A 46,099-nucleotide genomic window follows, 5' to 3' on the forward strand; every position below is an offset into this window, starting at 1 on the left:
GAGCAAATTAGTTCGTTGTCATCTTACAAGTTTATTCTTGAAGCCCTATTCTATGCAGCTTCATATTAAATTGGTATAAAGCAAACTAAATTTTTCCCCATACCTGGTTTTTTGACGAATATACTTCGTTGCATCCCTTGACAATAGTTAAAATACCCGGTTTCTTGGGTGTGTATTTTTGGGCAATAGGAGAAAATTTATTACTGTTAGTCCTGGAGGGATAAACCGGGTTTTTCAACCCCTTTTCTTCGTTCAAACTGACATCTTGCACCATTTTCAATAAGCTTTTTATGCGCGGGTTTTCCTGCCCAACCCCTACTCCCCACAAGAAAATTTAATTTTTGTGGAACAGGCCGGAAAGCCTGTTCATGACAGAGGTGTACTGGGCGTGAGTTAAAACCCTCAATAAGAGTTAAAAAACCCGGTTGATGAGAGTTGGAGTGCGGGCAGGACTGATTGCCAAGTTAAGAGTTTGCTCGGAATGATAAAAAAATACGGCAAAACCTGGTAGCAACCGGAGGTCGAAAAGCGATCGCCTTCCCAGACGGTTGCTGGAATCAACACCGCACCTAGAAACTCCCGAGTTAATGGTCGTAAACAGGATTATCTTTAGGACTAATTAAATTAAGCAATTTTTGCTTAATTTGAGCATCAAATACTTCCCATTTTAGCCTTGCATAATCGCTCTTCTCATTCCCACCAGAAAGAAATCCCACCGGAATTTCAAAACCTCCTGCTTGACTTCTGCCGCCACCAAAAAAGCGTCCTTGAGCATCTTGACCGAAGGCTTCTTTAATGAATTCGTCGGGGTCGAGAGTAAGTTTATTAGTTCGCAGCGAGCCAATTACTACTTCAATTTCTTCGTCTTTGTCGTGAACAATTGCGTAGACAACGGCTGTGTGTACGTTCTCTTCTGTTACTAAAAAGTCCGCCGCTTGGGGAATAGAATCGCGATCGTCATAGCGGAGGTAGCCGATGCCGGCAATCGAAAAATTGTTCTGGACGGTGCGGTGTTTGAGCGATCGCTCGATCGCATCCATCACCCACTTAGAACGAGACGACTGCAACACCGCATTCAGCAACTGCGGGTCGTAAAACCGGCTCAAATAAGCCGCAGCTAAAAAGTCTTCCTCCTGAGCTTGTCTGAGGGCGATCGTATCCGATCGTAAACCGTGCATCAAAGCTGTAGCACATTTGATATGCAGACTGACGCTGGGATCGAGAGTTAGAAGTCCAGCCTGTAAATACTCGGCAAAAATCGTGGCTGTAGCGCGGATTTGAGGGCGCAAATCGATAAATTCTGCGTTCATTTCCCCCTGCAAATTGTGATGGTCGATGACGGCGGCGATCGGAACTCCAGCGGCTAAAATAAACTGGGTTAAGCTACAAGTCGTCCCTTGGTTGTCGATGAAAGCGCAGCCCTGAAACACCGACAAATCCTTAGTTTTTACTGTTTCCAGGGTCCACCGCTGCAACGGCAACCCTGTCAATTTAACTAAGGCAATGTTTTCTTGGTGGCTGAGGGCGCCGGCGTAGATAATCTCGCATTGGATATCGTACTGTTCGGCAATTAATTTGTAAGTCCAAGCGCTTGAAAGTGCGTCGGGATCTGGAAAATCTTGCAGCAAGATTAACTGGCGAGTGCCTTTGTGCCGATCGAACATTTGGCGCAATTGCTCGACTTTGCGATCGTGCAATTCCTCGCGGAGACGGCCGCGATTCTCTTCAGAAGCAACTTCGGGTTTGCTGCGCCGTTTCCCAGGCGCACTCACTCCGGGTACAGCCTCGCTGCTGGCCTCAAGTTCACCTTCGCGGTTGCCGGATGTTCCATCGGAATTGTTAGGGAGATGGTCTTTCATCGTTGAAAATTAACAATTTAACTATTTCAGGATTTGCACGACATTCGATCCTAAACCCGGCTTCTTTGTAGATGCCTGTTTGTCAAAGCCCATACTTTTTACGACAAACCTGATTTAAGAGCGTAAATTTTCTGTTTACTTTTTTAAATCATGCAGAGAGTGTGTGTTGCGAGGAACCAAGCAATCTCATAACTAATAACTCCTGCAAAAAACCCCCGCGCTTGCGCTGACAGGGGTTTTAAAGGCCTATTACATATTTTTGCCATTCTTTGTGCATACCGCTCTTAACGTGTTTAGTGACTTCAAAATAAAGACCGCTGTGAGGTTTCCTAGGCGGATAGCGCAGCGACATTCCCGCTTCTTTCGGCGTGCGGCTGCCTTTATTGACATTGCAGCGCACGCAAGCGGTGACGAGGTTTTCCCAACTGTCCCCTCCCCCGCGCGATCGGGGAATTACATGATCGAGGGTTAAATCGTCCCCCGTATAACTGCAGTATTGACAAGAGTGTGCATCCCGGTGCAAGATGTTCCGGCGGGTCAGCGGAATATCCTTATAGGGAACTCGGACATAATGCCGCAGTCGGATCACAGTTGGTAGCGGGAAGTTTGGCGCAATAAATTTCCCGTTGTGTTCTACCTGTTCTGCTTTTCCTTTCAGCAACAAAACTACCGCCCTTCGCCAATTGGTGATGTTAAGGGGTTCGTAGGAGGCGTTCAGCACCAGAACATTGCCCATTGTTGATTATTAAAGAGAATATTTTTTTCGATGTTAACACAGGTTCCACTTTAGGTGGGACGGCTTCAGCAAGAGCGAGGCTCAGCAAAAAACGCTGAAAAACCGCACCTTTACCCTATTCCTTTGCGCCTGCGCCCCCTGTGGCTGCACCTATTTTCTGCCGTCCGTGTTTCTCAGCGAGCATTGTTCCCTGAGTTTTGGCGTAGATGAGGCCAGTGCGTGCGATCGGCAAAAATTGGCAAAATAAATTTTATTTTTTTCTCTAAATGCCTAATCTTCCCGGCAACAAACAGCTTAACTTTTTAGACTATTAGTAACCTTAAATGAAAAAGCTTATTACTGCTCATGAAATTTCGGCTCTTAAAGTCTGTTTTTAACGCGTCAATTATTGCCCTTGCTGGTTCGATTTTAGCAAACAGTCCAGCCTTTGCCCAAGCGCCTTCATTCTTTTGCGGCGCTGCTGGCGGCCGCCCAGCTACAATTGCTGTCCAACAAGGCAAAAATATTCCCGTTATTTTGTGGCTAGCTGATAACTATTTCAATGAATCAGGAGAAGATGCGATTACTCGGTGTACCAGAGTCTCAGGAATTCTCAACAACTCGCAACCGCAAGGAAGTTGGGAGAATATTGTCACAGCAGGTGCATCGACCAGCGGTCAACTAATTATTTGTGCAGCTAATCCTCAAGATGGTTCCTGTAGATTATTATATCAAGTACCCAAAGGTCAAAATCCAGAACAAGCCAGACAAGAACTTTTAAAAAGAGTTACAAATCCTAATGTAAGTGTTTCGCCTGTTAAAGTAAATTGATAGTCATAACTGATTAGCTACGGGTAGGACATGGCAATGCCGTGTCCTACTTGCTCAAGTCATGTATGCACCCTACTTGCAGATAGTTGAAACTCTGGTAAAATACTTCGGTTGAGTGGTGAAAAAATTGCAGCTTTGCTTCAGCAATTCTTCTAACCCTTCAACCTGCCTCAACCAGACAGTGCCGTTGCTTCCAGCTACAGCAATTTGCTTTCCGTCTCGACTCCAACTGACACTAACAACATTCTCCTCGAACTCAAATTGAGCAACCTGCCGCCCCGCTAAATTCCACAGCCGTACAGTCTTGTCAATTCCCACGGTAGCAAGCCGTTCTCCGTCGGGACTAAAACTAATTGATTTTGCATCAAAATGCAAGGTTTGAAATTCCTTAACTAATTCTTTTTCTGGCAGGTTCCACAGCCCAACTTTGCCATTCAATGTTACTGTAGTAAAGCGAGACGGGTGTTGAGCCGGAGTGAAACTGATCCCAATTGCTTGAACAGGCAGTGTTTTTTTCAGCTTGCCCGACCAATTCCAAATCCGCACTGTTGAGTTGCCATCTAAAGTCGTTATAAAATCGCCGTTTGGGCTAAAAGTTACGCTTCTCACTAAGCCGTTGTGACCAGGGAGTTTCACGACGCTAGACGATATTGATTTTGGCAGTTTTGACAATTTCCAAATTGCAGCATTGCTGTCTATTCCTGCTGCCGCCAACAACAGTCCGTCGGGACTAAAACTGATGCTAGTAACTGAGCCTAAAATCTCTTTGAATGTAGAAATATTTTTTCCTGATAAATTCCATATTTTAACTGTGCCGTCTCTCCCTGCCGTTGCTAAAAACTTACCGTTAGGGCTAAAGTTTACCATATTAACGGACTGCTGCAAAGCTTTCCATTCAACAAGTTTTTGCCCGAACACGTTCCAAATCCGAACTGTATCGTCTATTCCTGCGGTTACTAAAATTGGCCGATTTGGGCTAAAGTTGACACTTGTAACTGCACCGATATGAGCGTGCCACTTCATCTTTCTTGGTGGAAAAGATGAGGTTTTAATCTGCTCTTTTTCGCTAATTTTATCGAGGATGACTTGTAAGGCTAACAGCGGTATAGTCGCAGGATATTGTTCTAGGCGCGGTTTGTTTATCACCAAGGTTTTTAACTTTTTACCAGAGGCGATCGCCCTCAGTAAAGCTTCTGATAAAGCTTCGCTATTTTCTGTTTTTTGAGAAACAGCCAACAATAAAGCATCGCTGCCATTTTGTTCGATTTCAATACTTGCTTGTGCTAGTTTAAACCGCTGGTAAGCGAGAGTTGAAAAGCCGATCGCTGTCAGTAACGATGCTGCCAGTACCGCAGAACCGATGCCGATCCACTGTTTGGCTTTTTGTTTGGCAGAGTCAGCTTCACTCCAAGCTTTTTCGGCATCACAGACAGCTTTTTTGGTTTCGAGTGTAGCTGAACGCAGCAGTTGATTTTGGTCGCTCAAAATAACTTTCTGGCTGGCCGTCAAAAACTGAAAATCTTCGTTTCTCAAACTTTTTCCTGCCGCCCAAACTAATGCTGACTGCAAATCATCCCCTCGCAACAGTTGAGAATCATCTTCACAGCTAGAATTTAGCCAGAGTTTGATCGCTTCCGAGTAAGGCGAGAGTTTTTCTAATTTTTCTTCAATTAATTGTTTGTTAAATACAGCTTCATAAATAGGATTAGAAATTGTTAATTTTTCCCCCCGCTTAACGATTAATCCGCTTAATCGCAACTCCATTTGTTCGGCACTACCATCGGGGACAATTTCAGTTTGTTCTAAAATTTGCTGATAGAATCCCAGTCTCCTGACAATGCGCTGGTTTTCTTTGAAAAGCCGATCGCGAATTGTGGACAAATGTTCGGGCACATCTTGAGTTTCCCAATTCTCCACGATTTTCAAGCGCACTACTTTCTCCACCCACTCTTTAGAAGTGTTAATTTTATCTTTTTCCCCCTCTTGACAACGGGCGGCTGCCTCTTCCTCCCCCTCTTGGCAACGGGCGGCTGAATCTTCCTCCCCCTCTTGGCAACGGGCGGCTAAATTCGGGATTAATTGTGGATTTTCCAGCAGAAGTTTGCACAGCTTTTGAGTCAGGAACGGCTGCCCGCCCGTCCAATACAAAACCTCCCTCAAAACTTGATTAGGGCTGTCTGTAAGCTCTGCCAATCCCGCTGCTAGCGGTTGAGCTTCTGTTTCGTCAAAACCAGTTAATTCGATCGCCTTGCCAATATTAAAAGGGGTATTGCTGGTGGCATTTTGCTCGCGGCACAAATCTGTCGGCGATGCTACGCCTAAAAGGACCCAAGTTAGGCGATCGAACTCTGAATTGTTGGCGCGCTTGTTGTAGCACGATCGAATTAAGGCTAAAAAATCGTCGGCGGGAAAATCTAGGGCGAGAATGCTGTCGATTTCGTCAATAAAAATGACAATATTGCTGGAAATGTTGGGTAACAGTACGGTTTCGATGAATTCGCTCAATCTTTGAACCGGGGTTAAAAAATTGCGATCGCGCCACCAAGTCCGCACGTTGACAATATCCGACAGGTTAAAGTTATTTTCGAGGATGCGTAGCAAACCAGCATACCACTGTTCGGGAGTGACGCCGCGGTTGCCAATTTCCGAAATGTCGATCGCAGCACAAGCAATTCCTTCATTTCTCAGCCGCTGAATTGTCCGCACCTGCAAGCTAGATTTGCCCATTTGCCGGGAATTCAAAACATAGCAAAATTCCCCGGCCTTCAATCCGTTATAAAGGTCGTCGTCGGCTTGCCTCTTCACATAATTGGGAGCGTTATTGGTGAGACTGCCGCCGACTTGATAGTAACTGGGCTTTGTGGTAAAATTCATATAAGTTATTCGGCGGTTGAAACCACTACTAAACAAACAAAGTCCGCCTTCGCAGACTGAAGAAGTGAGGCGGTATTAAAGCATAATTCTGTATGATAAATTGTAACACAATACAGTATGAAAACTGATTGGACGGGATATAACGACGACAAAGACAAGTTAAGAGCTGAAATTTGGTCTTTGCTGATTCAGCAAGCCGCATCTATTGGCGATCCGTTTGGTCATATTCCAAACTTTATCGGTGCACAGTTGGCTGCAGAAAGATTGGCAACTTTACAAATATGGCAACAAGCAAAAACGATTAAGTGCAATCCAGATTCGCCCCAAATTCCGGTGCGGATGCGAGCTTTGCAGGAGGGAAAACGCCTGTATATGGCAGTACCGCGATTGACAGACGAGCGCTGTTTTGTAGAGTTAACTGCTGAGGATTTGCAGCGGCAAAATCTATCAATTGCCGAAAGTGCGATCGCCCGCAAAGCACTCACGTGCGGAAAATTAGTAAGTTTTGCAGAAATGGAGCCGATTGATTTAGTAATAGTCGGCTGCGTAGCAGCAGGGCCGGGCGGTGGAAGAACCGGGAAAGGTGCAGGATTTGCCGATTTGGAATTGGCTATGTTGAAGGAATTCGGGTTAGTACAAATCGATACGCCAATTGTCACAACAGTGCATCCTTTGCAAATAGTGGCAGATTCGCGTTTACCAATGCAAGCTCACGATTGGGCGCTGAATAGGATTGTTACTGCTGAGGAGGTAATTGAGACTAATACAAGTTATCCGCGTCCGACAGGGTTAGACTGGGATAGTATACGGCCGGAACAGTTGGAACAAATTCCAATTTTGCGAAAGTTGAGAGAGCAATTAACCAATAATCAATAGCTTTCAATCAAAATCAAGGCAAAAGAGCATCTACAGCGATCGCCCCAATTTCTATCCCTTCAATAATAATCGGTATAACAGCCGATCGCCCGAAATCCAACCTTTGACTATAATCAGGCTGCTCAACTTCAACAAGAGGTTGAGAGTACACCTCAACCAGTCCTTCAACAAGATTCACAATCCAATAAATTGCAATTCCAGCGCGGGCATAAATCCGTTTTTTTACAGTTCGATCGCGCTGAAGCGTCGTATCTGATACTTCAATAATAAGGGCAATATCTTCAGCCCCCGGATGCCGATCGAGATACTGTCGCGTCTCCCCTCGAACAACCACTAGATCAGGTTCGGGTTCGCTGTTGGAAAGCGTGATCGGTTCTTGGGAATCAACATACCACCCCGCAGGTAAAATATTCTCTAAAGCTGTTCTGACAAGACGAGTTGTGACTCGATGCGGTGGATTTTTTGGCATTTTGAAAACCAGCCAACCTTCCAGCAATTCTACAGAGTCATCATCCGTGAAAATTCCAGCTTGAATTATGGCATGATACTGCTCGATGCTCAAGCGGAAAATCAGATCGTTGGGAATTGCTGCGACGCTTTCAACAGGCGACATAACAGTATGTGGGAGTTGATTTAGTTATGATTTTACCGAGTTTTAACATATATCTACTTTGTGGTGAACACGCGCCACATAATGAAAACAGTAACACCTAGATAACCAAACACGGTTATCCAATCCAGCCAATTATCGGAAGTGATTAAAAAAATATCGTTCACTGGTCGCGTTTACCTGATGATTGTTAGAGTATTTAACTGCATTGTATACCAAATTTGGTTTAAATACTTTATACCTCTGGCATAATTTTTTGATTAATAGAGCAACCGCAGATTTAAGGCAGATTGACGCTGATTAACGCAGATAAATTCAAAAAAAATGCTTAATTTTTCTGAATCTTATACCTCTGGCATTCATTGGCTCTCCTATCTTAAAATTATCTGCGTAAATCTGTTGCATCTGCCTTAAATCTGCGGTTTACCTATTAATTAAAAAAAGTGCCAGATGTTAATTATACGATTTTACTCAAGTGCGATCGAAAATATTGTCGGTACAGTTCGCACCTCGGCACGCACTCGTTCCCCTGCAATCTCACCAACCCCAAACTGTCCAACTTAAAAGCCTGCATCGCCTTTAATGGCACCGGAGAGTCCGCAGTCACAATCTCTCTCATCCCCTGGGCCAACTCTGGATATTCTTCCAAATTCCACAACTGCCGGCGCAAATGGTCGCTGTAAATTCCCGCATCTGCGATCGCAGTTTCTTTTAATTCATCGAGTGTCAAACCCGATCGCGAAATGTGATATAATGCAACTCGCACTAAATACGGATGTCCGCCGACAACTGCCATCAATTCCTCAACTTCTGCCTCCGACCAATTCAAGTTGTGCCGCGCTGCTAACTCTTGTACTTGTTGATGGTTGAATTCCGGTAAATCGACGGGCAATCCGACGTTGAAAGGCGATTGATTGATGTTCATCGGGATGTAAACTTCGGTCGAGTGAACTACAATCAATCGCAGTTTTTTCCAGATGTCGCGCCGCTTCGATTCTTCGTGCCACGCCCGCAGCAGCCCTAAAAAGTCTTCGGCAATGTCGGGATATTGGAAAACGCGATCAATCTCGTCTAATCCTAAAATTAAAGGACTGTCGATTTGCGGTAAAATGTATTTTTCAAAGTAATCTTTGCAGTTGACTTTGCTGCCAAAAATCTCGTCCCAATAATCGTCTAATTGATTGGGTAAGTGCAACTCGCGACCGACGTAAGCGCAAAACCACTTTAAGAATTTATCTAAATTGGCGAATACGGCTTTATCTACTAACTGAAAAGTTAGCGGCACTGTGCAATAGCCTTGACGAGCTCCGTGATGCAAAATTCGGGCCATCAAGGAAGTTTTGCCCATTTGTCTCGGTGCTTTGATTCTAATTAACGCGCTGGGCTGCACAATAGTTTGATAGCAGCGTTCTTCGATGGGCGGGCGTTCTACATAAAATTGAGAAGCGACATCGACTTGTCCTCCCGGTAATTCAGGTTCGGCGGCGGGTAGAGGTATTTCGTCGCTGCTAATTTCTAATAGCTGTTTTTGTGTTAAATCTTCCGTTTCTTCTATGACGGGTGCGGGTTGTTCTGCTAGTAAATTCAGAACCTCTTCGATAATAATTGGAGTGTCGGCGGTGGTTTTCCATTCCCTCTGTTTGATGCGGTACAGATAGCCCCGCAAGTCGTGATTTAGAGGCGCGTTCAGGGGAAAGCCGACGCGGATGGGGAGAATTATTGGTTTTCTGTCTGGGCGGGAGTCTTGCAGTTCTTTTGCTTGCTGAACTTGATATGTTAGCAGTTCGCTTTGATTTCCGGTTGGCGGCAAAAGTATCAGCAAATAATCGCATTCTTGAAGGAACAAATTAATGCGGTCGAACCAATTATCTCCCAATCTAATGTTATTTTCTGCTGTAAAAACTGTATGACCGATCGCGCTTAAGGCTATTTCTAACTGTTTTCCTAACTCGCGATCGGGTTCGGCGCTGCGATAACTGACAAATACTTTAACAATTCTGCTGCTGGCTGTATCTTCCGCTGCCGGCGAATTGTCCAGCTCGTCTAAATTTTCCCGTTCCTCAAGTTTAGCCGATCGGTGGTCGCTAGCAGCCAGAGTCATTTCAAAAGCCGCGAACAACTGTCGAATTTTACTCAAATCCGCACCTTCTCTACCCTGCTTAATTTTGCTGACTGTATCGGCACCAACGCCAGATTCAGCCTCGATTTCAGTCAGAGTACCTCTAATGTTATTTCGGTCAGACCATTCTTGGAGCGCCTCGTTAAGTTTCTTTAAGCCAGAGGCAGTGAGAATGCGACCGCGATCACGTTTTGACTTGAGCACTTCGCTTGCAGTGAAAGGGGAACGAATTTAGAAATTTTAACGCCTTAAGTTCCTATTTTGGGCGATTTTAAGGAAGATAATCAGCCAGCCGGAATTTAAGGGATTTTACTTGGAGAGGTTTTTGGGGCGATCGACTCCTCAAACTCTGTCCTGATAACGGCTTCAACAGTTGAATATATTTGAGGAGAAAAAGTTTTTCTTAACTCCCCAATCTCCGCCACTAATCACCACTTAACTTTTTAGAGTAGATACACCAAGCAAAAAAGGAGCAGCCAAATGAGCAAAATCTTACACAGACTGGCAATGGCCGCTTTGGGAACCGCCGCCATTTTCACAATTAATACACTTAATAATTTAACAGAAGCATCAGCCGCTGGTAAATTTGATGAACCAGAAATTTATCAAAACACAGTTTTTCCACTTGGCGTACCGGGTCAGTTTCATAAATAGGCAAATTCATTCATTTAATTAAGGAGAAATTATGAAGTCTACACTGTGTTCGCCGCAACCTATAGCTACAAAATCTGACTCCGTTGATGCTGAGGCGATCGATGCCTGCACTGCACTTGCATGGGTGGAATTGGTAGCATTAGATGCCAGCGCTCTCACGGGGGATGATTGGCTGGCTTTGTGCGATGATATAGATAGCGGGGAAATCTACCGCTGCTGGTTTTTGTGGCGCGATCGCGAAGTTAGCGGTAATTGGGAAGCTTACGATCCTTTGAGCGATCGCCGATTTGTTGCTAAAGGAAAAGTGTTTCTAAAAGCCGCTATCGACTCGCTCGAAGATGCTAGAAATCGAGAAGTCGCCTAACTTGAATTCATCTCAGGTGAATAAAATTTGTGCCTGCAAAACAAGAATTCTGCCAAGAGAATCCGCCAGCGTACAAAGTTTTGTCGGCCTGCGCGATACTGGAACAAAAAGGGGTAATAGAACCGGATTTGATAGGAGTGCCGGAAACGGAATACTCCCAAAGAAAATAAAAACATTACGGCTGCGGGCAAGAGTTGACTGTATGATGCTAGGTGCTTCGTCTCGAAAGCGGTTGATAACGTTTTTCCAGTCGCTTTCTGGCTGCAGCCGTTAAACTATTTCTCTTCAAACATGACTCTAAAACTGCGATGGCTGTTGCCGGCCGCCCTTAGCCTTTTCTCGATCGCCCTGCCCGCAAAAGCTGATACACTAACATCTTGGCACTTCGATCCTAGGGGAAATCAGCTCAATTTAACCACAGATTCAGGAGTTCAGCCCCAAGTTAAACTAATTGTAAATCCCACGCGCTTAGTAATAGATTTGCCGGGAATAGTCTTGGAATATCCCGAAACTCCTCAAAGCTACAACTCAGCTATTCAACAAATTAGAGTGGGACAGTTTGACACCCAAACTACCAGGTTAGTGATACAATTAACTCCTGGTTATAAGTTAGATCCGCAAACAGTCCGAGTGATTAGACAATCTGCGACTCGCTGGTCGTTTCAGTGGCCGAATCCAGAGCAAATAGCGGGCAACGAGTCTTTCCAACCAACAGCCATTACTCGGATAGAACAAACAACCGATCGAGTTCCGGAAACTGTTTCACCAGGAAATCAGAGAAACTATTCCGCTGATTTGGGAATGTCAACAGGCTCGGAAATGACCGCAATTAAGCCTCAAATCCAAAGTGCGATCGAACAGTATAGATCCCTGAGCGCCGGAATGTTTTTTCTGGATTTAGATACAGGAAACTATTTGGATATTAAGGGCGATCGAGTATTTCCGGCCGCGAGTACCATCAAATTACCAATTCTGATTGCTTTTTATCAAGATGTAGACGCCGGCAAAATTAGCCTAGACGAAACATTAGTTATGAAGTCCAACTTAGTGGCCAGCGGTTCTGGAACTATGCAAGACAGACCAAATAACACTCGGTTTAGCATCAGAGAAACCGTAGATAAAATGATTACCATCAGCGACAATACAGCCACCAACATGATTATTGAACGTTTGGGGGGAATTGCTAAAGTCAACGAGCGTTTTCGCAGTTGGGGATTAACTGATACCAAAATTCGCAATTGGCTCGGCGATTTTCAAGGAACAAATACCACAAGTTCTGTGGATATGGTAAAGCTGCTGGCGATGCTATCTCGCGATAAATTAGTTTCTGAATCGAGTCGGGAACAAGCTTTAGAATTACTGCGGCACACAACAACTAGAACGCTTTTGCCTTCCGGTTTGGGCCCCGGCGCAGTTATTGCTGACAAAACTGGAGATATCGGGTTTGTGGTTGGCGATGCGGGAATTATTGATATGCCCAACGGCAAGCGTTATTTAGCCGCAATTTTTGTCAAACGTCCTTACAATGACCCGATTGTGAGAGATTTTGTGCGTCGGATTTCGCGGATTGTTTACAATTACTTAGACCAATCTGCGGCGAGAGTACCGGATAATTTGCGTTGATCAGACAATTCGGCGATTGAAATCGCTACTAAACAAACAAAGTCCGCCTTCGCGGACTTGAAGAGAAGATTTTTAATTACTAATGACTATTAGACCTCTTGCAAAAATAATTAGGACGGGCTCTCCGGCCCATCCCACAAGAGTTATTTTTTCTTGTGGGATGGGCCGGAGAGCCCGTCCCATCAATTGAGGAAAAGGATTTTTGCAAGAGGTTTATTCTTTGCGCTCGACAGCGACAGTCAAATGAGCCGCAACTGCCCCAACTGTAGCAAGTACAGCAGCAATTGGAAAGACTACTGATCCGGCAACGCCGCCCACCAATCCCGCCATCAGCGGAATGTCTGCCAAAGTCCGCCCTTGCGAGTTTTTGATGACGAGGCGGCGGAGTTTTCCTTGCTGAATTAGTTCTTTGACTTTGCCAATTAAACTGTCGGCGCTAATCTTAAATTCTTCTACTCTCACTTTTTCCTCTGTTGCAAATTCTGAGGTGTATAACGGAGTTTCAACTGTTGGGTTGGCTGAATTTCCTGCCGCTGCTGTTTCGTCTTGTAGAATCGTTACTTGTTGTTCTATTTGTGAGTTCATTTTGTGTAAGGGCGGGTGAAAACCAGCCGTTTAATTTCTATACTCTTATCTTCGGCGATCGCACTTGGCAATGACAGGCAAGGAAACCCTACAATCTGCATTCGTACTTTCCCCCCCTGCCTTTTTACTCAAAACTTTATTTTTGTCTGGTTAGATCGGGGCGGGTATATCTATTCCTAAAGATAGAGAAAATATTGTTGAAACAACCCGTCTCTAGATACAAGTAAGGTGCGTCCTGCTAGCCATGTCAAGGTAGCTGCTGTGTGTTGGATTTTTAAGTTGGACACCAAGCGAACTAAAGTCAGGGAAAATTATTAAAATTAAAACTTTATATTTCTACAATGACTTCAAAAGTGATTGCTATCTAGGCACAATCGACCTATGTCTTGCAATGCCAGTTCCCAAAAGCACCCCAGAGATAGCGATCGCACTGGCGAATTACAATAAAATCTGGAAGGCAAACCGACTACATCAACGAACATCTGAATCAAGATATTAAGCTTGCAGATTTAGCTCAATTGCTGGGCATGAGTCAATTTCATTTCAGCCATCTTTTGAAGCAGTTGATAGACACATCTCCCTAAGAATATTCGCTCGCCCAACGGGTAAAACGGCCAAAGCAATTGTTGAAACTTTCGAGCTTGAACATAAAATGATTCATTTTCTCGGTTGTGCCGATGGGTCGGCGTACCGCCACCAGGTGTAACAATTACCTCACCAAGCGCATAGGTTTCCCCTGTTTCTTCACCAACTGCCTTGAAGGTATAGAGGTCTTGACCAAAGTAGTAAGAACGACCTTGACCGGGTTCAACAAAAAGTCCGTTTTGATGAATAGTTATTTGTTAATTGGTAAAGCGAAGTGTTAGCTGGCTGGGATGGCTTTTTGTGGAATCTTCTTCACGAATTTAGAGTTTTCTCAATACGCCGATCGGGGATAAGCCACATTATTGCAACTAAAACATACAGCATGAAAGCCAACCATGAGTTCACAAAGGAAAGCAGGATTGCTACGGCATAAATGACCACTGATACCTTACCCTTAAAGTCTCGCCCAAGTGCGATTGCCAGAGTGGAATCTTTACCGTGGTGAGAAATAAGAACACGAGTAAGAATGAAGTAAGCGATCGCAGCCAACAACAGCACTGTGCCATAAAGCGCAACTGGCCAGGCCGCGAAGTGGTTCTCGCCTGTCCAGGCAGTGACAAAGGGAATGAGTGACAACCAGAACAGCAGATGCAAATTAGCCCACAACACATTACCATTGACGTGCCGAGCCGCCTGTAACAAGTGATGGTGGTTGTTCCAGTAGATACCAAGATAAATAAAACTGAGTACATAGCTCAGAAATACTGGAACTAGCGGACGCAGCGCAGCTAAATCAGCTTCATGGGGCACTTTCAATTCCAGCACCATAATGGTGATGAGAATGGCGATTACACCATCGCTGAATGCTTCTAACCTGCCTTTACCCATTTTTGTAGCTCCTCCTTTTTTGCTGGCGCTGGCGCTGGCGATCGCTCCTAATTCCAAAAATAACTTAGCATAAGGTCGGTTGCAGTGCTGTGTGATACCCCGATCGCCCGGTTGCACTTACAAATAAAGCTAACGATTTTGGTTGTTGGGAAATTTTCTTGTTGTGTGACATTCGTTGTCTTCAAGTTCTGCCAAAGGTTCAATACAATTAATTTTTAGCTCTTCCTCTGGCCAAATCTTCATGGCTTCGTGAATCATGCCATATTTATCGCATAGCGCAATAGTGTGTTTGATGATCTAATAACTGTTCCAAGATTTATAAAATTACGGTTTGCATACATGGTTCCTCATGTTCTGATCAATTTGACGATTGATGCCAATAATAGTATATTATAATTATGAATCCACCCCTAAAGCCTGTTGAATGGATTGCCAGTTCCCTGGATGACTTGAAAGACTTTCCTGAAGAAGTTCAGCAGGTCATAGGGTATGCCCTGTATCAAGCGCAGTCTGGTCAGAAGCACCCAGACGCGAAGCCGCTCAAAGGGTTCAAAGGTTCTGGAGTTCTGGAAGTTGTTGAGAACTTTGACGGGGACACTTACCGCTCGGTTTACACAGTCAGATTTGAGGGGGCTGTGTATGTCTTACACGCGTTTCAGAAGAAATCTAAGCATGGAATTGCCACTCCCAAACAAGACATTGAACTGATCGAAGCGCGACTAAAACGAGCCAAAGAGCATCATGAAGAATACTACAAACAATTCCTAAAGGAGGGCAAAAATGACTGATGAAATTAAGGTGCGATCTAGTAGTGGCAATATTTTTGCCGATCTAGGGTTGCCAAATTCTTCAGAATTATTGATTAAAGCGGAACTTGTTCGCCAAATTAGTTCACTAATTACAGTGAGAAAATTGACTCCGAGCGAAGCAGCAAAACGCCTTGGAATTGATCGCTCTAAAATCACTGATTTGCTGCGTGGCAAACTATCTGAGTTTTCAATCGATCGCCTGTTCCGGTTCTTAAACGCCCTTGGTAGTGATGTGGAGATTCGGGTGATTGCAAAACCTGAATCTGATTCAGACGCTAAGACAAGAGTGATTGCTATCTAGGCACAATCCAGCTCTGACAGATCGATTATAGACATTTCCGTATTGGTGTGGGTTCAAAAGCCACAGCCATTCGCAGCAGATAGTTTCGGCAATTTATGGGCATGACACCGAGAACCGGAGCGATCGAATTTAGCGATCAAGCTTTTGTTTAGTACGCAGGCTAACGGCTTCATCAACAACCTCACCGCTACTACCAGAAGACGAAAAAAAGCAGTGATGAAGCCCCGCATATTCATCGTCCTACTACTTTAATCTTAGGGTTAGTTCATCAATACGTTTCCTAATTTCTGTTTCGGGAAAGTCAAGTTTTCGATACTTTTTGTAAAACTTTAACAATGTGTAATGAAATGAGCTAAATCTAACTTTTGGTATCTGCTCATCCAAAATCTTGAAAAGATCCACTCGATCTGGTAGACACTGAGCCACGTTGTTAAATAGCCAGTAATCTTGGGCTATCAAAAACTTCGGCTCATAAAGTGCAGACATTAGCTTATGTTTCAAGTGAGGTTTTACTATGGAAATACCAACGCTAACTATTCGTCGCAATACAGAATCATGTCTAAAGCTAACTCTATTTTCAAGCCAGTGGAAATAAAGTTCTATGCCTTGATTAACCTTCTCAATATCTTGAGGTTCATCAAGTAACTCAAAAATCTCGAACGCCCAATATTTATAATATTTATCGCGAGAGGTGAAAGGCTCAACCTTGCTAGAATTTATATTTAGATTAATTTTGAATAATTCCTTTGAGGCTTCAAAGAGAATTTCGTAAGCACTTTCCTCATTCTTAGCCATAATTATTTGATCGTCAGAATATCTGAGGTAACAAGCATCATACTTATCGCACTCAGCTTTCATAAAAGCATCATAGTCTTGTAAATAAAAATTGGCTAGAATGCGAGAGCAGTCACCAACTTCATCTTGAGGTATTCCGACAGATTTTTGTGAGTATCTTTCAAATCTACGATTCCAATTTCTAAGAAAGTGAAAAAGCAAATCAATTATAAAAGCATTTTCTTTTGAAGTAGTAGCTAATCTAATTTTATCTTCGAGAAGACTAAGATTTATCGTGTCATAAAAATTGGCAATATCAAACTTCAGGAAAAAACAATGATTTGGATTTTGACTATAAAGATAAGCACGTTTCTGAAATTCCTTCCAATTTTCTGACCACTTGTAGGGGTTGTAACTATTTTGCGGAATTGGTGACGGAGGTGCCAATTTTTCTAACTCTTTCTCTTCGCTTTTCCGTATTGGATTGCCTAAGCTCCAACCTCCAAATGTTCCATCAACCCGGTTAATGGCAATAACTTCTTCCAACTGTTTGATGCAAAAGTAATAAGTGCAGTTTTCGCGTAAATCAAAGACTGGCACTATTCTTGAGACGCAATTGTGCTTGTCAAAAACTACATACTCACGTGGAAGCCCAGGGTAATAGTGTCGGTGAGTAATGTCATCATGTAGCTTTTGAAGTGTCTCTATCTTCTTGGGTTTATTACTCGATGAGTATGGAACTAAGGTTTCCTCAATGATTTTTTCCCAGAAGCGCCCAGCAAATAGATTAAGGAAATCAGTCTGGCTAATCATGTAACATCTATAAATAAGCCTCTCGCTAACAGCCTGATGGTCGGATTAAAATATTCTGATTATTTATCCATAAATAATATAGCATCGGTATTTTACCGCATACGGTTTTTGTTTGTCAATCCCTACTCGCGATCGCGCTTCAGTCAAAGTTCACCCATTTATCAAGATTTAAATAGTCGGAAAAATTGAGTTCGTCCTTGTCTTGAAGAAGTTTCATTATAACGACAGACAATACCGATGCAACCGGACTTGATCGAACTTGCGTTAAACTAAGTCAGGTAAATGACTTTCTATACTCATGACTATTTTTACTCTGCGATCGATCAAAAAAGACTTCGGCATCAAGGAACTATTGACAGATGCCAGCTTCAGCCTCGATGAAGGCGATAAAGTCGGACTCATCGGCACCAACGGTTCCGGCAAATCAACCCTGCTGAAAATGATTGCAGGCTTGGAGTCGATCGACTCTGGCGATCGCTGGGTCAATCCAGGGTCTACAATTGTCTATCTGCCCCAACAGCCGGATTTAGACGAAAATCACACTGTGTTAGAGCAAGTATTTGCCGACAGTGGCGAACAAATGGCTTTAGTGCGCGAATACGAGGAAATTTCCGCTCAATTGTCCCACGGCAAAGGCGATACAGACAAGTTGATGGCGCGTCTGTCTGCAGTGTCTGAACGCATCGATGAGGTGGATGCGTGGGACTTGGAAACGAAGGCAAAATTGATTTTGACAAAGTTGGGGATTGAGGATTTTGATGCGAAAATTGCCGACTTGTCGGGCGGCTACCGCAAGCGAATTGCCTTAGCAACGGCTTTGTTGTCCGAGCCCGATGTGTTGCTGATGGATGAACCGACAAACCACTTGGATGCGCTGTCTGTGGAGTGGTTGCAAAACTATTTGAACGGCTATCGCGGTGCTTTGCTGCTGATTACGCACGATCGCTATTTTCTCGATCGCGTTACCAATCGCATCCTAGAGATCGATCGCGGCGACCTTTACAATTATGCTGGCAATTACGCTTATTACTTGGAGAAAAAAGCACTAGCTGAAGAATCCGCCGCCAGCAGTGTTCGCAAACACGCGGGTGTATTGCGGCGCGAATTGGAATGGCTAAAACGCGGGCCGAAGGCGCGCAGTACCAAGCAAAAAGCTCGGATCGATCGCATTAAAGATATGCGAGCCCAGGAGTTCAAAACAGCCAACGGCAAAGTCGAAATTGCAACAGCGGGCCGCCGGATTGGTAAAAAGGTAATTGAGTTATTGAATATCTGTAAAGCCTATGGCGATCGCACTTTAATTAAAGATTTTACCTACAATTTCACACCCGAAGACCGGATAGGAATTATTGGCTGCAACGGTGCGGGAAAATCGACACTGATGGATATCATCACCGGACGCATTCAGCCGGATTCGGGTACTGTAGAAATTGGGACAACCATTCATATCGGTTATTTTGACCAGCATTCAGAGGATTTGACGCCCAACGAAGACCAGCGAGTCATCGAATACCTGAAAAGTGTCGCGGAATTGGTGCAAACGGCGGATGGAGAAATAATTACCGCTTCTCAAATGTTGGAGAAGTTTCTGTTTCCACCTAACCAACAGTATGCACCGATCAACAAACTTTCTGGCGGGGAAAAGCGCCGGTTATTTCTGTTGAAAGTGCTGATGAGTGCGCCGAACGTGCTGATTTTGGACGAACCGACAAACGACCTGGACGTGCAGACTTTGGCGGTTTTGGAGGATTATCTCGAAGATTTTAACGGCTGCGTGATTGTGGTGTCGCACGATCGCTATTTTCTCGATCGCACGATCGACATGGTTTTCGCCTTGGAACCGGGCGGCAATTTGCGCTTGTATCCCGGCAATTATTCGGTGTATTTAGACTATAAGAAAGCGGAAGAAGCTAAGGAAGTCCAAGGCCAAAAAGAAAAAGAAAAGCTTACGCGGATCGCTGAATCTAACAATTCAAAATCCCCTACTTCCACTCAAAAATCTACCAAAATATCCTTCAATGATAAGCGGGAATACGAACAATTAGAAAGTAAGATTCCGCAGATGGAAGCTGAAAAAGAAGAGATTGAGAAGATTTTGTCTAACAATGCTCCTAGCGGGTTTGCAGAGATGAAGAAGTTATCGGATCGTTTGGCTCAGTTGACGCAGGATATCGATCGGGCCACTGAGCGCTGGTTGGAATTGGCGGAACGGGTGGGTTAATTTGGGTTGTCCGAGCGTTGTCTTTAGCTCCTGCTCACAATGACAGGAGCTAGAGGAATTATGAGTTAAAAAATCTCATGCTGAAACAAATATATATTAACAAATTTCAATATTTTTTCCTTTTTGTATCAAAAATAGTATTGTAAAAAAAATCTTAGGAATAGTGCTTATTTAGCCGACAATTTGGCAACCTTTGACAATTTATTACCTAAGTGTGATGAAGCTATGGTAGTCTTAAAGTTATAAAATCGGTTGCTTGTTACTACTGTCAAGCAAACTGACCAACAAACTTAAGACGAGTAAAAGTCTGAAATCCTTGTTAAAGCTGCAAGGCGATCGGAAACAGCGGCGGCAAAAAACCCGCTTTTTTGCGAGAGCCTCAAGTAAAACTGTGTGTCAAAAACAGCCAAGGCCCGGAGGGTGGGGTTGACAAAAGCAGTAGAATATGCCCTAAAAGTCAGGGTAAGCAAATAAGACTGGCAGCAGAAAACAGGGGCGAAAAAGCCCAAAACAGGTAAAACAAAAGTCGATCGCGCAAAGTAAGTTGGCCGAGGACTAAAAATATGGTGATGGGTGAGATACAATTGACCTGTTGTTAACCAAGAATTGGTCAACATCACAAGTATCCTGTAGAAGTCTGAAGTTGAGAATCTCAGGGTTGTCGAGGAGCGGGAGCAAACAGAAAACTATGCCTCAAAAAGTAATCGCCAAACAGATGTCTTTGGAATCAGCGTCAGATCCGATCGCCGTGGTTGCGACTGTCGAAACAGTGCCAGCCGAAGCAGTCGCAGTAGAGTCCTACGCCGATCAGTTGATGGACGAACTGTTTGAAGGAGTCGATCGAGCATTCGACGGTAGTGGCGGACTGCCATCGGAACCAGTGCAGCCAGAATTCGTGGCGCTCAAGTCGATCTCGGTACCTCAAATAGTTTTGTCGCAGTTGGCACCCCCCCAGCCGCAGCGGGACGAAAAAGACGTAGAAGCGATCGCCCGCCAAGTCGCCCTAGAAACAGCCAAAAAACAGCAGTCCAAACAATCATTCGACAGAATGCTGCTGGGAGCAGCATTTGGGTCGCTGCTGCTAGTCATGGGGTTATGGCTCGCAAGCAGGTCGGGACTCGTGCGCTTGCCCGCCGCCCCCGCACCAGAGACACCCGCATCAAGTGGCAAAACAGCACCAGATACTCCGTTTGTCGAATATGTGCAGCGCTCCCTAGAAGCGATCGAACAAAAAAAAGCACCCCAAGCTAACCCCCAACTTGCAGGAGTTCCCGGAGCCCCCACCCCAGGGACGCTGCCGAGCATTCCCATTTCCGGCGCGCCGCCGGCAACCGCAGGTCTTTCGACAGCAGTCAACCGCATTGCTAATGCCCTCGAACAAGCGGCCTCGCAGCCGGGAGCACCAGCACCCCAAGTTGTAGTTATCCCTCCCCCCGCTCAGGTGACTGTGGCTCCGGCTGCTCCGGTAGCTGCTGCTCCGGCTGCTCCTCAAACCGCTGCCGTTTCCCCTTCGCCGGCTGCTCCCGCCTCCGGTCGTGCGATCGCCGCTGCAGGCAGTCGAGATCCCCTCGCCGCTTCCCCTTCCCCCTCGGAGTCTCCCCAGCCAAAGATTTTGGCTCGCGAAACCGAACCGGCACCAGCGCCTGCTGCAGCCCAGCAATCTGCGCCGGCGCCCGAGCAATCCGCACCGGCAGCCAGCAGCGCCCCGACTTCCGCCCACACGTTGGTAGGGATTTTGGAGCTGGGCGATCGATCGGCCGCTTTGTTTGAAGTAGACGGCGTAGCCCGCAGAATTTATGTCGGCGAAAGCATTGGCGCTAGCGGTTGGACGCTGGCAGAAATCAAAAATCAAGAAGCCGTTATCCGCAAGGGAGGAGATGTGCGATCGGTTTTTGTCGGCCAAAAGTTCTAATTAGTTATCAGTCATTAGTCATCAGTTATTAGTTATGAGTTAGGTCATCGGTAATCAGTAATGGGCAGCGATCGGGCTGTACCTCACGAGCAGTGAAAACAGTTATAATATAGGAACCTGCAAAACGTTCTTAATTGCTGAAACCATTGCTCTTCTTGCTTATTCCTTCTATCCGTTAAATCGCTTCCCAATTCGTTACCGAACTTTATTCTGCTATAACTAACAACTAAGGCTCAATAATTGATCTTCAGTGACTAAGAACCAATGGCTAATAATTAATGACAATGACTAATGACCCAGGACTAATGACTGAGGATTTATAAAAAATGGGCTTATTTGATGATTTCAGCCGCTTTCTAGAAACCAGATTAGAAGAATTTTTGCGTAGCAATCCCCATCTGGAATTGCAGGCAATAGAAGAACAACTGAAAGAACAAGAAGAAGACACCCTGCGGCTGATTCTCGATATCCAAAAACAAGAGAAAAAACTGCAAGCCGAAATTCTTTCCGCCGCTCAAGAAATTCAACGCTGGAACGATCGCATCAACAAAGCTAAAGCTGCTCAAAGGCTCGATTTAGCTCAAGCCGCCCAAGAGCGGCAAGCAGCTTTGCTGCGTCAGGGAAATCAGCGCTGGGGTCAAATGCAAGGCTGCAAAGAACGGATTGAAAAAGCAAAAGAACTGTACCGCCAAATTCAAGTACGGCGAAAAGAAGTCCGAGCAAAAGCTGCAGAAGCTGCTACTCGCACTACCACTAAAACAGAGCAGAATTGGGATACAAAGGGTTGGAATCAGAGTTCAAATTATAATAGTTTTAATGCGGCCGATCCTTTAGAAGAAAAGTTTCAACGCTGGGAAGCAGACGAAGAACTCGATCGAATGAAGCGGAATATAGGCCGATAGTTACGAAAGCATCCCAATCCTTTAGGGACGAGTTCACCGGGAAGTCGGATTTCTAATGCAAATATTCGTCAACCCCCCATACGCTGCGGTATGGCGATCGCTCGCTCAGACATGATATTCAGACTTGATATAATTACCATCGTAAAATTATAGGGCCAATTAATAAATCATAAAAATAATACGCGATGCGGGAAACAAGCGAGACTTTAGTCTCCAGAGGGAAGCGACACGGGGGACTTCAGTCCCCGTGTTCTTTCTTCCTTAGTTAGCCGAATGGTGTGGATCTTCTATATTTTTTCGGCGTTGCTAAATACAGCTATGACTTCTAGATTTCGGAATGGCTATAAGCCAAGTAGGGTCAGTGTTTTAAGTTCCGAGAAAAGTAGATTTATGCCGTGAATCAGCAACGCCAAATTTTGGAATAATATGCGTGAAGATTAGAGTAAAAAACACAGATTCTGAATCAACAAACAGTTTTTTAATTTAAATCGCTGCGGTTATTTACAACGGTTGCTCTGCTTGAGAAGGTGGCTCTTCTGGCAGCGGAATAAACTCTGTCTCTTGAGGAACCTGAGCAAACCGTCCCTCTCTCCAATCGAGTTTAGCTTCCTCAATTCGCGAGTGGCGACTCGAAACAAAATTCCACCACTTATGCCGCTCACCAACAGGTTCACCGCCAATCACAATACAACGAGCCTTGCCTGAAGCAGAAATGTTTACTTCAGTGCCTGAATTTAGAACTGCCAACCGATGTTGTTCCAGAGGCACTCCATCGATCGCAAGCCCATCTGTTACGCTGTAAACCGCCTGTTCGCTGTAATTGCCCGGTAAGGTAAATTCTCTTCCAGCAGTTAGTTGCACGTCCAGATAAATCATGGGTGAAAATATTTGAACTGGGGAAGTACGACCATAGGCTTCACCGGCAATTAGAGTGAACGAAACTCCTGCATCCTCCCAAACAGGCAACTCAGAAGCCGGATGATGCCGAAACCAGGGGTCGGTTTCTTCGTATTCATCGGGAAGTGCTATCCAGGTTTGAATGCCATGCAGGATGGCTTCTTTGCTGCGCTCGTCGTCAGGCGTGCGTTCGGAGTGGACAATGCCTCGCCCTGCTGTCATCCAATTCACCGCACCGGGACGGATTTCTTGAACGCTGCCCACACTATCACGATGCAGCAAAACACCTTCAAACAGGTAGGTGACGGTTGCTAAGTTGATGTGGGGATGGGGTCTGACATCCACGCCCCGGCCGGGTGGAAACACCGCAGGGCCCAGATGATCAAAAAAGATGAACGGGCCTACCAGTGCTAAAACGTCTGAGGGAAGCAAGCGACGGGCTTGGAATCCACCCAAATCTTGAATGTGTGGCTCAATGAGATGCTGGAGGGTATCCGTCATAATGTTTATGAAGTTGCGAACGCTAATTGTCTATGTCAAAAGTGCATTATACAAAAAGCTATCCTTGTAGAGGCCGATCGCAATATCAGTGACTGGTCTAAACTTTCCCAATCGAAAGCTGTTGTAGAGTGTCGAGTTCTCAACGAGCTTTCTGCTTACGAGACGATGGAGAGTTCATCACTGACTTGAACCCGACCTTTGACCAGGGAGCGAATCAGACGATCGAGTGAGCCACGTTCTTCTTCACTGATGGACTCATCAAGGATGGCGGCCATCATGCCGTAGCGGTCAGCTTTGGTAACGCGGTGAGTATCTGTGACAGTGGCAATTAATTCGTTGATAGCGCCGGGGAGAAGATTAACTGGATACATGAGATTGTTTTGAACTCGACACCTTAATCATCTCGTGGTTTCTTCTAAGAGCAAGTGATGGTGCTGGTTTTTTTCCGTGATAATACTGAAAATATTCGGTGAACCAAGTCCGTGTAACCAGTGATCGAAGTCACAACATTGAAACCAATGCAGCGGTGGAAAAATTACAACCCACCTTCCGCCCTTTGACTATAACACCGTGATAATTTTCGTCTGGCACGAGTCTGAACTTCCTGCTGTGCAAAAGTTTCAGACCTTCATAGGAAGAACTGCCTCTTCTTGAACCAATTCTCAACAAGTAACGACAGTTGACTTTTTATTTCCTCAAAATTGATGCAAACCTCATGGCTTGGTCAAAAATACCTGAATGTGAGAGTCATATCAAATCCGCCCTTCATCGGAATTATTCATCTCTCTTACCTTCCTCTGTATCCTCTGCGTCCTCTGTGGTTTAATCCTTCCGATCTAACCGGAATTGATATCAAAGGGCCGGACGTGGGGTATAAGACACCAGAAAAATGATAATTCGGCACACTAAGTACGGAAGAGCAGGTCTAGGTCTCTTGACGACAGGAAATCAGCTTTTCCGGGTTAACGTTTCTCTGCTTCGCCAATGAGGGTAAAAGCGGCCCAATCTACAGGATTAGGATGTTTGACCAATGTCACCAGCATGGCTTTCCGCAGCGCTTGGGCAATATCAGGCGTTAGTTGCATCTGCCGATAAAATTCCGCCATCAAGTCGGCTGTTGATTCATCAGATACTGACCACAGAGAAACTACAACACTGGGAACGCCTGCTGCAATAAACGATCGCGATAAACCAATGATGCCATCACCTGTAATACGACCGCGACCCGTATTGCAAGCACTCAAAACGACGAGTTCGGCATTCAACCTCAAATTGAAAATTTCGCTAGCAGTGAGTAAACCACTGTCATCCTTGCTTGGGGCAAGTGCGATGACTCCAGGTACCCCCAATCCCTCCACGTCATCCAGGATGCCGTGAGTTGCTAAATGCACGATGCGCGATCGCTCTATTTGCTGTAAAACTGCTACTTTTGTCGCTTTGTCGCCTGTAAGCGGTTCAGCATTCAAAAGTTGAGCGATCGCGATCGCTTCGGCTTCAGAGTGTGGGAGTGATGACAGTTGTTGAGGAGGTTGGTTCGTCCCAAAGGCAACACTTGGCATGGTAGGATTCCCAACGACTAGCGCACCTTTTCCTGAAGCAAGCTGTTGCTGTTTCTTTGTTAAAGACAGCACTTGAATTGAAGGTGCTGTTAAAATTGTATGTTTTTCTATCAAGTAGTTTCCCGAACTATCTTGCAACGCGGCAAAGGGAACTAAGAACAAAGATTCATGAGGAATAAAGGTAATTCGCGACGCTGGATCTTGAGGTAGAAGGTCAGCAATTGGTTCGATCAGTAGTTGATAAAGCTCTTGCAATGACGGGTCTAAAAATCGTTGCTCGACAATATGCCGGGTTGGCGTGGGATTTGTACCTGGTTGGGATCGCTGCTTGTTTCGCAGGCAACTGGGAATGAAGCAACGACCTTGAGTAACCAAGGCTTTTAATGCAGTTTGTTCCTCAACCAAACGTTTCAAACTGATGCGACGAAATTCAATTTTTCCGGTCGGCTGCATTACCCAGATATAAAGTTCTGAATCTTGCAACTTTCTTTGGCCGTCAGCTTCTACAACTTCTTTGATAATCGAGTAAGAAACTAAAGTAGAATTTTGTTCTTTAGCAATTTGCTTAATTTCCTGGATGTTGAGCGGTTTTATTTGAGTTTCCGATGCCTTTATGGTAGCCTGTGCTGACTGGGAAGAAAAACGGTTGGTCAATAATCTAACAAAAGCTTGCGCCCGTCCCCGTTCTGTTATTTCTAGCGCTTTATCATTCTGATTTTGACTAGCAAGCACTTCTTGCAAAGTGCTATAAGTTGTTTCTTGGGTTTCAAAAATTGAAACTAAATTGAGGTCGTTATTGCCTACATTTAACCGCAGAGATTCCCAAATTTCAATGGCTGAAAATAAAGCTTTGATAGCTTCTGCTGGTTGCTTTGCTTTATATAAAGCGTCACCTAAATTTGTGAGTGCGCGGCCTTCAGCGTGCCGATCGCTCAGTTCTCTGGCAATGGCTAAACTTTGTTGGTGAGACTCAATCGCTTGACGATAATTTTTGACAGCATAGTAAGCAATTCCTAAATTCTCTAGAGCACGACCTTGAACGAAGCGATCGCCCAGTGCTGAGGCTATAGCTAAACTTTGTTTATGCTCATCAATTGCTTTGGCATAATCGGTTAGGGAATAGTGTACTAATCCCAAATTGCTCAAAGCAAGAGCTTCGCCTCGGCGATCGCGCTGCTGTTTAGCGATCGCTAAACTTTGCTCTTGATATTCAACTGCCCTTGTATACTCTTTTTGGGCATAGTAAAGTAATCCCAGATTTCTCAGAACACTCGCCTCTAAATCAGCCGATTTTAGGGAATGCGCTACTTCCAAACTTTGCTCGTAGTATTCGATTGCTTTTTTATAATTGCCAATCGCGCCGTAAGCAGCTCCCAAACCAATAAAAGCTTGTCCCTTTCCCAATACATCGGCCCTGGACTCAGCTTCTGCTAAGCGCTGCTGGTGGTAAGAAATTGCTTTTTCATAATCTCCAATCGCGTAGTAAGTCGCGCCTAGATTGTTGAGCGCGTAGCCTTCCCTAGCGCGATCGCGGGAGAGTCTCGCCAGCTCTAAATTCTGCTGGTAGCAGGCGATCGCTTTGCTGTAGTCTTTTGGCGCAGTCTGGAGAGGCAATCCTGGTTGCTGCCCCAGTAATTGTTCCTCAGTTAAGCATTGAGCGGCACTCGGTGTCAGACTTGCTAAGTTTTGCGGTTCGCGATTTCGATCGCCATTAAGCTGGCTCAATTGTTGACCGGCCAGGGTATTAGGATTTTCTGGCTGTGTATTAGAGACTTGCACTGAGACAGGTACAGTGGCTGCCGCAGTTGGTATTGCATCTGAGTTTGCAAGCGTTGGTACGAGTGGTGTGATGGTTGGGAGACGTAATGGTTCTGGCACGCCCCTTTCTGCAGGCAGCGTGGGAGCTAACCCAGAGGAAGGAACTTCTAATGGTTGTGGCACGCCCATTTCTGGCGGCAGCGTGGGAGCTAACCCAGAGGAAGGAGTATCAGGATTATCTGGTTGTGGTACACCTAAGCCTAAAGGTGCGATCGCAGGGAATTGAATCCCAGGTGGTGCGAGTGCAGCAATTGTTGGCGGTTCTGGCGGTAGTAGGGGAGCTAACCCACCACTCCCAAAGCCGAGACCTGGCCAAATATCTAATCGTGGACTGTCCAAAACAAGGGTAGGATCGGTCAGAGATATTAATCGGCTGCCACTGGTATCAATGCTGTTGGGGTTATTGCTGCTAGTAGCGAGGCGAATCTTACCCTCATAGGTCAGGATAGTACCCGGAGCGATCGCGTTCCCAGCTTGTAAAGTGATGTTTCCATCTGGTAGGCCAATCTCAGCTACAGAGCTGAGGAAGCTGTTTTTGGCATTAATACTGTCACCAGAGGTGAGCAAACTGATGTTGCCTCCTCCAGAAAGGATAGAACCCGCTACAGTGATGTCTTCGTTGGAGCGGAGTACAATATTACCGCCAACCCCTGCGCTCGTACTTGAATCTATTCTGTCTCCGGTGGCGCTAAGACTGGATTCGGCTTCAAGGAGAATCCCGCTACCCCCAGAAGTTATGTTGCCTACAGTAGTTAAACGACCCGCCCTAATCTCAATATGGCCACCCCTCCCTTGGGCAGATGTAGAATTTAAAGCGCCAATATTGAGCGTGATTCCCCCAAGTGGCTCATTCCGAAAACCAATCGCGCTATCGCCGGAAATAATATCTCTGACACTAACATCGGTTCCTTGAATCTGGATTACGCCACCTTTCCCCGTGCTGGAACTAGAATTTATTACCCCACTGACGTTGACTTCGCCTAGGATCGATAACTCGATCGAGCCACCTCCAGAAATGACATTTTCAAGAGTTACAGGCCCTGTATTTACTTTGATCTGACCTCCTACTCCACCGCTATAGCTGGAATTTAGGGTAATATTGCCAGCGTTAAAGTAACCATCATTAAACACATAAATGCGACCGCCACCGGAGGTTATATTACCAGTCACAATGTCACCCCCAGTATCACCCCCACCAGCTTTGAGTTTGATCGGGCCTCCCACTCCTGTGTTAGAACTCGAATCAAAATTTCTAGCGCTGATGCTGCTGTTGTTGAAGCTGACACTATTGAGGCTGATACTGCCACCGTTTGAGGCAATGTTGCCGACTGCAATACTACCAAATGCCACAAGCCCTACATCGCCACCTGTATTGCCGCTGCCAGAGTAGAGATTGCCTCCATCGATCGCCCCTGCTTGACTGCTGAGGGTTATGTTGCCAGCGCTAGAGACAATATTTCCTGTTGCTGCTATATTGCCGTAAGCATTGAGAGAGATGTTGCCCCCTCCGCTGCCACCAGTTGCGTTCAGAGTGCTCGCACCGGTGTCGATCGCACCTAGATTGCTAAGCAAGCTGATCTCGCCTGCCTTGATTCCGCTAGTGTCGATGTTGCCGGCACTGATGTTGCCTTCTCCATAAAGGGTGACGTTGCCTCCATTTCCAATAAAGCTAGAGGTTGTAATTCCACCGGTGGCGATCGCGTTTGTCCCATATAGGAAAATTGACCCACCGTTACCGGCTATCGAGGAAGCGTTCAAGGTGTTGGCGCTCGTATTGATGCTTCCGCCCGCGCTGTAGAGGGTAATATTGCCAGCATTGCCCGTTAAAGTTGAAGTATTCAGGTTTTCCGCTGCGATGTCCCCGGACGCTACCAGCGCGATATCTCCGCCATTTGAAGTAATGGATGCTGCTTGAATGCTGTTTGCAGCGCCTAAAAAAACTGAACCTGCGATCGCGATATTGCCAACTTGAATGCTGGCAGGTGAAGAACTCGCGGGTGCTAGAGTGCTGTTTTGAGTGAGGGGAGTGGGTACGTTGCCAGCCGTTAAAACCAACTGCGGTCGATCGCTAGATGCGGAAGTGATAGCGAGATCGCCGACTGCGATCGCGCCTTCGGCTTGCACTCCCAGAGAAGCGCCTGCGTAATTACCAAAAGAGACGTTTCCGCCTGAGACGATCGTAGAACCGCCTGAACTTGCGAAGTTGCCGGGGCTACCTTGAAGTGTGGCAATTGAGAAATCGCTGCCAGCTCTGAAGAGCGCATCACCGGATACAGTACCGTTACTGGTAAGTGTGATGCGGCCGTCAGCGCTCAGTAAGCTTTGGGAGTGATTGCGCGTCTGGATGTCTATTTGGCGATCGCCCTGCACGGTTAGGTTTCCACCCACATCAGTAACAAAAGAGTTAGCCACGCTGTCGCGGATACGGACAATTTCCCCCGCTTGCAATTTCAAGTCACCAGTTGTTTGTAGTTGCCTGTTTACTAGAGTCAGGTTATGCGCGGCTGACACTGTAGCCGTTTGAGCAGACACTGCTAAATTTTGGTTCGCACCTGTGGCCGGAGTGTCGGCGATCGCCACATCCCCAGCTTCTATTTGCAAGTCTGAATTCGTTAGCTGTACGCTTCCGTCGCTATTAACTGTAACGCCTGTAGCGTTGCTGCTACCTCCTGTCAGCAGTTGGGACAGGGTGAGGGGATTCAACGGCACAGGGGCAGAATCTAGATTAGAAGAGGGGGAAATTTCTAAACTCAGCAGATGCCCTGCTTGAGAAATGCGGACTAAGTTTTCTCCGGGCACCGATGCGATCGCAATTTGCCCGGAAGGTGCTGACAAAGTACCGGGGCTGAAAACTGTTCCGCCTATCAAAGCTAGCGTTTGCCCGTTAGGTACGCGCAGTTGACCGAAATTTGCGATCGCCCCTGGCTGATCTGTACCAAAATTTAAAATGCTTGGCGTTCCTATCAGCATAGCGTATTCATTAACGCCAACTGCCTGAAACCAATTGTTGCCAAATCCGATTCCGGTTGCTGTCGTTGCCAAGAATGAACCAGGCACGTTTAGTTGAGCGTTGGAACCAAAAACAATCCCCGCCGGATTCATCAAAAATAAGTTAGAATTACCGCCTATTACTTGAATTAAACCGTTAATATAAGAAGCATCGCCACCCACAACTCGCCCTAAAATATTGCGGATATTTGGTTCAGAAATAAAGTTAACTATTTGACCGTCTTTGAGTCCAAACTGCTGAAAGCTATGAAAGAGATTAGTGCCGTCTTGTGAGCGCTGTCCCCCGTTAATGTTAAATTGATTGCCGGAGGCATTAACAGCAGTTCCTGTGCCATCGGGAGACGGAGTAATTGGCTGTCCTGTAGCAGCAGGTGAGAATAGTAAAAAACCTAAAGATACCACCCAAGTATAAGTCAAAAGTTGCTGTTGATATCTTTGAGTTATTCTTGTTGTAATCATTAGACTTCTCCCTGATTTTTTTTTCTGAACACGCTTAAAGTATAATAAAACTTTTTCCTCAAAAAACATGAGTGGATTTTAAGCTAAGCACGTTAAAAAGTGCGCTCTTAGCTCAACTGGTAAACTTTTATAGAACCCATTTGAGATCGAAGCGGCTGCAAGCATTATCCGCATCAGCCTAATAACAATAGTCCGGAGAGTTTTGAGTTTCTAGTCTGAAACCCGTGATTTTTCCTTGGTAGTTCGATTCCCGAATCGCCTTGAAAGCCATATTCTACGGTTGGTTATCAAAAACTGTCCGAAGTCTTGTAATAAAACAAAGATTAACCTTGGCACTCGCATCAACTAGAGTTCTCTCACAATTACTGACGAGGATTTTGCACGTCTCTATCCAAGCATTTACCCGTTCTCTTCCCCTACCTTGCCACAACCGGAAAAAACAAGAATTCGAGGATGATCCATTCTTCGTCTGTGAGGCTGGTAGAGTATAGCATAACTGCTTCTTGATACGAATTTTGCAGTCACTTTACTTCAATACAGTAAAAAATGTCAAATGGATTCTATAAAAGCGATCGCCCTTCCCACTCCCCCATCCCCTGAATCCCGTGAAGCGTAGCTATCCCGTAGGGAATCGCCCTTTGATCCAAAATCAAAATAAGTAGACAGACAAAAAATTAGTCCGCCTACTTAATCCCTAACTAGAAATCACTCCCACTCGATCGTTCCCGGCGGCTTAGAAGTAATATCGTAAACCACCCGGTTCACCCCCTTAACCTCATTCACAATCCGGTTCGAGATCAGTTCCAACAAATCGTAAGGAACCCGCGCCCAGTCAGCCGTCATCCCGTCTTCACTCTTAATAAATCGCAGAACGATCGGGTAAGCATAAGTGCGCTGATCGCCCATCACGCCTACACTGCGAATCGGCAGCAAAACTGCAAAAGCTTGCCAAAGTTCACCGTACAATCCGTGCCGGTTAATTTCTTGGCGAACAATGAAGTCAGCATCCCGCAAAATATTTAGTCTCTCTGCGGTAACTTCTCCTATAATCCGAATCGCCAATCCCGGGCCGGGGAAAGGTTGCCGGTTCACGATTTCTTCGGGAAGCCCGATCGACCGGCCGACTTTTCGCACCTCATCCTTAAACAGTTTTCGCAGCGGTTCAATCAGCTTAAATCGCAAATCTTTCGGCAAACCGCCGACGTTGTGGTGGCTTTTAATTTTAACAGCAACTCGCTCGCCACTTTTCGGGTCTGCATTAGTGTCAGCCGACTCAATCACATCAGGATAAAGAGTACCTTGGGCGAGGTAGTCGAAGGGGCCTAGACGCTTCGATTCTTCTTCAAATACGTTGATAAATTCGTGACCGATCCGCTTGCGTTTTACTTCAGGATCGGTAATCCCTTCAAGTTGAGTTAAAAAGCGTTCGCGAGCATTAACATACTCAACATCAATGTGGAATTGCTCTTTAAATAATTTTACCAACCGTTCTGGTTCATACTTCCGCATAAACCCTTGGTCGATAAACATACAGGTAAGTTGGTCGCCGATCGCCTTGTGCAGCAAGAAAGCCAAAGTAGAAGAATCTACACCACCGGATAGAGCCAGCAAAACTCGTTTATCTCCCACTTGCGCGCGAATTTCTCGAATCGATTCCTCCACAAAAGTAGCGGTCGTCCAAGTCGGTTCGCACTCGCAAATGTGGTAAACAAAATTGCGAATTAAAGCTATTCCCCCGATCGAGTGAACTACTTCTGGGTGAAACTGAACGCCGTACAAATTTTTCTCGTGGTGAGCAACAGCAGCACACGGAGTATTGTCAGTGTGAGCGAGGATCTCAAAACCCGTCGGCAGTTGAGTACACGAGTCTCCGTGGCTCATCCACATCGTGCTGCCCTCTTCGACATTTGTCAGCAAATCCGTAGGATCGTCAATAAATAGCGATGCCTTGCCGTATTCCGCTAATTTCGAGCGCTCTACCGTGCCTCCGAGCTGCTTGACCATCAACTGCATCCCGTAGCACACTCCCAACACCGGTATTCCCAAATTCCAAATTTCTGGGTCGCAGTGGGGTGCTTTTTCATCGTATACAGAACTCGGGCCTCCTGAAAGAATAATTCCTTTAGGATTGATAGCTTTTAACTGTTCTGCAGTAGTCCGGTAAGAAATAACTTCTGAATATACTTGAGTTTCGCGAATTCGACGAGCAATCAGTTCGGAATATTGCGAACCGAAGTCGAGAATCACGATGATCTGGCGCTCTATCTGCTCCAGAAAAGAGTTTGCGAGAACGGATTCAGTTTCTATTTGAGTAGTCACGGTTATTGCGTAATTGCTAAGTGCTAATTGGGCAGAAAGTAGGGGAGGTATTTGTCGCTGCTTCAGTACAATACTGAGAAAGGCGAGCAAGCATTAGTCGCTAGGAATAAATCTTATTTATACTAGATTGCAGTCAGCGATCGTAGTCGATTAATAGGGTCGAGGGCAAGCATAGATTTACTTTAATCCTTACCCTAATTAATTGAACTCTTGCGTCAAAAACTGCGTCCCCAAGCAACCTAGTATAATTAAGGTCTAGGGACAAAGAATTATTACTTGTTAAATATTATCCCTGAGCGATGTTTTAAACAGAATTCAGGGATATTCACACTACATTAACAAATTTGGGTCAAAAATGTATCTCCTATATCACTTTTAACAATAATTTTGCGATCGCGCCCAAACATCACCGAGCCCACGGGGATGTGCAAGTTAGTGTGAGTAAAAATGCAATCCGATGAGCGCAAGTCTATTTGTCGGGCGATGTCGCCGTAAATTCGATCGACCCAATTACTCCCAAACTCAGCGTCCAAAGCGCGCAGTTGTCCGAGAGCCTCTTCGGCTGTCGCTGCGGCAAAAATTGCGGAACAAGCATCGGCAGGCATTCCAGCCTTAGCACAGTAAGCTGTGAGAATTTCCCTGCGCCCGTCAGCGAGGTGGTGGTGAGTGTGAAAAATCCCCGCAGCCAATTTCATCAGTTTCCCGTGATAGCCAAACAGCAAAATTGACTGCACGCCCTGAAATCCTGCTTCTACCAGCAGCGGGCCGAGCCAGTTAGCGGTTTTGACTAGCCTCTCAGGATTAATCCCCAGTTGTCGCGCTAAATCCAAGCCGTTTTCGCCGATGCAGAAAACCAAACAGTCAAACAGTTCGGCTTTTTGTTGCAGTTGTTCGCGGTAAAGTTCCAACTGTCCCGGGGCACTCAGCGGTTGAGAAATGCCCGTTGTACCCAGCAGCGAAAGTCCTTCTACCACGCCGAAAGCTTCGTTAGAAGTGCGGGTGGCTAGTTGCCGCCCAGACGGCAGAATCAGGGTGACAGTAATTTTTTCGGACGGTGAGAGTTCTAGGCTCAGATTCGATCGCAACAGTCGCATTGCGTAATCATAGATTGCCGCTCCTCCACCTGCTTTATGATGTCCAATTCCCTCCCCGCCAACAATCTGTATTTGTTCCCCCTCTCCTTCTCTCCGCAATTCCACCATTGCCCAAACGGGGGTATTGCGAGTCAGATCGAGATTGTCCCCCGGATCGGAGCGAGTCACGGCTAAAGCGGTATCAGTTTTGAGTACAGACGCCTGTTCGATCGGAATTTCTGCCGTTATTTGCGGTTCCAGTAAATTTACTGATACGCTATCTAGAGAGTGAATACCCTCACGCAAGCACCGCAAAGCTGCAAGTGCGGCCGCACAGGCAAATACTGGCAGTGTATACCCGGATAAAGGTTGAGTTTTGGTCACGCTCAAATGCACAAATACGTAAATTTGCTGGCGATCGACATCACGCCTTAGCACTGATACCCCTCAAACATTTAAGTTTAATTCTAGGGTTTGCTATTATCTGCAGTTAGCGTAATTTTTGTCAACTATAATTTTGTCCTGTGAGTTGCCTGGAAGCAAGCAACACTTTTTTGATGTGTGTTAGCGAAGCCCTCGTAGAGGATTGCCAATAAGCCACTCCGAAGCTTTAGCGGCACCTGGGGGCGATTTTCACAAAAAACCCGGACTCTCGATCGCGAGCGCTGGCACGAACAAACGGATTCCACGAATTAGGTAGAAATAGTTAGCAGCTATACTCCGCAAGTCGATCGTCTTTCATTTTATAGATTTAGCTAGCCGTAAAGATTTGAGAACCCAGTGAACTCGCGCGAAATTTGCTTATGCCCTTGGGGGGCCTTGTTTGAGGCGGAATTCGAGCAATTTTTGGTAGGCGAAATGCTACGCTCGCTTCCTGGTTAAGCCCTAAAACCTACTTTTTTACACTTAGCATATTTATATCTCCCAACCGGTTGATGTCCTATAGATCGCAAGTCATTTATATTGATCGGAATTACCCGGACGTGCCAGTCCTACTTTTGAGCTAACCTCTTGGAGGTGGGGCTGGTTTTATCTAACCCTGTTACTTCAATTCTCCAATCTAAAATTTAAAATCTAAAATCTAAAATCGATTGACTATGTTTGAACCAGTTGCAGAGTTAAATGAACCTCTATCTCTTCAGGCTCCTGAAATACTAGACAATCAAATATCTCAGCTCGTTTTACCTCCACAAACTGATCTCAAAATTTCTAAACAAGAGGTTCGATCAACCCTGAAAGCCTCAACTCTAGACGGCGTTTTTGCGGCTGTCTTCGAGTCGGCGACTGGCGGCGTGCTGCTGAGCAACTTCTTGCTGCAACTCGGGGCTAGCAGCGTGGAAATAGGTATATTCTCGGCTATTCCGATGGTGGTAAATCTCCTGCAACCACTAGGAGCCTACATCGCAGACCGCACAACCAGCCGCCACTGGTACAACCTATTTGTATTCGGCGCGTCGCGGCTGCTGTGGCTGGTGCTGGCGGTGGTAATTGTTTGGGGTTCCCAGCACGCAGACCCCCACCAACTGCTGCAATGGACGCTGGTAACAGTCGTAGCAGCTAGCGTGCTGGCAGCTTTGGCCAATTCTAGCTGGTTCAGTTGGATGGCTGCTGTGGTTCCTCAGCGCTTGCGAGGACGCTATTTTGGCTTTCGCAACAGTGCTGTCAGCCTCATCACTTTGCTGGGAGTACCGTTGATGGGATTGGGAGTGTCAACTTGGGACGGCGGTCCAATTTTGGGCTACGGTATTGTTTTATTGGTGGGTGTTTGGGCGGGAATGATTAGTTTGGGGTGTCAATTCTTTATGGTTGATGTGAATCCCCACGTATACAAAAAAGATGCACAGAATGATCGACTTACAGAGAAAGAAGCAAAGAAAATAACAGATTTTGTACCTTCAGTGCTGAAAGATTCTAATTTTTTAATGTTTATTCTTTACTTCAGTGTGTGGACATTTGCTATTAATCTCAGCGCGCCTTTTTTTAATATCTACTTGCTGAAAGATTTAAGCTTGGATGTGAGTTTGGTAACGATTTACACCAGCTTAAGTTCCGGCGCCAATCTACTGCTGCTGATGTTTTGGGGTAAGTTGGCCGATCGCTGGGGAAATCGCCCTCTGCTAATTGCGGTGGGGCTGGTGGTGGCCCTAACGCCCTTGCTGTGGTTGGGTACGGGCAATTACCCGTTTGCCCTATGGGTGTGGCTGCCGCTGCTGCACTTGTTGGGGGGAACGACGTTAGGCGCGATCGGGCTGTGTACTAACAATATTCAAATGGAGATAGCGTCGATCAAGCAACCTTCAACTTATTTTGCGATCGCCGCAGCGGTTTCGGGATTAGCTGGGGCTTTGGGAACTACCGCCGGTGGCTTTCTTGCCGAACTTCCGGGCATGAGTTTGGGCTCACTGTTTGCCCTTTCGGCTGCTGTGCGGCTGGTAGGCTTGCTGCCTTTGCTGTTGGTGCGAGAACCTCGTAGCCAGTCCCTGCGGTCGATCGTCCCCACTTTGGGACGTTTCAATTTAAACCGCGACTAGGAATTTTTCGCACCAATTTACCGATCGAGAAACCAGAAAAGCCCACAGATTGTTAAAAACTTCAAGCACATCACACAAAACCTGAGAGTGCTTGAAACAAATTTTAATCCAAAACATAGTCCAAACCTGCTAGGTGTTCTGCCAATACGTCACCATTATCTTGCAGCCAACTGACAAATCGATAAGATATAGCTGTTCTAAAAACTGACCTGGCATAGCGTAAATGTGTTTAAATGTTTCTTAGCTAGGGCGTCGGAGCGCTACTTCTGTTAGGAGAATCGAGCATTTTTCCATAACCAAAGCTACTATTTCACGCTATGAATTTTTTACGTTTTAGGAAAAGCGAGCATTTTCCCAGAACCAAAGCTACTGTTTCACACTGTAAATATTTTACTTTAAGAAAAATAAATAAAATTAACATTTTAATACAGCCAGCTAGACTATAGGGTGTTTTGGGACTAATATCCTGAGAATCGAAATAGCTAAAGATTGCCCAACCCGATAACAATTTCGTCGAGCAAGAAATTAGGAGGGCTTGCCTGAAGCGACCCAAAAGGGGAACGGGGAATCTCAAGTAACCGATTAGCAATTACAGGTCGCTATCAAATTTTCAAATTCAAAGAGAGAATATAAAAATGACGAAGCCAGGGAAACGTCTGATAGTTTGCTGTGATGGAACTTGGAACAAACTAGATACTCAGTGCCCAACTAATGTGGTTAAGCTTGCCCAGGCCGTGAAACGGACAGCCAGTGACGGGGTTCCGCAGATCGTGTTTTATGACGAGGGAATTGGAGTAGATAGTAACAAGATTGTGGGCGGAGTCACTGGGCTGGGAATCGATAAAAATATCCAAGATGCCTATCGTTTTCTTTCTTTCAACTACGATCAGGGTGACGAAATCTATCTATTCGGGTTCAGTCGCGGTGCTTACACAGTCAGGAGTCTAGCGGGGATGATCTATTGCTCCGGTCTCCTATCCCGCCGTAACGTTACCATGGCATCACAAGCTTACGAGCTTTACCGTAAGCGAGAGATTTCACCAAAGCATCCGGAAGCAAAGAGTTTCCGCGAAAAGTACGGCAAAGATAAGGGCGATCGCGTCCCGATTACCTTGCTTGGTTGTTTCGACACCGTTGGAGCCCTTGGTATTCCTGTTGTACCCGCCTTCAGGAAGTTTGAGGGACAGCTCAAAGCAAGGTACAAATTCCACGACACCACTTTAAATAAGGATATTGAGAATGCGGTGCACGCCGTTGCGATCGACGAAATTCGCGAAGTCTTTGATGTTACCCTGATGAAGAAAAATCCTGATGCCCCGAACCAGAAGCTTCGTCAAGTTTGGTTTCCAGGCGAACATGGCTGCATCGGCGGTGGTACGCCAGCATACCGCGGGTTATCAGATGCTGTCTTGAAGTGGATGTTCGATCAAATCAGTGACCTTGAATTGAAGCTTGAATTCGAGCCAGAGGCCATTGAGGATATCAAGCCTGATTATAAGGTTCCCTTTCAAAACAATCCTGGGTTCTTCAAATTGGCAGGAATCAAGTGGCGCGAGGTGGGGGATACCCTTGAGGATCTTCATGAAAGCGCGATCGAGCGATTGAAAAAAAGCCAAGACTATCGGCCTAAGAATCTGCAAAAGATTCTCTCCAAAGTAATTGAAAATATAGAAAAATGATCGAACTTTATCAACCTCTCAGAACCCAGAATAAGAAGACGATCTAATTTACAACACTCGAAAGGAAAAGCAATCATGACAAGAGATACATCTAGAGATGGATTCAGCAACAAAGCTTTAGCATATACGTTGACTCATTTCAAACCAATTTGGGATTTAGTTCAAAGTTACGAGCCTCTGAAACGTAAACTAAACAAATTTTTTCTCAATAGTATCATTTACAAACTTCCGACTCGCCCGCTTCCCTATAGCTTAATGGGCTTAGATCCCAAAATTCCAGGGACAGATATTCCCAAAAAAACTGATACCTACATCTCTTGGGATTCACTTACAGACAAGACTTATACGGGGCGACATTTACCTCCCGACCCAGAATTTAACAAAGAAGGGAATTTACCACCACTGGACAAATTAAAGACCTTATTCCAAAAAAGAGATGGAAAAACCATTTATTCGGAAAAATCGACTCTACTCTTTCCCTATTGGGTGCAGTGGTTTACAGATAGTTTTCTGCGGATAGATCAGCAAAACCGCTTCAAAAATACCTCCAACCATCAGATTGATATGTGTAATGTTTACGGGTTGACCCGCAAACAAACAAATATGCTCAGAGCTTTCAAGGATGGTAAATTTAAAACCCAAAAACTCAAGCGCAAAGATGGCGTAGAAGAAGAGTATCCACTATTTTATTATGCCGATCCTGAGCAGGGTATTATCGATCCTCAATTTGAAGGTCTTCATGCACCCCTTAATGATGAGAAAAGACAACCCCCCGAAAAGAAAGGCAAGCTATTTGCAATGGGAGTTGAACGGGCAAACGTCCAAATTGGCTATGTCATGCTCAACACTTTATGTATCAGAGAGCATAATCGAATTTGTGATGTTTTGTCCAAAAGCTATCCGGAATGGGACGATGAGAGGCTCTTCCAAACCGCGAGAAATATTCTCATGGTGATTGTTCTCAATATCATTATGGAAGAGTACATTTTCCACATTACGCCCTATAATTTTAGGTTTTTTGCCGATCCTGAAGCTTTTACCAAGGAAAGTTGGTATCGAGAAAATTGGATGGCGATTGAGTTTAGTTTTGTCTATCGCTGGCATAGTGCGATTCCGGAAACCTTTATCTATGACGGCCAAGAAAAATCCATGTACGATTCCCTTTGGAATAATCAGATGTTAATCGATAAAGGGTTGGGTGCATTGATGGAAGAAAGTTGTTCCCAACCAGGCACTAGAATTGGTTTGTTTAACACACCTGATTTTAAGATCGCAGGAACACCCTATACATTTATTGATGCTACCGAACTAGCATCTGTTAAACTCGGACGGCAGGCGCAGTTAGCCAGTTATAACGATTACCGCGAAATGTGTGGTTATCCCAGGGTGACTGATTTCAATCAAATTACGGGTGACGAATACGCTCAACAGAAATTAAAAGAGTTGTACGGTCATGTTGATAAGATTGAACTATTTGTCGGATTGTACGCTGAAGATGTCCGGAAAAATTCAGCAATTCCGCCTTTAGTAGCACGGATAATTGGCATTGATGCTTTCTCCCAAGCTTTAACTAATCCTTTGTTATCGCCTAAAGTCTTCAATAAGGAAACTTTTTCTGAGGTTGGTTGGGAAATTATCCAAAATACCAAAACAGTCTCTGATTTAGTGAATCGTAATGTTCCTCCAAGCGATCACAAATACAAAGTCTCTTTCGATCTTTAAGTTGTAGCTGACAACTAAGACTCAAGGTAGTGGGGGGCGCAAACACACCTGCGCCCTCAAAAATGAGGAAGAAAAAGGCGATCTTTTCGCAAGCGATCGGCTACGGCAATTCGGAAGCAATTGCAGCAGCAGTTATACTGTTTCACAGATGGAACGGTTTGTGTAGAACCTTTTTTAGCGATTAACCGAAGGTTATTTATGAGCAAGAAGTTATTTACCGAATATCCCGAACAGGACGAACGCAAATACTACGATCTTTTGGTTGAGCAAGCCAAGCTTCGGATGGATAATCTTTACGGCAATAAAGAGCGGGCGCTGCGAGATACTCACGCCAAAACTCATGCTTGCGTTAAAGGAACTCTGGAAATTTTTGACTTTGATGAGGAAGCGATTAAACGGGAATTGGGCAAACGCGCTTCTTTAACTTCTTCGCAACTCAATGCTATTTCCCTTAAGCAAGGTTTGCTAGCAAAGCCCAAAGAATATCCTGTTTGGTTGCGATTTGCTAACGGTGCTACCAAAGTATACCCTGATTACCAAAAAGATTCGCGCTCAATTTCTGTGAAAGTGATGGGGGTGGAAGGGGAACGACTGGCGCAAAGCCACGAGTCAAAAACCCAGGACATCATTGTTCACAATTCAGAGATATTTGTGAGCCAAACAATCAAAGACTACTACGGCTTTTTTTCTGCTCTGGTTGAATCACCAGAGGCATTGAAAAAGTGGCTAATTCGACATCCCAGACACTTTCTAGCGGTGTCAACCCTTACTGGTAGCCGGACTCCGAAGAGTTTGCTAACAGCCAAATATTGGAGCGGTTCACCCTCTGCTTTGGGTCTCCATCCCGATTTCGATCCCTCCCAGCCTGGTCTAGTTCCTGTGGAATACCCTGCTGTAATTAAGTATGGGTTTACTCCGGTTTCATGCAAACCACCGCACGAGATAATTCCAGAACAATCTCGACCGGGAATTCCTAAAATTCCCTTTGTCGATCGCGCTAAAGCCTTGGGTTTAGATCCCAATCAACCAGACAATTATTACCGGGACGATCTAATTCAAGCCTTGGCGAAACCTGATGCCCAATACTGTTGGGATTTTGGCATTCAGTTCCAAACCAGCTTAAAAATGCCGATAGACGATGGCATCAATGTCTGGAAAGAACAGGATTCACCCTTCTTGAGAGTAGGTCGTCTCACCGTCAAGCATCAGATTATTGATTATGAAAAACAATCTGATTTCAACGAAAACCTGAGATATTCTCCCTGGAACGGCTTAGCAGTTCATCGTCCAGTAGGTGCGATCAATCGGATACGCGGTGTTGTTTACCCTGTTGTAGCGAATTATCGCCTTCAAAAGCGAGGTCTTGTCCACCAAGAACCAACCGGAGAAGAAACATTTTAAGGGATTAGATGTCTTGCAAAAAGAACACCAAACTAATAACCTTACTAACTGGTATTGCTTTAATTACTTTCAGGGAATCCCTGGTCAACAAATTCAATTGCTAGAACGGTTTTATGGTGCTAAGTAGAAGGAAGAAGAAAGAAGGAAGAATGCTTGTAAAGCCAGCTTTTTAGCCATTCCGATCTTAGGTTTAATTAAGTGGATTTATTTACACTATTTCCCAAAAGTAAAACCCAGAGTATATCAGCAAGTTGAACTCCCGACTCTTCTATCAACAAAGCGCAAAATTGGTTTGCCGATCGCATCTTCTCAAAAATCCCGTATGTGCGATCGCGAATTCGATTAAACCAGGTTTATGGGCGATCGCCAACGTCCGTCTAGGATAGTCCAAATCCGTCGTTAGCGCAGCCCTCGAAGAGGATCGCACTCCTGAGTCAGTTCGGACGATCCTCTACGAGGGCAACGCTTACGCACTCATCACCATGTGCCAGTTGCGTAAATCCTGAATCAATCATATTATATTGTTACAAAAATATCTTATGAAAAGGAGTTTATGCGAATACAGTATTTTTTGTCAATTTTCCCAATATTACTTGTACTCACGTTTCAGGATACTACATTTGCCCAGTCTCTAGACTCATTACCATCAAGTGCGATCGCCCCAACCGCACCTCAAAACATTGCCCCGACTCTCAAAGAGGAAGTTAAAGATGACTTGGTAAAAGTTCCAGGTCAGGAGACATCTGTTTCCGAACTGTCCGACGTACAGCCTCAGGAGGTTAAAGATGACTTGGTAAAAGTTCCAGGTCAGGAGACATCTGTTTCCGAACTGTCCGACGTACAGCCTCATGAGGTTAAAGATGACTTGGTAAAAGTTCCCGGTCAGGTGACATCTGTTTCTCAAGCGTCCGACGTACAGCCTCAAGAGGTTAAAGATGACTTGGTAAAAGTTCCAGGTCAGGAGACATCTGTTTCCCAACTGTCCGACGTACAGCATCAGGAGGTTAAAGATGACTTTGTAAAACTTCAAGGTCAGGTGACATCTGTTTCCCAACTGTCCGACGTACGACCTACCGATTGGGCATTTCAAGCCTTACAATCTTTAGTTGAACGCTACGGTTGTATTAGCGGGTATCCCGATGGCACTTATAGAGGGAATCGAGCCATGACTCGTTACGAGTTTGCGGCGGGTTTGAATGCTTGCTTGCAACGAGTTAATGAACTGATTGGTGCCTCTGCTGTCGATAAAATAACCCAGGAAGACTTAGCCGTTTTACAGCGACTCCAAGAAGAGTTTGCCGCAGAACTAGCTACCTTACGAGGTCGGGTTGATAGTTTAGAAGCTCGTACTGCTGAACTCGAAGCTAACCGATTCTCCACAACTACAGTTTTGGGAGGAGAAGCCATTTTTGAGTTAGCCACAGCAACAGGAGGCGACCCCCCGGGAGACCAAAGTAATAACCAACCCGTTTTTACTAATTTGGTCCGTGTGGGAACCGTCTCTTCTTTTAGTGGTTTAGATCGCTTAAGAATTGGCTTAGTTAGTGGAAACTCGGCAAATCGAGGCTATGCCGGAACAGTTGAGAAACCAGGATTTGGTGACATGGCCCTGCTATCTTCTCAGACTGATACCAATAACGGAATCGCCTTAGATGTACTAGAATACAGATTTCCTGCATTTAACAATCGCGTAGTCTTTACGGCTAGACCTGTCGGCTTCAGTCTTAGCAACGTACTTACGGCGAATTCTCCCTACTTTGATACGGGACGGGGAGCTATTTCTCGATTTGGTGAAGCCAGTCCTCTCTTTAAAATTGGTAGCTTAGATGCGGGAGCAGGTGCGGACTTGTTAGTAACAGATTGGCTGCGATTGCAAGTTGCCTATGGAACAAGAAACAGCAGCGCTCCTAATCAAGGTATCAGTGGCTCCGATCACAGTACATTGGGAGTTCAGTTTTTAATTAAACCCTCTGGCAATACTTTAGCAGGTCTAACTTACATTAACGCCTACTCTGCCAATGGCAGCCTAGATACCTTTACAGGTAGCTTAAATGCCGATACTTCTGGCGGTTTGGAGAAACCCCTACAGATTAATGCTCTAGGTGCATCGTTTCAATGGCGGATTAATCGTCAAGTTACCTTGGGGGCATGGGGAGGTGTTACAATGGGGAACTTCCTTAATAGCAATGCCTATGCTAATACAACAACTTACGCGGCTTCTGTGGGGATTTCCGATCCCTTTGGTCGTGAGAGAGACTTATTGGCTTTCATCATTGGTCAACCCCCAAAATTAGTTGCAGGTCGGGATTTACCCAACGGAACCGATCGAAATACATCTCTACACTTTGAGACATTTTATCGCTGGAGTGTATCTGATAACATTTTTGTTACTCCGGGTTTCTTTGTTATTACGGCTCCTGAACATAATGCTGATAATAACACAATTTTTATGGGTGTCCTCAGAACAACATTTCTGTTCTAAACAGTTTGTCCTCAATTGAACACAAGTTTTGGAGATTAAAATCGTGAATCAGTATTTACCCAACTCAAAATTTCTGAATCCATTCCTAGCTATTGTCCTTCTGAGCATAGGAGGAATAGGATTTTTTCCTTCACATAGCCAAGCAGAAAGTTTAAACTCGTCTCACTCCAGTTCAGAAACTCAAACTATAGCTCAAGCTCGACGTATCCGACCCACCTTTTTTGAAGAAACCCAAGATCCAGAAGCAAGAAGAAGAAGGGGATTCAGGGAGACATTTTTAAATGATGCTTTAGGTGGAACTGCCGATCCCTTGAGTGGGACAGGTGGAGTGGCTACAACGGTAGATTCTTTACAAAAAGTAGAGTTTAACAGACAAAATGCAGCAGGTCAGTTGCGTCCTGGACAACCAAATTTACCTCCCAGTTTTGACCGAACAAATGTTATTATTCCCTCTCAAAGAGGACGTAATTAAGGGGTTACGCATACACTCAAGGGGAACAGAGCGGGTAGTCCTATTTAGGTAAGGGTGGACATAGCTCTTTTCATGTAAGGCTTTCAGAGCTTGGAGCCAACCTTACAGACCTGAAGTATCTAGGCTTTTTTAATGCTTTTGCAGCTACAAAGCCAAGACATTAACGAAATAATCAGCACTTTGAACCCTGTCCTGAGCAGATACTTGGATCTTTGTACACGGTAGTAAATCAATGAACTCCAGACTGCCAAGGAATTTCAACCATCCTTACCTTTAGGGCACTACCCAGAGCGTTCCCCAAGTGAGTTTTCCAAGGATAAACAATAGAATGACTTTAGCCAAAAGTAATATCGCCGATCACCAGTTTATTAGGTTGGTTTCCTAGAGTTACTGATTTGCCAATCCCTTGAAACAACAGATTTGATGAAGAATTGCTTTCTAAAATATAAGCACCGGGCGTTAAATTAGAGTCAGTTGTTCGAGGCAATGGTACTGAGGCTAAAACATTTCCTGTTCCATTCACTCCATCATAAATCGTCACTTGATGCTCTGCAAATGGAGAAGCATAACGGAAGCTGAATTTTTGATCGAATCCATTGGCTACATTGATGATAATTGATTGTCCTTCATTGTAGGTAATCCCACGAGCAACCTGTCCGGGGTTAATCAAAGGATCGATAAAATTACCGCTTCCTCCTTGCTGTGCACTGACAATTGCCAAAGCATTTGCAGACAAGTCAAAACCAGATTCTCGAATTAAAGGATCTCTAGCAACAGTTTGTAAATTCCCCACATTACCTATAGGTAAGGGGACACCACTATCGCTACGATTAATTATTAAGGTTGCAGCAGTCTGTACACCTAAAGTGGCTCCGTTTGTGGGATTAACTAAGGAAAGATTAATAGTTTCATTGGGTTCCAATAGAGAATCATTAATGATGGGAACTCGGATGGGGGTGGGTGTGGTATCCCCATCGATAAACGAAACAGTAATCGGTGTAGCATTATAATCTGTTCCTGCATTTGCAGTGCCGTCACTCGCTAATACAGTTACATCCACTGTTCCCAAACTACCTCCTGTTCGAGTCACCATCACTTCCAGACTGGTTGTGCCATCTTCATTCACTGAATAGCTAGGGTTACTAAACTGCAAAATCCCAGGAATGCCAATGGGCGGCGTTGTTGGAGCATTTCCAAAATTGATATTTTCTGCATTGAAACCCCTACCAGGAGGAATTGTAACTGGATTAGGAACCTGAGTGGCTACAAAACCCGGTTGTGGGACTTCCCGAACTGTGTAAGTACCGGGTTGTAGGTTATTGAACTGATAGAAACCTGTGACATCTGTTATTGTTGATGGTTCACTGGTATCAAGGGTGCTGTTTCTGTTGAGATCAAGGTAAATGGTAGATCCTCCCAGTCCTGATTCTCCCGCATCAAGAATGCCGTTAGTATTGATATCAATAAATTTCCTGCCACTAATACTACCAGTGACAGGTGGTGGTGGTACTTGAACATTAGCAATGTCAAAGTTAGTGGGCTGATTAGCAACGACAGTAACAGCTTGAACTGGAGTAACACGAGTGAACCCTGCAGGAACTATTTCTTGAACAGTATAGGTAGCGGGGGGTAAATTCGAGAAGGAATAACCACCTAAATTATCTGTTTGAGTTTGTAAGTCTCCCCTATCCAGTTGACCGTTGTTATTGATATCTAAAAATATGGTAACATCCGGCTGAAGTTGATCGGTTCCCGGTGTAAAAGTCCTGTCATTGTTGATATCATTAAATTTCCTGCCACTAATACTACCAGTGACAGGTGGTGGTGGTACTTGAACATTAGCAATGTCAAAGTTAGTGGGC

Annotated in this window: 34 protein-coding genes; 19 read left to right on the top strand and 15 right to left on the bottom strand. The window is 45.2% G+C overall.

The features are described 5' to 3' along the window. Window positions 1–584 precede the first annotated feature (584 nt). Window positions 585–1,859: a bifunctional oligoribonuclease/PAP phosphatase NrnA gene (locus tag QUA25_RS18585; RefSeq protein WP_333040359.1), complete on the bottom strand. Its 1,275-nt coding sequence runs from the start codon at window positions 1,857–1,859 to the stop codon at window positions 585–587. Between the two features lie 238 nt (window positions 1,860–2,097). Next, window positions 2,098–2,595 (bottom strand): HNH endonuclease, encoded by a 498-nt coding sequence (locus QUA25_RS18590; protein ID WP_006633674.1) that lies wholly within the window; start codon window positions 2,593–2,595, stop codon window positions 2,098–2,100. A 345-nt stretch (window positions 2,596–2,940) separates the two neighbouring features. On the opposite strand from QUA25_RS18590, the gene QUA25_RS18595 reads away from it, so the two are divergent. Next, a complete protein-coding gene (locus QUA25_RS18595; RefSeq protein ID WP_333040361.1) occupies window positions 2,941–3,405 on the top strand; it encodes a COP23 domain-containing protein in 465 nt (154 codons plus the stop codon). Between the two features lie 72 nt (window positions 3,406–3,477). Here QUA25_RS18595 and QUA25_RS18600 read toward each other — a convergent pair whose 3' ends face one another. Continuing rightward, the gene (locus QUA25_RS18600) at window positions 3,478–6,279 is read right to left on the bottom strand and encodes an AAA-like domain-containing protein (protein ID WP_333040362.1); all 2,802 of its coding nucleotides are present in this window, start codon (window positions 6,277–6,279) and stop codon (window positions 3,478–3,480) included. Between the two features lie 117 nt (window positions 6,280–6,396). Between QUA25_RS18600 and QUA25_RS18605 the strand changes: the two genes are divergently transcribed. After that, window positions 6,397–7,155: a 5-formyltetrahydrofolate cyclo-ligase gene (locus QUA25_RS18605; protein WP_333040364.1), complete on the top strand. Its 759-nt coding sequence runs from the start codon at window positions 6,397–6,399 to the stop codon at window positions 7,153–7,155. 13 nt (window positions 7,156–7,168) lie between these two features. On the opposite strand, the gene QUA25_RS18610 is transcribed toward QUA25_RS18605, so the two are convergent. Beyond that, entirely contained in the window at window positions 7,169–7,768 is a 600-nt protein-coding gene (locus QUA25_RS18610) for a Uma2 family endonuclease (RefSeq protein ID WP_333040365.1), read from the bottom strand. A gap of 454 nt (window positions 7,769–8,222) precedes the next feature. Next, window positions 8,223–10,088: an AAA-like domain-containing protein gene (locus QUA25_RS18615; RefSeq protein ID WP_333040367.1), complete on the bottom strand. Its 1,866-nt coding sequence runs from the start codon at window positions 10,086–10,088 to the stop codon at window positions 8,223–8,225. A gap of 276 nt (window positions 10,089–10,364) precedes the next feature. Here QUA25_RS18615 and QUA25_RS18620 point away from each other — a divergent pair, with 276 nt between their 5' ends. From QUA25_RS18620 to QUA25_RS18635, 4 genes are all read left to right on the top strand, one after another. Further along, complete coding sequence (locus QUA25_RS18620; protein ID WP_333040368.1) at window positions 10,365–10,538, top strand: hypothetical protein; 174 nt, start codon at window positions 10,365–10,367, stop codon at window positions 10,536–10,538. A gap of 31 nt (window positions 10,539–10,569) precedes the next feature. Then, window positions 10,570–10,902, top strand: a complete 333-nt coding sequence (locus tag QUA25_RS18625; RefSeq protein ID WP_006633666.1) for a hypothetical protein — start codon at window positions 10,570–10,572, stop codon at window positions 10,900–10,902. Between the two features lie 29 nt (window positions 10,903–10,931). Continuing rightward, entirely contained in the window at window positions 10,932–11,072 is a 141-nt protein-coding gene (locus QUA25_RS18630) for a hypothetical protein (RefSeq protein ID WP_333040369.1), read from the top strand. A gap of 121 nt (window positions 11,073–11,193) precedes the next feature. Next, a complete protein-coding gene (locus tag QUA25_RS18635; protein ID WP_333040371.1) occupies window positions 11,194–12,525 on the top strand; it encodes a serine hydrolase in 1,332 nt (443 codons plus the stop codon). 213 nt (window positions 12,526–12,738) lie between these two features. Here the strand turns inward: QUA25_RS18635 and QUA25_RS18640 are convergent, their stop codons facing one another. After that, window positions 12,739–13,110 carry a DUF4342 domain-containing protein gene (locus QUA25_RS18640; protein ID WP_333040373.1) on the bottom strand — a complete coding sequence of 124 codons (372 nt, stop codon included), beginning with the start codon at window positions 13,108–13,110 and terminating at the stop codon, window positions 12,739–12,741. A 482-nt stretch (window positions 13,111–13,592) separates the two neighbouring features. Here QUA25_RS18640 and QUA25_RS18645 point away from each other — a divergent pair, with 482 nt between their 5' ends. Continuing rightward, window positions 13,593–13,694, top strand: a complete 102-nt coding sequence (locus tag QUA25_RS18645) for a helix-turn-helix transcriptional regulator (RefSeq protein ID WP_333040430.1) — start codon at window positions 13,593–13,595, stop codon at window positions 13,692–13,694. A gap of 313 nt (window positions 13,695–14,007) precedes the next feature. On the opposite strand, the gene QUA25_RS18650 is transcribed toward QUA25_RS18645, so the two are convergent. Further along, on the bottom strand, window positions 14,008–14,640 hold the full coding sequence (locus tag QUA25_RS18650; RefSeq protein WP_333040374.1) for a TMEM175 family protein: 633 nt from the start codon (window positions 14,638–14,640) through the stop codon (window positions 14,008–14,010). A gap of 341 nt (window positions 14,641–14,981) precedes the next feature. Here QUA25_RS18650 and QUA25_RS18655 point away from each other — a divergent pair, with 341 nt between their 5' ends. Next, window positions 14,982–15,371, top strand: a complete 390-nt coding sequence (locus QUA25_RS18655; protein ID WP_333040376.1) for a type II toxin-antitoxin system RelE/ParE family toxin — start codon at window positions 14,982–14,984, stop codon at window positions 15,369–15,371. Then, window positions 15,364–15,693: a helix-turn-helix transcriptional regulator gene (locus QUA25_RS18660; protein WP_333040378.1), complete on the top strand. Its 330-nt coding sequence runs from the start codon at window positions 15,364–15,366 to the stop codon at window positions 15,691–15,693. The genes QUA25_RS18655 and QUA25_RS18660 overlap by 8 nt, the downstream gene beginning before the upstream one ends. Before the next feature lie 243 nt (window positions 15,694–15,936). On the opposite strand, the gene QUA25_RS18665 is transcribed toward QUA25_RS18660, so the two are convergent. After that, complete coding sequence (locus QUA25_RS18665; protein WP_333040380.1) at window positions 15,937–17,280, bottom strand: RNA-directed DNA polymerase; 1,344 nt, start codon at window positions 17,278–17,280, stop codon at window positions 15,937–15,939. A 298-nt stretch (window positions 17,281–17,578) separates the two neighbouring features. Here QUA25_RS18665 and QUA25_RS18670 point away from each other — a divergent pair, with 298 nt between their 5' ends. Continuing rightward, on the top strand, window positions 17,579–19,501 hold the full coding sequence (locus QUA25_RS18670) for an ABC-F family ATP-binding cassette domain-containing protein (protein WP_333040382.1): 1,923 nt from the start codon (window positions 17,579–17,581) through the stop codon (window positions 19,499–19,501). A 290-nt stretch (window positions 19,502–19,791) separates the two neighbouring features. Here the strand turns inward: QUA25_RS18670 and QUA25_RS18675 are convergent, their stop codons facing one another. Further along, entirely contained in the window at window positions 19,792–20,118 is a 327-nt protein-coding gene (locus QUA25_RS18675; protein ID WP_333040384.1) for a hypothetical protein, read from the bottom strand. A 71-nt stretch (window positions 20,119–20,189) separates the two neighbouring features. On the opposite strand from QUA25_RS18675, the gene QUA25_RS18680 reads away from it, so the two are divergent. Both QUA25_RS18680 and QUA25_RS18685 read left to right on the top strand, forming a co-directional pair. Continuing rightward, entirely contained in the window at window positions 20,190–21,413 is a 1,224-nt protein-coding gene (locus QUA25_RS18680) for a hypothetical protein (protein WP_333040386.1), read from the top strand. A gap of 326 nt (window positions 21,414–21,739) precedes the next feature. Beyond that, the gene (locus QUA25_RS18685; RefSeq protein WP_333040388.1) at window positions 21,740–22,315 is read left to right on the top strand and encodes a TIGR04376 family protein; all 576 of its coding nucleotides are present in this window, start codon (window positions 21,740–21,742) and stop codon (window positions 22,313–22,315) included. A gap of 501 nt (window positions 22,316–22,816) precedes the next feature. On the opposite strand, the gene QUA25_RS18690 is transcribed toward QUA25_RS18685, so the two are convergent. The 5 genes from QUA25_RS18690 to cbiD form a co-directional block, all read right to left on the bottom strand. After that, window positions 22,817–23,713, bottom strand: coding sequence for a pirin family protein (locus tag QUA25_RS18690; protein WP_333040390.1), 897 nt, complete (start codon window positions 23,711–23,713; stop codon window positions 22,817–22,819). Window positions 23,714–23,868: 155 nt separating this feature from the next. Continuing rightward, window positions 23,869–24,084 (bottom strand): hypothetical protein, encoded by a 216-nt coding sequence (locus QUA25_RS18695; RefSeq protein WP_333040392.1) that lies wholly within the window; start codon window positions 24,082–24,084, stop codon window positions 23,869–23,871. A 591-nt stretch (window positions 24,085–24,675) separates the two neighbouring features. Then, window positions 24,676–30,558 (bottom strand): CHAT domain-containing protein, encoded by a 5,883-nt coding sequence (locus QUA25_RS18700; RefSeq protein WP_333040393.1) that lies wholly within the window; start codon window positions 30,556–30,558, stop codon window positions 24,676–24,678. A 705-nt stretch (window positions 30,559–31,263) separates the two neighbouring features. After that, a complete protein-coding gene (gene guaA, locus QUA25_RS18705; protein ID WP_445242235.1) occupies window positions 31,264–32,865 on the bottom strand; it encodes a glutamine-hydrolyzing GMP synthase in 1,602 nt (533 codons plus the stop codon). A 347-nt stretch (window positions 32,866–33,212) separates the two neighbouring features. Beyond that, window positions 33,213–34,334: a cobalt-precorrin-5B (C(1))-methyltransferase CbiD gene (cbiD, locus tag QUA25_RS18710; RefSeq protein WP_333040432.1), complete on the bottom strand. Its 1,122-nt coding sequence runs from the start codon at window positions 34,332–34,334 to the stop codon at window positions 33,213–33,215. A 713-nt stretch (window positions 34,335–35,047) separates the two neighbouring features. Between cbiD and QUA25_RS18715 the strand changes: the two genes are divergently transcribed. The 7 genes from QUA25_RS18715 to QUA25_RS18745 all read left to right on the top strand — a co-directional run bounded on the left by QUA25_RS18715 (window position 35,048) and on the right by QUA25_RS18745 (window position 44,237). Further along, entirely contained in the window at window positions 35,048–36,481 is a 1,434-nt protein-coding gene (locus tag QUA25_RS18715; RefSeq protein ID WP_333040433.1) for an MFS transporter, read from the top strand. A 635-nt stretch (window positions 36,482–37,116) separates the two neighbouring features. Then, the gene (locus QUA25_RS18720) at window positions 37,117–38,160 is read left to right on the top strand and encodes a DUF2235 domain-containing protein (protein WP_333040397.1); all 1,044 of its coding nucleotides are present in this window, start codon (window positions 37,117–37,119) and stop codon (window positions 38,158–38,160) included. Window positions 38,161–38,235: 75 nt separating this feature from the next. Next, entirely contained in the window at window positions 38,236–39,882 is a 1,647-nt protein-coding gene (locus QUA25_RS18725) for a peroxidase family protein (RefSeq protein WP_333040399.1), read from the top strand. Between the two features lie 198 nt (window positions 39,883–40,080). After that, complete coding sequence (locus QUA25_RS18730) at window positions 40,081–41,283, top strand: catalase (protein ID WP_333040400.1); 1,203 nt, start codon at window positions 40,081–40,083, stop codon at window positions 41,281–41,283. A gap of 251 nt (window positions 41,284–41,534) precedes the next feature. Continuing rightward, complete coding sequence (locus QUA25_RS18735) at window positions 41,535–41,669, top strand: hypothetical protein (RefSeq protein WP_333040402.1); 135 nt, start codon at window positions 41,535–41,537, stop codon at window positions 41,667–41,669. Window positions 41,670–41,836: 167 nt separating this feature from the next. After that, complete coding sequence (locus QUA25_RS18740; protein ID WP_333040404.1) at window positions 41,837–43,765, top strand: iron uptake porin; 1,929 nt, start codon at window positions 41,837–41,839, stop codon at window positions 43,763–43,765. A gap of 43 nt (window positions 43,766–43,808) precedes the next feature. After that, the gene (locus QUA25_RS18745) at window positions 43,809–44,237 is read left to right on the top strand and encodes a hypothetical protein (protein ID WP_333040406.1); all 429 of its coding nucleotides are present in this window, start codon (window positions 43,809–43,811) and stop codon (window positions 44,235–44,237) included. A 334-nt stretch (window positions 44,238–44,571) separates the two neighbouring features. On the opposite strand, the gene QUA25_RS18750 is transcribed toward QUA25_RS18745, so the two are convergent. Further along, window positions 44,572–46,099, bottom strand: a 1,528-nt coding sequence (locus QUA25_RS18750) for an SdrD B-like domain-containing protein (RefSeq protein WP_333040408.1), incomplete at its 5' end; no start/stop codon positions are given.

Source organism: Microcoleus sp. Pol17C6, from assembly GCF_036701145.1.
Classification (GTDB): domain Bacteria; phylum Cyanobacteriota; class Cyanobacteriia; order Cyanobacteriales; family Microcoleaceae; genus Microcoleus.

What these genes read in the sequence shown, in the direction of transcription:
- QUA25_RS18585 (WP_333040359.1), bottom strand. Translation starts at nt 1,859, where the DNA reads ATGAAAGACCATCTCCCTAACAATTCCGATGGAACATCCGGCAACCGC.
- QUA25_RS18590 (WP_006633674.1), bottom strand. Translation starts at nt 2,595, where the DNA reads ATGGGCAATGTTCTGGTGCTGAACGCCTCCTACGAACCCCTTAACATC.
- QUA25_RS18595 (WP_333040361.1), top strand. Translation starts at nt 2,941, where the DNA reads ATGAAATTTCGGCTCTTAAAGTCTGTTTTTAACGCGTCAATTATTGCC.
- QUA25_RS18600 (WP_333040362.1), bottom strand. Translation starts at nt 6,279, where the DNA reads ATGAATTTTACCACAAAGCCCAGTTACTATCAAGTCGGCGGCAGTCTC.
- QUA25_RS18605 (WP_333040364.1), top strand. Translation starts at nt 6,397, where the DNA reads ATGAAAACTGATTGGACGGGATATAACGACGACAAAGACAAGTTAAGA.
- QUA25_RS18610 (WP_333040365.1), bottom strand. Translation starts at nt 7,768, where the DNA reads ATGTCGCCTGTTGAAAGCGTCGCAGCAATTCCCAACGATCTGATTTTC.
- QUA25_RS18620 (WP_333040368.1), top strand. Translation starts at nt 10,365, where the DNA reads ATGAGCAAAATCTTACACAGACTGGCAATGGCCGCTTTGGGAACCGCC.
- QUA25_RS18625 (WP_006633666.1), top strand. Translation starts at nt 10,570, where the DNA reads ATGAAGTCTACACTGTGTTCGCCGCAACCTATAGCTACAAAATCTGAC.
- QUA25_RS18635 (WP_333040371.1), top strand. Translation starts at nt 11,194, where the DNA reads ATGACTCTAAAACTGCGATGGCTGTTGCCGGCCGCCCTTAGCCTTTTC.
- QUA25_RS18640 (WP_333040373.1), bottom strand. Translation starts at nt 13,110, where the DNA reads ATGAACTCACAAATAGAACAACAAGTAACGATTCTACAAGACGAAACA.
- QUA25_RS18655 (WP_333040376.1), top strand. Translation starts at nt 14,982, where the DNA reads ATGAATCCACCCCTAAAGCCTGTTGAATGGATTGCCAGTTCCCTGGAT.
- QUA25_RS18660 (WP_333040378.1), top strand. Translation starts at nt 15,364, where the DNA reads ATGACTGATGAAATTAAGGTGCGATCTAGTAGTGGCAATATTTTTGCC.
- QUA25_RS18665 (WP_333040380.1), bottom strand. Translation starts at nt 17,280, where the DNA reads ATGATTAGCCAGACTGATTTCCTTAATCTATTTGCTGGGCGCTTCTGG.
- QUA25_RS18670 (WP_333040382.1), top strand. Translation starts at nt 17,579, where the DNA reads ATGACTATTTTTACTCTGCGATCGATCAAAAAAGACTTCGGCATCAAG.
- QUA25_RS18675 (WP_333040384.1), bottom strand. Translation starts at nt 20,118, where the DNA reads ATGTTGACCAATTCTTGGTTAACAACAGGTCAATTGTATCTCACCCAT.
- QUA25_RS18680 (WP_333040386.1), top strand. Translation starts at nt 20,190, where the DNA reads ATGCCTCAAAAAGTAATCGCCAAACAGATGTCTTTGGAATCAGCGTCA.
- QUA25_RS18685 (WP_333040388.1), top strand. Translation starts at nt 21,740, where the DNA reads ATGGGCTTATTTGATGATTTCAGCCGCTTTCTAGAAACCAGATTAGAA.
- QUA25_RS18690 (WP_333040390.1), bottom strand. Translation starts at nt 23,713, where the DNA reads ATGACGGATACCCTCCAGCATCTCATTGAGCCACACATTCAAGATTTG.
- QUA25_RS18695 (WP_333040392.1), bottom strand. Translation starts at nt 24,084, where the DNA reads ATGTATCCAGTTAATCTTCTCCCCGGCGCTATCAACGAATTAATTGCC.
- QUA25_RS18700 (WP_333040393.1), bottom strand. Translation starts at nt 30,558, where the DNA reads ATGATTACAACAAGAATAACTCAAAGATATCAACAGCAACTTTTGACT.
- QUA25_RS18715 (WP_333040433.1), top strand. Translation starts at nt 35,048, where the DNA reads ATGTTTGAACCAGTTGCAGAGTTAAATGAACCTCTATCTCTTCAGGCT.
- QUA25_RS18720 (WP_333040397.1), top strand. Translation starts at nt 37,117, where the DNA reads ATGACGAAGCCAGGGAAACGTCTGATAGTTTGCTGTGATGGAACTTGG.
- QUA25_RS18725 (WP_333040399.1), top strand. Translation starts at nt 38,236, where the DNA reads ATGACAAGAGATACATCTAGAGATGGATTCAGCAACAAAGCTTTAGCA.
- QUA25_RS18730 (WP_333040400.1), top strand. Translation starts at nt 40,081, where the DNA reads ATGAGCAAGAAGTTATTTACCGAATATCCCGAACAGGACGAACGCAAA.
- QUA25_RS18740 (WP_333040404.1), top strand. Translation starts at nt 41,837, where the DNA reads ATGCGAATACAGTATTTTTTGTCAATTTTCCCAATATTACTTGTACTC.